The sequence below is a fragment of the Micrococcus sp. M4NT genome (assembly GCF_033790745.1).
Taxonomy (GTDB): Bacteria; Actinomycetota; Actinomycetes; order Actinomycetales; family Micrococcaceae; genus Micrococcus.
The window spans coordinates 111,194-167,392 of record NZ_JAMYEH010000001.1; the positions used below are offsets into that span (position 1 = coordinate 111,194).

Below are 56,199 nucleotides of genomic sequence, written 5' to 3' on the forward strand. Positions count from 1 at the left end.
CGTGGTGCGCGGCGGGGCACACCATGGCGTGCCCCTCGTGCTCGCCGAAGCCGTCGCACGCGATCAGCACGAGGAGGTCCTCGTCCTGGTAGACGGTGTCCCCGAGCTCGCAGCGGTTGCCCGGGTCCGCCACGTTCCCGGCCACGAGCCCGCAGAACGGGCAGGCGTACCCCTCGGGGGCGTGCGAGCGCAGGGCGGGGGCGCCGCCTCGCGTGGTGTCCTCGGGCCCGCTCATCGGGCCACGCCCCGCTCCGCGCCGTCGTCCTCGTCCCCCGGGTCCTCGAAGGTCCACGCCAGCAGGTCGAGCACGAACTCGCTGAAGGTGCCGCCCTCGTCCTCCCAGGCGCCCTCCTCGGCCTCGGCCCCCGCAGACCGGCGCCACACGAGGGGGTCCGGCAGGGTCAGGTTGGCCACGGGCAGGCCCCACACCACGGTCTCGTCCTCGTCCTCGAGGAACATGAGGTAGCCGTCGCGGGCCTCGAGGTCGTCCGGATCCCAGAAGTAGTGGGCCGTCTCGAGCAGGTCGCCGCAGTTACCCAGGGCGAGGTAGAACTCGCGCAGCGCGGCGGGCAGGACGAAGGCGTCGCCCAGCTGCTCCGCGGCGGGGGCGGAGGGCAGGCGCTCCTCGATCTCCCGCGGGGAGAGGCCGTCGTCGGCGGCCCAGGGCTCCCCGAGCAGATCCGGGACGAGCTGCTGGAACGCGGGCAGGTACACGGGTGCGGGGGGCTTGGCGGGCATGGGGCCAGTCTAGGGGCGGTTCCCGACGGCCGCCCGGGCCGCCCGACGCTGCAGGCGCGAGCGGTGCAGCTGGTCCACCGTGAACACGATCAGGGAGAGCCAGATCAGCCCGAACCCGATCCACCGGGGGAGCGGCATGTGCTCGCCGAGCACCGTCACGGCGGCCAGGAACTGCAGGATGGGCGCGATGTACTGCAGCATCCCGAGCGTGGTGAGGGAGAGCGACTTCGCCGCCGAGGAGAAGAGGATGAGGGGGACGGCCGTCAGGACGCCCAGGCCGGCCATGAGCCAGAAGTGCCCCGGGCCCTCGGTCACCGTGGTCAGCAGCCCGGCCTGGAGCAGCAGGACCGAGCCCACCGCGAACACGGGCAGGAGCACCACGGTCTCCGCCGTCATGGTGGTCACCGCGTGCACCGGCACGGGGAAGCGCTTCTTCACGAAGCCGTACAGGCCGAACGAGAACGCCAGCACCAGGGCGAGCCAGGGGACGGCGCCGAGGGCCGCCGTCATCACGGCGACGGCGAGCACGGCGATCCCCACGGCGACCCATTGGAGCCGGCGCAGGCGCTCGCCCAGGAACAGCACGCCGAGGAGCACGTTGACGAGCGGGTTCATGAAGTACCCGAGGGAGGCCTGCAGCACGTTCCCGCTCATCACGCTGGCCGCGTAGACGAGCCAGTTCACGCCGATCACGCCGGCGGCGAGCGCCGTGGTGCCCCAGCGGGCCGGGGAGGACAGGGCGGTGCGCAGCTCGGGCAGCCGCCGCATGGCGGTCAGCAGCAGGAGGCAGAACACGAGGGCGAAGCCGATGCGGACCACCACGATCTCCACGGCGCCGGCCGGGGCGGTGGCGGCCATGTAGAGCGGCATCCCGCCCCACAGGAGGTAGGCCGTGAACCCCAGGGCGAGGCCGCGGGAGTCGTTGGCGGCAGCCGGGTCCACCGTGGGCAGGGCGCCCGTGTCCGGGGCGGAGGGCGAGGAGGCGGTCACCGGACCACTGTAGGGCCGCCCCCCGCCGTCGCGGCGGGAGCGGGGTCGTGAGGGGGCTCACCCGGGCGGCCCCCGCCCCGCCGGTAGACTGGGAGGTCGATCCCCGCGCGCCGCGCGCCGGCCCGCCCGCGGGCCTGACGCGGGCGCCGCCGTCGTCTTCCGGAAGGACCACCCCGACGTGACCGAACGCCCTGACCGCCCGCTGCGCATCGCCATCGTGGGAGCCGGCCCCGCCGGCGTCTACACGGCGGACATCCTGACCAAGGAGGAGCGGGACTTCCAGGTCAGCATCGACCTCTTCGACCGCTACCCGGCCCCCTTCGGCCTCATCCGCTACGGCGTGGCCCCGGACCACCCGCGCATCAAGGGCATCATCACCGCCCTGCACAAGGTCATGGACCGCGGCGACATCCGCTTCCTCGGCAACGTGGACTACGGGACGGACCTCACCCTCGAGGACCTGCGCCGCCACTACGACGCCGTGGTGTTCTCCACCGGCGCCGTGCGCGACGCGAGCCTGGACGTGCCCGGCGTGGAGCTCGAGGGCTCGTTCGGCGGCGCCGACTTCGCGAGCTGGTACGACGGCCACCCGGACGTGCCGCGAGAGTGGCCGATGGACGCGACCGAGGTCGCGGTGATCGGCAACGGCAACGTGGCCCTGGACGTGGCCCGCATCCTCTCCAAGCACGCCTACGACCTCCTGGTCACGGAGATCCCCGAGAACGTGTACCGCGCGCTCACGTCCTCGCCGGTCACGGACGTGCACGTGTTCGGCCGCCGCGGCCCGGCGCAGGTGAAGTTCACCCCGCTGGAGCTGCGCGAGCTGGCCCACTCCCGCGACGTGGACATCGTGCTCTACGAGGAGGACTTCGACTTCGACGCCGGCTCGGAGAAGGCGATCGCGGAGAACAACCAGGTGCGCACCATGGTGGGCACGCTCACCAACTGGCTCATGGAGCAGGAGGACCGCACGGAGCAGGCCTCCCGCCGCCTCCACCTGCACTTCCTCCAGGCCCCGGAGGCGTTCCTCGACGCCGACGGCGACGGCCGCCTCGACGGTCTGCGCATGCGCCGCATGGAGCTGGACGGGGAGGGCGGGGTCCGCCCGACCGAGGAGACCGCGGACTACCCCGTGCAGGCCGTCTACCGCGCGGTGGGCTACTTCGGCTCGCCCGTGGACGGCGTGGAGTTCGACGACGCCCGCGGCGTCATCCCGAACGCCGAGGGCCGCGTGCTCGACGCGGACGGGAATGCCGTGCCGGGGCTCTACGCCTCGGGCTGGATCAAGCGCGGCCCCGTGGGCCTGATCGGCCATACGAAGGGCGACTCGCTCGAGACCATCCAGCACCTGATCGAGGACGTGGACGCCCTCTGGACCGCCGAGGACCCGTCCGAGGACGCGGTGCTCGCGCTGCTCGCCGAGCGCGGCGTCCCCGTGACCACGTGGGAGGGCTGGCACGCCCTCGACGCGCACGAGAAGTCCCTCGGCGCGGCGGCCACCGAGGCCGGCCCGGTGGCCCGCGAGCGCGTCAAGGTCGTGGACCGCGACGAGATGACGCGCATCAGCCGCGGGGAGTGATCCTCCCGGCCTGACCCGACCACGACGGCGGGCACCCACCGCGGGTGCCCGCCGTCGTGGTGTGCGGGGGCGGCTACTCTGGCCCGGTGCCCCGCCTCCTCGCCGACCTCACGCCGCTGAAGGTCTCGCCCGCCTACCGGCGGCTGTGGGTGGGCAACCTGCTCTCCTCCGTGGGCACCCAGCTCACGCTCATGGCGGTGTCCCTCGAGGTCTTCGCGCTGACCGGCTCGTCCTTCGCGGTGGGCCTGCTGGGACTGGCGGCGCTCGTGCCGCTCGTCGTCGCGGGCCTGTACGGGGGCGCCGTGGCCGACCGCCACGACCGCCGCACCGTGGCGCTGTGCTCCTCCGCCGTCATGTGGGCGACGACCGTGGGCATCGCGGCGCACGCGTGGGCGGGGACCGAGTCCGTGCCCCTGCTCTACGCCCTCGTGGCCGTGCACTCCGGGGCCTCCGGCATCAACCAGCCCACGCGCGGCGCCATCGTCCCCGCGCTCGTGGGGCTGAAGCTGCTGCCCGCCGCCAACGCCCTGACCATGATGACCTTCTCCGTGGCCATGATGGTGGGCCCGGTGCTCGGCGGAGTCCTCGTGGCCACCGCCGGGTACGCGTGGACGTACTCGATCGACGTGGTCACGTTCCTCGCCGCGCTCTACGCCCTGTGGCGCCTTCCCCCGCTGTCGCCCGCGCGCGAGGAGGGCGAGGCCGCGCCGACGGGGCGCGTGGGGCTGGGCTCGGTGGTCGAGGGGCTCCGTTTCCTCGCCTCCCGGCCCACCCTGCGCATGACGTTCCTCGCGGACATCGTGGCCATGGCCACCGCATTCCCACGCGCCCTGCTGCCCGCGATCGGCGGCGTGGTCCTGGGCGGCGGCGAGTCCGCCGTCGGCATCCTGCTGGCCGCGATGGCCGCCGGCGCGTTCCTCGCCGGCCTGTTCTCCGGCTCCTTCACGCGTGTCACGGCGCAGGGCTGGGGCGTGTACCTCTCGATCTGCGCGTGGGGAGCCGCCGTGGCCGCATTCGGCGGCGTCGTGTGGTGGGCGCGCTCGATGCCCGAGGGCGACCCGCGCCTCGGTCTCGCGATGGCGCTGTGCGTGGCGTGCATGGCGGTGGCCGGCGCGGCGGACTCGGTCTCGGGCGTCTTCCGCAGCACCATCCTGCAGGCCGCGACGCCGGACCGGCTGCGCGGGCGGCTGCAGGGCGTGTTCGTGGTGGTCGTGGCCGGGGGCCCCCGCGTCGGCGAGATGATCACGGGCGGCGCCTCGACCCTCCTCGGGGAGGGGCTCACCCTCGTGGCCGGCGGCGTGCTGTGCGTGGTGGGCGTGAGCGTGCTGATGCGGCGGCAGCCGGGCTTCCTGGCCTACGACGCACGGAACCCCACGCCCTGAGCGGGCGCGGGGTTCCGGTGGGGGAGGGGCTCAGCGGTCGGCGTCGGAGCGGCGGTCGGCGGCGATCGTGGCCGGGATCCGGCCCCCCAAGCGGGTCCAGTGGCCGACGAGCTCGTCCTTCGGCTCCGCCTGGAGGGTCTCCCGCGCCTCCTCCTCGGCCTTCTCGATCCGCTTGGCGAGCTTCCGGTGGGCGCCCTCGTAGACCGCCTCGTGGCGGCTCTTCTTCACGGAGTCCTCTTCCGTGCGGCGCTGCACCGGCTCGAGCTGCTCGGCGATCGCGTCCTGGTTGCGCTGCTGGAACGTCAGCTTCGACGGGGCCAGGGCGCGCTCCACGAAGCCGTGGTCCAGGAGGATGCCGCGGGGGGCGGCCACGCCGTGGCGCAGCGCCAGGTCCACGAAGTCCTCCTGGTCCAGGACCATGGCGGCCTTCGTGAAGGGCAGGTCGTCGACGGGCCGGCCGTCCACGCGGGCGCGGGCCCGGGCGCGGCCCAGGGTGACGTCGGCGGACCACACGGCGCCGCGGGGGTCGATCAGGTAGAGCATGGGGTCTCCTCGTCGGGGCGGAGCGGGGCGGTCAGGCCGGGGGCTCGATGGGGGATCGGCGGGGCGGACGGTCAGCGGAAGTTGACGAACTGCAGGTCGGCGTCCGCGAAGTCCTTGAGCATCGCGATGACGGCCTGCAGGTCGTCGCGCGACTTGGAGGACACGCGCAGCTCGTCGCCCTGGATCTGGGCCTTGACCGCCTTGGGGCCCTCGTCCCGGATCAGCTTGGTGATCTTCTTCGCGGTGGCCTGGTCGATGCCCTCCTTGATGGAGGCCTCGATCCGGTACTCCTTGCCGGAGGCGAACGGGTCCCCGGCGTCGAGGGACTTCAGGGAGATGCCGCGCTTGACGAGCTTGGACTCGAAGACGTCCTTGACGGCCTTCACGCGCTCCTCGGAGTTCGCCTTCATGAGGATCTTCTCGCCGGAGAAGTCGATCTCCGCGCCGACGCCCTTGAAGTCGTAGCGCTGGACGATCTCCTTCTGCGCCTGGTTCAGGGCGTTGGACACCTCCTGGCTGTCCACCTTGCTGACCACATCGAACGTGGAATCACCGGCCATCGCTGTCTCCTCCTGCTGCTCGCGTACGGCTGTCCGTGCCTCGGGGCAGGTCGCGCGAGGCGCCCGGCGCGCCCCGGGGCGCCTGCGGGCCAGCCTACCGGGGTCCGACGACGCCGCGCCCCGGCCCGATTGGGCGTCTCCTGCGCCCATGCGGTACAGTCGTCTCTCGCCTGAACGGTGCGGTGCCTCGAATGAGGCGAGCGCGTCCGTCCAGTCGCCCGGCAGATTACCCGAGCGGCCAAAGGGGGCTGACTGTAAATCAGCTGGCACTGCCTTCGGGGGTTCGAATCCCTCATCTGCCACGGGACATGAGAAGACCCCGGGACCGAGTCGTCGGTCCCGGGGTCTTCTCATGTCCGGCGCTGGGTGGCGGAGAGGGCTGGGGAGGACGTAGCCTGCACGTGATCCGCATCACATGCAGAGGAGTCCCAGCGTGACGCAGCCCACCGATCCCGCCCGCCCGGAGGAGACGGCGTCCACGCGGGGTCCGGACGACGTGCCGCTCCTGGAGCAGACCCTCGCCCAGAACCTGGACGAGACCGCCGCTCGCCTGCCGGACGCACCCGCCGTCGTCGAGTGCGGACCCGGCGGCGACCCGCACACCGGCCGCTCCTGGACCTTCGCGGAGCTGGCGGAGCACTCCCGCGCCGTGGCCAAGGCGCTGATCGCCGCCGGCTACGGCCACGGCGACCGCATCGGCATGTGGAGCCCCAACGTGGCGGAGTGGACGTCCCTGCTCTACGGCGCCGCGCGCGCCGGGGTCATCCTGGTCAACCTCAACCCGGCGTACCGCAGCCACGAGCTCACCTACGTGGTGGAGCAGTGCGCGATGCGTGGCCTCGTGGTGGCCTGCCCGGATGCCCGCATGGACCCGCCGGCGATCGCGCGGCAGGTGGCCCGTGAGGGAGCCCCCGCGCTGGAGCAGCTCATCATGCTGCCCGCCGGCGCCCCGGGTGATGAGCCCTTCGCGCACGCCCGCCCGGGGGAGGTGGCCGGCCGCGCCGCCGCCGCGGCCGAGGAGGCCACGTGGGAGGCGTTCCTGGCACGGGCCGCGGAGGTCTCGGACGAGCAGCTCGCCGAGCGCGAGGCCGCCACCGGAGCCGAGGACCCCGTGAACCTGCAGTACACCTCGGGCACCACCGGCTTCCCCAAGGGCGTCACGCTGACCCACCGCAACATCCTCAACAACGGGTTCCACATCGGCGAGCTGCTGGGCTACTCCGAGGCGGACACCCTCGTGATCCCGGTGCCCTTCTTCCACTGCTTCGGCATGGTCATCGGCGTGATCGCGGCCGTCTCCCACGGCACCGTGAGCGTCATCCCGGGCCGGGCGTTCCATCCGCTCGACTCCCTCACAGCGGCGGCCGCCACGCGCGCCACGAGCCTCTACGGCGTGCCCGCCATGTTCATCGCGATGCTGGCCCGCCCCGAGGCGGCCTCCCTGGACCTGAGCACCCTGCGCACCGGCGTCATGGCCGGGTCCCCGTGCCCCGTGGAGGTCATGCGACGCGTGATCGACGAGCTGCACATGTCCGAGGTCGCCATCTGCTACGGCATGACCGAGACCGCCCCCGTCTCCACCATGACCCGCCGCGACGACACCCTCGAGGCGCGCACCCAGACCGTCGGCCGCTCGATGCCGCACGTGGAGACCAAGGTCGTCGACCCCGTCACCGGGCAGACCCTGGCCCGCGGCGCCACCGGAGAGCTGTGCACCCGCGGCTACTCGGTGATGCTCGGCTACTGGAACGCCGAGCAGAAGACCGCGGAGGTCCTCGACGAGGACGGCTGGATGCACTCGGGCGACCTCGCCTCGATGGACGCGGACGGGTTCGTCCGCATCGAGGGACGCATCAAGGACCTCGTGATCCGCGGCGGCGAGAACATCTCTCCGCGCGAGGTGGAGGAGTTCCTCTACGCCCACCCGGACGTCCAGGACGTGCAGGTGGTCGGCGTGCCGGACGAGCGGTACGGCGAGCAGCTCATGGCCTGCCTGATCATGCGCGAGGGTGCCGAGCCGCTCACCGTCGAAGCGGTCCGCGAGTTCGCCACCGGGAGGATCGCCCACTTCAAGATCCCCGCCTACGTGCGCATCATGGACGCGTTCCCCATGACCGTCTCCGGCAAGGTCCGCAAGGTGGAGCTGCGCGAGGAGGGCGCCGCGGTGATCGGCGCGGCGGGGGCCTGAGGCCCCGGCTCAGGCGGCGGGGAGGGGTCGGACGTCCCACACGGTGCACAGCGCATCCGGGGCGGCCTCGGTGACGGCCTGCCGGTAGAGGTCCCTCCAGGCGGAGCCGGAGTGCCCGCCCTCGCCGCGCAGCCGCCACCGGCCGTGCAGCAGCACGGCGTCGATGAAGTCCGACGGGTCCCGGGCGGCGTCCCCCTCCGCGGCGTCCTCCGCGTCGGGGCGGCGCAGGTCGGACGCCGGCGCCACGGCGTAGAGGCTCGTCTCGTCGTGGTCGAGCACGAGACCGCAGTCGTCCTCGAACGCGGTGATCCAGGACATCGAGTCCCGCAGCGCGGCCTCCGCGTCCGGTTCCGCCGAGACGATCAGCACCGAGGCGCGCACGCCTGGGCGCAGCGGGCCGGGCCGGCCGGGGCCGTGGGGCTCGTGCCGGGCTCGCCCGTGCGTGCGGCGGCTGTCCTCGAAAGCGGTGGTCATGGTCGGCTCCCTCCGTCGGGGGCCGGCCTCGGCCCCGCCTCGAGCGCACCGGTCGGCGCGCTCCAGGCCGACGCTAGGAGGCCCGTTCGGAGCGGCGGTCGCACCGTGGCTGTTCAGGGGACGACGCGCGGGGCCGCAGCCGCCTGTGCAGGAGCCGACGCAGCGGGGGTCAGTACCGCCGGTGGTCCGCCGGGGCGAGCTTGGGCCCGAAGGCCTGCTTGCGCTCGCCGCTGAGCGAGATGAGCCGCACCACCCGGTGCCGATGCCCGGCCCACGGGGCGAGCAGGCGCAGCATGCCGGCGTCGTCCGTGCGCCGTCCCGTGAGGACCTGGCCCACGAACTGGGCGAGGTGGAAGTCCCCCACCGAGACCAGGTCGGCCGCGCCGTGGCTGCGCTGCAGCGCCTCGGCGGTGCTCCACGGGCCGATCCCAGGAATCGATTCCAGGCGTCGGGCCAGTCGTGCCAGGCCTGCGGTGTCGCCGGGGGAGACGTCGCGCCCGAGCCGGTCGATCGTCTCGGCGCGCCGGGCGACCTCCAGCACCGTCCTCGACTGCGAGGGCTGCACCCACGCCCGCGCGTGCCAGTCCCACGAGGGGATCCGCAGCACGGCCTCCGCGGTGGGCGGCAGCAGCATGCCCGCGGGAGCGGGGCCCGGGGCGGGCTCGGCGTCGTGGGCGGCGGCCAGCCGCACGAGGGTGCGCCAGCCGTGGCGTGCCTGGTCGTGCGTGACCTTCTGCTCCAGCACCACGGTCATCAGCTGGGTGGCGAGCGCGCCCGCGGCGGGCAGCCGCAGCCCGGGCCGGAGGCGGCGGACGCGCCACACGTGCGCCGGAAGCGGCGGGCCCACCCCCGGCGGGTCCGCCGACGGATCGGCCACGGCGTCGAACTGCGGCCAGCCCGCGTCCGCCAGCCCCAGCAGGGCCTCTGCGTTCCCGACCGCGGCGCGGGCCCCCGGGCCCCACGCGCGGGCGGTGATGCTCCAGCCCCCGGCCCCGTCCGGGGCGCGCACCGCGGGAGAGACCAGGAGGGTGGCCGGCCCGGCACCCGCGTGGACGTCATCGGGCCCGGCCGGCTCGCGGCGCGTGAGCCACACGCCCTGGGGGGTGGCACGGACGGTCGGGTCGGCGGCCCCGCGCTGCAGGGGCCGCAGGGTGAGGGCCACGTCGACGGGCGTGGACACCCGGAGGTGGCGCACGGCGTCCGGGGCGGTCATGCCGTGCACCGTACACCGCACGTTGCCCCGCGTGTCCTCGACGCCCCTGACGGCGTCCGGCCCCTGGCGTAGCGTGGAGCACGTGACTGAGCAGACCTCCCCCGTCCCGGGCGCCGCCGCGTCCTCCGCCACCCCCGTGCCCACGCCCGAGCGAGGCGGCATGCGCTATGCCGAGACCGTCCTGGAGCTGATCGGGCGCACCCCGCTCGTGAAGCTCAACGCGGTGACCGAGGGCGTCGCCGCCACGGTGCTCGTGAAGGTGGAGTACCTGAACCCGGGCGGCTCCGTGAAGGACCGCATCGCCCTCAGGATGATCGAGGAGGCGGAGAAGGACGGCCGGATCCTCCCCGGCGGCACCGTGGTGGAGCCCACCTCCGGCAACACCGGCGTGGGCCTCGCCCTCGTGGCCCAGCAGAAGGGCTACCGCACCGTGTTCGTCACGCCGGACAAGGTCGGCCAGGAGAAGCGGGACGTGCTCTCCGCGTACGGCGCGGAGCTCGTCGTCGTGCCCTCCTCGGTCGCCCCGGACTCGCCGGAGTCGTACTACGGCGTGGCCGACCGCCTCGAGCGGGAGATCCCGGGCGCGTTCCAGCCGAACCAGTTCTTCAACCCGGCCGCGCCGGCCTCGCACTACGAGACCACGGGGCCGGAGATCTGGGAGGACACCGCCGGCCGCGTCACCCACGTCGTGATGGGCGCGGGCACGGGCGGCACCATCACCGGCACGGGCCGCTTCCTCAAGGAGGTCTCCGCGGACCGCGCGTCGGGCCCCGTCCGCGTGATCGGCGCGGACCCGGAGGGCTCCGTCTACTCCGGCGGCACGGGGCGCCCGTACTTCGTCGAGGGCGTCGGCGAGGACATCTGGGTGGACAACTACGACCGCTCGGTGCCGGACGAGGTCATCGCCGTCTCGGACGAGGAGGCCTTCGCCATGACCCGGCGGCTCGCCGCCGAGGAGGGCCTGCTCGTGGGCGGCTCCTCCGGCCTCGCCGTGGCCGCCGGCCTGCGGGCCGCGCGCGAGCTCGGTCCGGACGACGTCATGGTGATCGTGCTGCCGGACTCCGGCCGCGGCTACCTCGCCAAGATCTTCAACGACGCGTGGATGGACGAGCGCGGCTTCGCCCGCGACGGCCAGGACACCGTGCTGCCCGGGTGGGCCCGCGGCCGGACCCGCTCCGCCGTCCCGCACGCCGCGCAGGCCACGACGACGGCGCCCCGCGGCGGGCGCTGGGACGCCACCGTGGGCGCGCTGCTGGAGGACAAGGAGGACCTGTTCCCCGGCTCGGTGCCCACGATCGTGACCGCGGCGCCGACCACGTCGGTCTCGGACGCGGTGGACACCATGACGCGCTACGGCGTGGACGCGCTGCCCGTCGTCGCCGAGCCCCGCCACGACCTGCGGATCGGGGAGGTGCGCGGCACCGTGTCCGCCCACGATCTCGCGGCGCGCCTCGCGGACGGCCGGGTCAGCCCGGACTCCGAGGTCGCGGACGCCATGGGCGCCGCCCTGCCGCTCATCGGCGCGGCCACCGGCCTGCGCGAGGCGGCGCGCCGCCTGCTGGAGGACCCCACCCTGCTCGTCGCCCGCGGCGGGACCGTGGTGGGCGTGCTGACCTTGCACGACGTGCTCGCCTACGCCACCGCCTGATCCCACCGACCCGGCCGATCGACCCGACGCCGCCCCGACGCGAGAGGACGCACCCATGACCACCGAGGACCCCACGCAGAGCTTCACCGGCGAGACCGCCCCGGAGCACGACTCCACGCCGGACACCCGTCCGCGCGGCGCCGGCTTCGGCACCCGCGCCGTGCACGCCGGACAGGAGTTGGACGAGGTGTTCGGCGCCGTCGTGCCGCCCGTGCACCTGTCCACCACCTACGCGCCGACCGCCATCGGCGAGCTGCGCCGCGGCTACGACTACGGGCGGGGCACCAACCCGACGCGCGATGCCCTGCAGACCCAGCTGGCCGCGCTCGAGGCCGGCGTGGGGGAGGACGGCACCCCGAACGCCACCGCCCTGACCTTCGCCTCCGGGCTCGCCGCCGAGACCGCGCTCATCATGGGCGCCGCCGAGCCGGGCGTGACCGTCGTGCTGGGCAACGACGTCTACGGCGGCTCCTACCGCCTCATCTCCACGGTGCTGGCCAAGTGGGGCGTGCGCCACGCCGTGGTGGACATGGCCGACGTCGCCGCCGTGGGCGCAGCCGTCGAGCAGGCGAAGGCTGAGGGCCCCGTGATCGTGTGGCTCGAGACCCCCTCGAACCCGATGATGAAGGTCTCCGACGTCGCCGCGATCGCCGAGGCGGCCCATGCCGGGGGCGCGCTGCTCGTCGTCGACAACACGTTCGCCACGCCCTACCTCCAGACCCCGCTCGCGCTCGGCGCGGACGTGGTGGTGCACTCCACCACCAAGTACATCGGCGGGCACTCGGACGTCGTGGGCGGAGCCGTGGTCATCAAGGACCCGGAGATCGCCGAGGCCGTGAAGTTCCAGCAGTTCGCGGCCGGCGCCGTGAACGGCCCGTTCGACGCCTACCTGACCACCCGCGGGCTCAAGACCCTCGGTGTGCGCATGGACCGCCACCAGGCCAACGCGCAGGCCGTGGCCGAGTGGCTCCTCGAGCAGCCGGCCGTGTCCCACGTGCTCTACCCGGGCCTGCCGGACCACCCGGGCCACGAGCTCGCCCAGCGCCAGATGCGGGGCTTCGGCGGCATGGTCTCCGTGCGCTTCCATGGGGGCGCGGCGGCCGCCAGGAAGGTGGCCGAGTCCACGCGCCTCTTCCAGCTGGCCGAGTCCCTCGGCGGCATCGAGTCGCTGATGAACTACCCGGCCGAGATGACCCACGCCTCCGTGGCCGGCACCGAGCTCGCCGTCCCGGACGACCTCGTCCGCCTCTCCGTGGGCATCGAGGACGCCGCGGACCTCATCGCGGACCTCGAGCAGGCCCTCGCCGGCCTCCAGGCCTGAGCGCACGCGTCCCGCGCCGTCCACGACGCCGGCCGGACCCCTTGCCGGGTCCGGCCGGCGTCGTAGTGTGGGTCACATGAGCATCATCGCCTTTACGAACGCCCATGTCGTCCCCGTCGAGTCCGAGCCCTTCGACGGCGTCCTCCTCGTGGAGGACGGGAGGATCACCGCGCTGGGAGCCGACGTCGAGGTGCCCGCGGGCGCCGACGTCGTGGACTGCGAGGGGAGGTGGCTGCTGCCCGGCTTCGTGGACGCCCACGTGCACCTGGGCATGCACGCGGAGGGCGAGGTGGGCGCGACCGCGGACGTCAACGAGATGACCGATCCCGTGATGGCGGGCGTGCGCGCGATCGACGCGGTGGACCCCAACGAGCCGGGCTTCCGGGACGCGCTCGCGGGCGGCGTCACCACGGTGAACGTGAACCCGGGCTCCGGCAACCCGATCGGCGGGCAGGCCGTGGCCCTGCACACCCACGGCCGCACCGTGGACGAGATGGTGCTGCGCAGCCCCTCGGGCGTGAAGTCCGCGCTGGGGGAGAACCCCAAGAACGTGTACAAGGAGAAGGGCCGCACGCCGTCCACGCGTCTCGGCACGGCGCTCGTCATCCGCGAGGCGTTCCTGAAGGCGCAGGGCTACATGGCCCGCCGCGCGGAGGCGGAGGCCGAGGGAAAGCCGTTCACCGCGGACCCGCACATGGAGGCCCTCGCCCTCGTGCTGGAGCGGAAGATCCCGTGGCGCCAGCACTGCCACCGCACGGACGACATCGCCACCGCCCTGCGCATCGCCGACGAGTTCGGCTACGAGCTCGTGCTGGACCACGGCACCGAGGCCCACCCGATCGCCGACCTGCTCGCGGAGCGGGGCGTGCCGGTGCTCATCGGCCCGCTGTTCACCACGAAGTCCAAGCCGGAGCTGCGCGGCCGCTCGATGCGCAACCCGGGGCGCCTGGCGCGCGCGGGCGTGGAGATCAGCATCATCACGGATCACCCCGTCATCCCGATCGACTTCCTCGTCTACCAGGCGGCGCTGTCCGTCAAGGAGGGCCTGGACCCGGAGACCGCGCTGCGGGCCATCACGCTGAACCCCGCGAAGGTGCTGGGCCTCGCGGACCGCATCGGCTCGCTCGCCCCGGGCAAGGACGCCGACCTCGTGCTGTGGAGCGGGGACCCGCTGGACGTCATGCAGCGCGCCCTGCGGGTCTGGATCGGCGGGCGCCCGGTCATGGAGTACGACACCGCGGCGGCACGCCCCGTCGTCGCGCCCACGCGGCCCGTGGAGGACTGAGCGCGGACGGCGCTCAGCGCCGCACGCGCGAGCGCACGGGCGGCAGCCACACGAGCGCGGTGCCGATGATCAGCAGTACCGCGAGCGCGATCAGGAGCGCGTTGCCGCGCAGGAACGAGGGGACGGCGACCACCAGGGTGAGGAACGTGAGGGAGGAGATCGCCCCGCGGCGGCGGCGCAGCAGCCCGATCCAGCCCCATAGGGCCGCCAGCGCGAGGATCCCGGCGAGCCCGCCCAGCATGTACTGGCCCGTGGCGCCGCCGAGCGGTCCCACGGACTCGATCCCCGTCAGCGGGTCGGTCACCGGACCGCCCTCACGCTCCGCCTGTGCGCCCCTCCAGAGCAGCGCGGCGGACAGGACCGCGAGGAGGACGGCGACGGCGATCCACCAGATCCGCGCCAGGCGCAGGAGCGGGTGCACGAGACCGGCCTCGGCGGCGTCGCGCTCGTCCAGCGCGCGGACCCGGGCCGCGCGACGGTCCGCGAGCCGTTCCTCGTCCTCGCGCCGCAGGCGGGCGCGCTCCTCGCGCAGTCGCGCGTCGTCCGCGCGCTGCCGCTCCTGGAAGGCCCGGGTGGCACGGCCGGCGGCACGTGCGAGACGGTGGTCACTGCTGTTGTCTGCCACACTCCGAGCCTAGCGTCGCCGCGGACGGTGCTGCACGGCACACCGTCGGGTCTCGCCCGAGCGGACGCGGGGGCGTACAGTGGTGGGGACCGGTATCCGGACTTACCCCCCCTGAGTGAATGAGCGTGGACGCGTGTGCCACGCCGGTGTTGCAGATGTCGTGCAGATGTGTGTGAGGACCACGAACGTCGTGGTCCCGGGGGCTCGCCGGGTGAACGGTTTTCCCATTCCCCCAGCAGACCCGCACCCTCGACGACGACCCGCGACCGTCGCCGCTGAGTGCCGCCTGCGCATCCCCTCAGGAGGACACCCATGTCGATCCATGACACCCCCCAGGCCGCCGAGAACCAGGATCCGATCGTGTCGGACGAGGCCCTCGCCGCCCCGCCGTCGGACGAGACTCCCGAGTCCCTGGCCGCCGACGCCCCCGAGGCCTCGCCGGAGGCCGACCTCGCCTCCGAGCAGGACGACACCGGCTCGGTCGAAGCCGAGCAGGACGAGCCGGCCGGCCCCACCTTCCTCGACCTGGGCCTGGACGCACGCGTCCTCGCCGCGATCGAGGACCTGGGCTACACCGCGCCCTCGCCCATCCAGGAGGCGACCATCCCGCTGCTGCTCGAGGGCCGCGACGTCGTGGGCCTCGCCCAGACGGGCACCGGCAAGACCGGCGCGTTCGCGCTGCCGGCGCTCTCCCGCCTGGCGGAGGCCTCGGACGTCAACGGGCGCGCCGACGCCCCGCAGATCCTCGCCCTGGCCCCCACGCGCGAGCTGGCGCTCCAGCTCGCCGAGGCCTTCGACGCGTACGCGAAGCATCTCGGCGACGTGTCCGTGCTGGCCGTCTACGGCGGCTCGCCCTACGGCCCCCAGCTCTCGGCGCTGCGCCGCGGCGCCCAGGTCGTCGTCGGCACCCCCGGCCGCGTGATCGACCACATCGAGCGCGGCTCCCTGGACCTGTCCCAGCTGCAGACCCTTGTGCTGGACGAGGCGGACGAGATGCTGCGCATGGGCTTCGCCGAGGAGGTGGACCGCATCCTCGCCTCCACCCCCGCGTCGAAGCAGACCGCGCTGTTCTCGGCCACCATGCCGCCGGCCATCCGCCGCATCTCCGCGCAGTACCTGAACTCCCCGGAGGAGGTGGCCGTGTCCCGTCAGTCCACGACGTCCGCCACCATCCGCCAGCGCTACCTGCAGGTGGGCCACCAGTACAAGCTCGAGGCCATGACCCGCATCCTCGAGACCGAGGACCACGACGGCGTCATCGCCTTCGTCCGCACCCGCGCCGCCACCGAGGAGCTGACCCAGCGCCTCACCCGCGCCGGCTTCAAGGCCGTGGCCATCTCCGGTGACATCGCGCAGAAGCAGCGCGAGAAGACCGTGGAGGACCTCAAGGCCGGCCGCGTGGACATCCTCGTGGCCACCGACGTCGCCGCCCGCGGCCTGGACGTGGAGCGCATCTCCCACGTGGTGAACTACGACATCCCGCAGGACGCGGAGTCCTACGTGCACCGCATCGGCCGTACCGGCCGCGCGGGCCGCACGGGCGACGCCATCCTCTTCATGACTCCCCGCGAGCGCTACCTGCTGAAGCAGATCGAGCGCACCACGCGCCAGGAGGTCGAGGAGATGGCCGTGCCGTCCGTGGCGAAGGTCAACGCCGCCCGCCTCAAGCGCTTCTCCGACACCATCACCAAGACGCTTGAGCGCGCCGGCGACCAGGAGCTCGAGACCTTCGCCGGCCTCGTCGACGAGTACGTGGAGCAGCACGAGATCGAGCCGTCCCGCGTGGGCGCGGCCCTCGCCATGATGGCGCAGGGCGGCCGCCCGCTGCTCTCCACCGAGCAGGACATCCCCACCCACACGGGCCGTGCGCGCACCGAGCGCGAGGGCCGTGGGGGCCAGGACCGTCCCGAGCGCAGCGGCAGCGCGGACGGGCGCGGCTCCCGTGGCCCGGCCCGCGAGCCCGCGGCCGGCAACGCCACGTACTGGATCGGCGTGGGCCACACGGACCGCGTGAAGCCCGGCAACATCGTGGGCGCCCTCGCCAACGAGGTGGGCCTGCCCGCCTCCCAGATCGGCGCGATCGACCTGCGCGGAAACCACTCGCTCGTCGAGCTGCCCGCCGACCTCACCCCGGCCCAGCTCGAGGCCGCCGGGCGCGCTGAGATCAACGGGCGCCGGCTCAACATGCGCAAGGACACCGGGCGCCCGACGCGCGGGGAGCGCGACGGCGATGACCGTGGCGAGCGCGGCGGCCGGGGCGGGTTCCGCAAGGACCGTGACGACCGCGGCCACGGCGGCGGGTTCCGGAAGGACCGTGACGACCGCGGCCACGGCGGCGGGTTCCGCAAGGACCGTGACGACCGCGGCCACGGCGGCGGGTTCCGCAAGGACCGTGACGACCGCGGCGGCTTCGGCGGCCGTGAGGAGCGCACCGGCGGCTTCAGGAAGGACCGCGAGGACCGCGGCGGGTTCCGCTCGGACCGCGGCCCCTCGGCCGGCCCGAAGAAGCCCCGCTGGGGCGCCCAGGAGCGTCGCGACGGCGGCCCGCGCCGCTGATGCCGGGGCGGCGCCGGGCCCCGTCTCGGCGCCGCCCACCTGCGAGTTGGAACTCTGCGCGAACACCTGGTAGGGTTTCACCTCGTTGCCCCGATAGCTCAGTGGTAGAGCGCCATCTTGGTAAGATGGAGGTCCCGGGATCGATTCCCGGTCGGGGCTCTGACATGAGAGCCCGTTCTCTCGGCATGCGCCGCGAGCGCGGGCGCTCTCATGTCGTGGCGGTGTAGCTCAGCTGGTTAGAGCGCACGACTCATAATCGTGAGGTCGGGGGATCGAGTCCCCCCGCCGCTACGAACACGAAGGACCCGGCCTCCACGGAGGCCGGGTCCTTCTGCGTCGGCACCCCCGCGCGGGGTGCCGACGCCCCTCAGCGCAGGCGGCCCCACCCCGCGCGGTCCAGGTCGGCCGCGAGCAGCGCCCGGAAGTCGTCGCCGGCATGCCCGCCCGTGGGGTACACGTTCAGCCGCGTCCGCAGGTAGGAGGAGCCCTCTCTGTATCGCCGCTCTCCTGCCGTCGCGGCGCTCAGGGCGGACCAGGTGGGCGGGATCGTCTCCCCGGCCACGTCCCCGCCGTTCACGTGCCAGGTCGCCTGGACGCGTCGGAAGGACGGGCTGGTGGAGTCCACCGAGGCAGGGGGGGGTTCCGCCGCCCACGATGGTCGCCCCCGCTCCGCGCCAGACCTCGAACTGGCGCTCGGCCATGAGGTGCATGGAGATGAACTCGGCGCCGCCGGAGTAGCCGATCATCCACTGGCGGGCGGCGGAGATGAACGGGAACCGACCCCTCAGGTGGGCGTTGAGCTGCCGGTGCCAGGCGCCGTTGCGTGGGCGGTTGCGCCACCACGTGTAGCCGTAGCCGGTCTCGTACGGGGCGGGGGTGACCACGGCCACGAGGACGCAGTTGCGACGGCTGGCCTCCGCGGCGATCCCGCGCATCTCGGTGTCGTCAGGCCGCAGCACGCGGGAGCGGTCGGCCGAGAAGTAGTCGCCGTCGAAGAACCACGCCAGGCCCACGGGCTTCTCGAGATCCAGGCCGTCCGCGTAGACGTGGTAGACGGAGGACGCGTCGCCCGCGGTGAAGGGCTGATGGAACCGGGTGGTGGGCGCCTCGGTCAGGGTCCGCAGCTGGGGGCCGTAGGCCCAGCCCCACGTCCCGGCGCAGCGGACCGACTGCCACTCGCCCGACATCACGCCGGTGGTCGCCACGACCGCCCCGCTGGGGATCACCCCGACGGTCGCGGCGGTGGAGCGCGGGCGTTCCCGCAGGATGGCGGCACTGGTCGCGTACACGCGGGCGGCGGCGTCGCCGGCCGGCACGAGATGGGTCCCGTAGGCCCAGCCGACCGTCCCCTGGTGGCTCACGAGGATCCACTCGCCCTCGCGCGGGCCGACCGCGGTGGCGATCGACCCGGCGGGGATGGTCCCGATGACGGTTCCGTAGGACCGGGGACGGGACTTCAGGGCGATCGGGCTCAGGGCGAGCAGCTGGGTGGTGGCGGCGGCCGGGACGGCAGCCGCGAGGCTGGCTCCGGCGGTGACGGTGCCGGCCGCGGCCAGGGTGAAGCCGCGGCGGGAGATCAGGGTGCGGGGGGCGTCGCCTCACGGCTCGCGGAGATCATGGTGACAGCCGGATGGAACCGAGACGTTCCGAATGTGCAGGGATCTCCCAGGTTTAACCGTGCCGTCACGAAATGATCACGAGGAGGTCACGATCCCGTCGCGGACCGGTAGCCTGACGGCATGTCCTCGCGCCCCCGTCAGAGCCCCTCGCGCGGCGGCGCGGCCCGTCCGGCCGCCCGGCCCGCAGGTCGCAGAGAGCCCGCCGGCTTCGTCTCCCCGTGGGAGCACGGCTCCTCCCTCTACCGCCGCATGGTGCTGACCGGCTCCGGCCTCTTCCTCGTGGGGATCGTGCTCTCCGTCGTCGGCTCCGCCACGCACCGGCTCCCGCTCTCCCAGGCCGCCCTCGTCGTGCTGGGCCTGGGCGTCCTGGTCCATCTGGCGGCCCAGATGGTCCGCTTCCGCGAGGCCGCGCGTCGCCAGGGCGGGCGTCCTCGCGGCTGAGGTCCGCACCGTCGCCGCCGATCCCGGCGCCGACGGCTCCGGCCGTCGGGTCGCCCTCCCCGGCTCTCGGACCGCCGCCGTGTCCGGCCCCGGCGGTAGGCTGGTGCGCAGTCCGGACCCCGTCTGATCAGGAGCCACGCGTGCCCGTGAACCCCAGCGTCGCCGGGCGGAGCTATCCGCCCGCGCCCCCCTTCCAGGTGGGCCGGGAGGCCGTCCGCGCCTTCGCCTCCGCCGTCCAGGCGCAGCACCCCGCCCATCACGACGTCGAGGCCGCCCGAGCCCTCGGCCATGCCGACCTCGTCGCCCCGCCGACGTTCGCCGTCGTGATCGCGCAGCGCGCCGAGGCCGCCGCCGTGAACGACCCGGAGGCGGGCATCGACTTCTCCCGCGTGCTGCACGCGGAGGAGCGCTTCACCCACCATCGCCCGCTCGTGGCCGGGGACGAGGTCACCGCCACGGTGAGGATCGCCTCCGTGAAGTCGCTCGGCGGCAACGACATGGTCACCACCGTCACCGAGATCGCCGACGCCGCCGGCGCCCCGGTCTCGACCGTGACCTCCACCCTGCTGATCCGCGGAGAGGAGGTCTGATGAGCGCGCAGCACATCGGCCCGCAGAACGCCCCGCGCCTGTCCGACCTCGCCAAGGGCGACGTCATCGGCTCCCGGACCGTCGCGCTCACGCGCGCCGACCTGGTGGCCTACGCGGGCGCCTCCGGCGACCACAACCCGATCCACTGGTCCGAGTCGTTCGCCACGGGGGTGGGACTGCCCGGTGTGATCGCCCACGGCATGCTCACCATGGGCGCCGCGGTGCAGCTCGTCACCGACTGGGCCGGGGATCCCGGGGCGGTGGTGGACTACCAGACGCGCTTCACGGGCATGGTGCCCGTCGCGGACACCACGGGCCGGGCCGACGACGACGGCGCGCCCCTGGCCGGCGCCCGCCTCGAGGTTACCGGCACGGTGGGCGTCGTGGACGAGGCCGCCGGCACCGTCCGGATCGACCTCACGGTGAACGACCCCGCCCTGGACAAGCCCCGCGTGCTGACCAAGGCCCAGGTGCTCGTCCGCCTGGCCGAGCCCGCAGCCCCGACCTCGAAGGAGACCGCGTGAGCGAGCGCCTGGCCGACCACACCACCACCCGCGTCGGCGGGCCGGCCCGCGCCTGGGTCACCGCCCGCACGGAGCAGGAGGCCGTGGAGGCCATCCGCGTGGCCGACGCCGCGGGGGAGCCCCTGTTCGTGCTCGGCGGGGGCTCCAACACCCTCATGGCGGACGCCGGCTTCCCGGGCACCGTGGTGCAGACGGCGTTCGAGGGCATCGAGGTGCTGGAGGACGCGCACCGCGCGGAGGGTGCGGGCGAGGCGGAGGGCGACGCCGTCGTCGTGCGCATCGGCGCCGGCCAGCCGTGGGACGCCGCCGTGGCGTGGACCGTGGAGCGGGGCCTGGCGGGCATCGAGGCGCTCTCGGGGATCCCGGGGTCCGCCGGCGCGACGCCGGTGCAGAACGTCGGCGCCTATGGCGCGGACGTGTCCCAGGTGCTGATCTCCCTGCGCGCGTGGGACCGGCAGGCTCCCGGCGGCGGGGCTGTCGTCGAGCTGTCCGCCGAGGAGCTGCGCTTCGGCTACCGAGACTCGATCATCAAGCGCTCGATGCTGGAGTCGGGGGAGCCGAGCCCGCGCTGGGTCGTCCTCTCGATCGACCTTCGGCTGCGTCGCGCGGCCGAGGGGGCCGCGCCGACGTCGCCGGTGCGGTACGCGCAGCTCGCGCGGGCGCTCGGCGTGGAGGAGGGCGCGCACGCCGCGCTCCGGACCGTGCGGGAGGAGGTGCTCGCCCTGCGCGCCTCGAAGGGCATGGTGTGGGACGTCGCGGACCAGGACTCGTGGTCCACGGGCTCGTACTTCACCAATCCGATCGTGCCGGCGGCCGTGCGCGCCTCTCTTCCCGAGGGTGCGCCCGCGTTCGCCGCGGGGACGGACGAGCAGGGAGGTGAGCTCGTGAAGCTCTCCGCGGCCTGGCTCATCGACCACGCGGGCTACGGCAAGGGCTTCGGCCTGCCGGACGTGGAGCCCCGCGAGGACGGGCCCGATGGCCGCGGTGAGGACGGGACGGGACTGGCCGGGGGCCGCGCGTCGCTGTCCACGAAGCACACGCTCGCCGTGACGAACCGCGGCGCGGCCAGCACCGAGGACATCCTCACCATCGCGCGCGAGGTCCGCGACGGCGTCCGCGCGCGCTTCGGCGTGGACCTGCACCACGAGCCGATGATCATCGGCACCTACCTCTGATCCACCCCACCACCACGCGAGACGAGTCGTCACTTCTTGTGGGTATCCGCGGCGGATACCCACAAGAAGTGACGACTCGTTCAGCTTGGGGTCGGGTGCGCTCAGAGGTTGCCGGTGGCGATCATGAGCATGCGGCGCACGGGTTCCGCGGCGCCCCACAGCAGCTGGTCGCCCACGGTGAAGGCGGAGAGGTACTCCGGGCCCATCGCCATCGTGCGCAGGCGGCCCACGGGGATCTGCAGGGTGCCGGTGGCGGCGATCGGCGTGAGCTCGCGCATCGACGCCTCCTTCTCATTCGGCACCACCCGCACCCACTCGTTGTCCGCGGCGATGATCGCCTCGACCTCGTCCAGCGGCACGTCCCCGGTCAGCTTGAGCGTCAGCGCCTGGGAGTGCGAGCGCATGGCGCCCACGCGCACGCACAGCGAGTCGAACGGGATCCGCTCCTCGCCGCGCAGGCCGAGCACCTTGTTGGTCTCGTCGAAGGCCTTCTGCTCCTCGCGGGAGACGCCGTTGCCGAGGTCCGCGTCGATCCACGGGATGAGCGAGCCGCCGAGCGGCACGCCGAACTGCGACGCATCCAGCCGGCCGCCGCGCTGCAGCTCGATGACCTTGCGGTCGATCTCCAGGATCGCCGACGCCGGATCGGCCAGCTCGGCCTCGACCGCGCCGGACAGCGCCGCGTACTGCGTGAGCAGCTCGCGCATGTGGCGGGCGCCGCCGCCGGAGGCCGCCTGGTAGGTCATGGCCGTGCCCCACTCCACGAGGCCGGCCTTGAACAGCCCGCCGAGGCCCATGAGCATGCAGGACACGGTGCAGTTGCCGCCGATGAAGTCCTTCGTCCCGGCCGCCAGGGCCGCGTCGATCACGGAGCGGTTCACGGGGTCCAGCACGATCACGGAGGAGTCCTCCATGCGCAGCGTCGAGGCGGCGTCGATCCAGACGCCGTCCCATCCGGCGGCGCGCAGCTGCGGGTAGACGGCCTTCGTGTAGTCCCCGCCCTGCGCGGTGAGGATCACGGGCAGCTTCGCCAATGCCTCGACGTCGTACGCGTCCCCGAGCGCGCCCGGCTCACCGGACATCCCCGCGAACACCGGGGCGGCGCCACCCGCGTTGGAGGTGGAGAAGAAGACGGGGTTCACCCGCGCGAAGTCGCCCTCCTCCGCCATGCGCTGCATGAGCACGGAGCCGACCATGCCGCGCCAGCCCACGAGGCCCACGGTGGGCACGGCGGCGGCGTCGGGGGCGGTCATGGGGGAGGGGGCGGCAGAGGTCATGCCCTCCAGGCTACCGGTCCCGCTGCGCGCGCTTCCGGCGGTTCCCCAGCATGAAGCCGCCGATCGCGAACGCCTGCGTCAGCACCAGCAGGAACACGAGGCCGGCGATCGTCTTGCCCTGCAGCACGAGGATGAGGCCGAACACGGCGCACACGAACGCGAGCACGGGCAGGGCGATGAGGGCGAGGAACGTCAGGGCGTCGCCGCTGAGTAGCCCGCCGGGGGCCGGGGTGTCGCGGGACGGCGTCGGGCCGGTGCTCATGCGGGGTCCTCTTCTCTCTCCCAGCGCTCCATGCGGTAGCGCGGTCCCGTGCGCGAGGCGTGCCAGTCGTCCGGGGCCGGGTCGGCCGCGGTCATGCGCCAGCGCGGGTCGAGGGCCGGGGCATGCGTGTCGCCGTCCTCGTCCTCGTCGATCACGGTGATCTCGGCGCGGGTGGCCACGTCGAGGGCCTGCTCGTACATCGTGGCACCGCCGATCACCCAGACGAGGTCGCACCCGTCGGCGTCCGCGGCCGCGTCGAGGCCGGTGCCGAAGTCGGGCACGACGACGGCGCCCGCCGCGCGGACCTCCGCTCCGGCGTCGTCGGCGGCCGTCAACGAGCGCGAGACCACGATGTTGGTGCGGTCCGGGAGCGGGCGGAAGGCCTCGGGGAAGGACTCCCACGTGCGGCGGCCCATGATCACGGGGTGCCCCTGCGTCAGGCGGCGGAAGTGGGCGAGGTCCTCGGGCACATGCCAGGGCATCGTGCCGTCGCGGCCGATCACGCGGTCCGGGGTCTGCGCCCAGATCATGGCGATCGTCGGCTCGGCCGGGGTGCCGTGCACGGGGGAGGTCGGGGCGGGGTGGTCCATGGGGGTCGGGGTCACCTCAGACGGCGATGGGGGCGGCGATGGCGGGGTGGTGCCGGTAGTCCAGCACCTCGAGGTCCTCGTACGCGTAGTCGAAGATCGAGTCGGGCCTCCGGACCAGGCGCAGCCGAGGGTACGGGTACGGGGCGCGGGTCAGCTGCTCGCGCACCTGGTCCTCATGGTTGGCATAGATGTGGCAGTCGCCGCCGGTCCACACGAACTCGCCCGGCGTCAAGCCGGTCTGCTGCGCCACCATCACGGTGAGCAGGGCATAGGAGGCGATGTTGAACGGCACGCCGAGGAAGAGGTCCGCCGAACGCTGGTACAGCTGGCAGGAGAGCACGCCGGGGCCGCCGTCCTCACCGGGGGAGACATAGAACTGGAACAGTGCGTGGCACGGCGGCAGGGCCATCTCGTCCACTTCGGCGGGGTTCCAGGCGGTCACGATGTGCCGGCGCGAGTCCGGGTTCGCCCGGATCTGCTCCACGACCTTCGCGATCTGGTCGATGTGCCCGCCGTCGGGGGTGGGCCACGATCGCCACTGGACGCCGTAGACGGGGCCGAGCTCGCCGTCCGCGTCCGCCCACTCGTCCCAGATGCGCACGCCGCGCTCCTGCAGCCAGCGCACGTTGGAGTCCCCGCGGAGGAACCACAGCAGCTCGAGCGCGACGGACTTGAAGTGCACCCGCTTGGTGGTGATGAGAGGGAAGGACGCGGACAGGTCGAAGCGCATCTGGCGGCCGAAGACGCTGCGCGTCCCGGTGCCGGTGCGGTCCGTCTTGACGGCGCCGTGGGCCATGACGTCGGCCAGCAGGTCCTCGTACGGGGTGGGGATGCTCACCCGGTCCACTCTAGCCAGAGACGACTCCGCCGAGGGCGCCGTCCACCGACCGCCGGACCCGCTCGGCGTCCCAGCCCGCGGCGCGGGCCAGGGCGACCGCGCTCCGCAGCGAGGCCTCGACCTCTGCGTGGTCCGGGGGCGGAGGGGCCTCGGCCACCACGGTGCCGCGCCGACCCTCCTTCTGCACGAGTCCGGCGAGCTCCAGCGCGTCGTACGCGCGGACCACCGTGTTCGGTGCGATGCCGAGGTCGGCGGCCAGCGTCCGGACCGAGGGGAGCCGATCGCGAGGAGCGAGCACCCCGCGGCGCACGAGGTCGGCGATGCGGGCTCGGATCTGCTCGAAGGGCGGCACGGGGGAGTCGAGATCCAGGTCGACGCCGACGGGGTCAGTCACGCGCACCGCCTCTCGCCGCCGGTCCGTCCGCGCGGGTCCCGTCGGCCGCGCCGCGGAGGATCCGCTGCTCGCGGGCGGGCCGGACGAGCACGAGCAGCACCCCCACGACCGTCGAGCCGACCAGGAGGAGCATCTCGGCCGGGGCGCCGTTCGCGACGGGGGTCAGCCACCCGGCCATCTCGGCCGCCGGGATGCGCCCGGCTTCCCACGCAGAGTAGGCGGCCGCGGCCTCCTGGGCGGCCTGACGGCGCTCATGCGCCTCGAGGGCACCGGCCAGGCCGGCCAGTCCGATCCAGGCGAGCAGGGCCGCCCCGATGCGGCAGGCGTGGTCCACGGCGATGCGCCGTGCCGCCAGGTCCTGTGCCGGGTCCAGTCCGCTCAGCGCCCTCCGACGGTGGCAGATCGCCAGCACGGCGCACAACGCCAGGAGCACGGCCGCCGCGCCGGCCGCGTACCAGGGCGCGACGGCGGACCCGGCGGGCATTCCGGCGAACCGGGCGCTGAACGGCGTGGCCTGTTCGGAGAGGTGCTGCCGGTACTCCGCGCCCTGCACGCCCGGGGTGGCCGCGGCGGCTGCGACACCGGCGAGCGCCAGGATCGCTCCCGGGGCCAACAGCAGGAGGAGGCGGGGCGGGACGAGGGACTGCCATCGGCGGGCGATCAGGGCGGCGCTGCGCCGGGGCCCCGTCGCCGGGGGCCAGGTCACCTGGCCGAGGGCGGGGATCACGAGGAGCCACAGAGCCGGGAGGAGGATCGCCGCCGCCAGCAGCGGCGCATCGACCGGAGCGGCCTCGAGTGTCTCCCTGCTCCAGTGCCCCGAGGGCGCTCCGCCCCCGGCCCGGACCCAGCCGCCCGCGCCGTCGGTCACCCACAGTGCCGCGAACGGGGTCGGGCCGGCCCAGACGGCCGTGGCCACCAGGGTGAGCGCCGCCGTCGCGGTGAGATGGCCACGCGCGGCCAGCGGCGCCGCGGTCCACCGGGCCCGGCGAGCGAACCAGTAGAGGATCGCGAGGACGAGGAGGACGAGAGCACTGGAGGTCCAGACGACCTCGAGGGGGAGAGCGGGCACCGGGCACCTCTTCTGTCCATGCGTGCGCGACCGCCGCGCACGTGCTCACTGTATCAATGGAATGATACAGACGGCGTGTCGCGGGTGCCCGGCCCCGGCTCAGCCGCCGTACACCAGGTCCTGGTACTCGGGGTAGCGGCGCAGGTAGTCGTCCACGTAGGTGCACTCGGCGAGGATCTGGTCGCCCTCGGCGCGGATGCGGTCCAGCACCATCGTCACAAGGGCGCGGGCGTAGCCGCGGCGGCTGAAGGCCTCGTCGATGATCGTGTGCTGCAGGCGCACCACGGTGACGTCCTCGCCCTCGTCGGCGGGGCGGGTCTCCTGCGTGTAGCCGAGGAAGCCGATGTACCTGCCGTCGTGGCGCAGCTCGAAGCGCTCGCGGTCGGGATCCCGGGTCACCGCGAGGCGCTCGTGGACGATCTTCTCGGGCTGGTGCGTCGATGCGGTCTCCATGGACCGAGCCTAGGCCTGTGGGGCGCGGGTCTCAATGCCCGCTCAGTCGTCCGGTCCCGTCAGTCGTCCCAGGGGTCGTAGACCTCCACGGCCACGACGGCGCCGTCGCGCTCGACCGCCTGGTGGAGCACGAGGACGGCACCGGGGCGCAGGTACGGGTCCTCGCGTGGGAGGGCACGCAGGATCTCCGCCGCGGGGCGGGCCGCCGCATCCCGGATCTCCTGCAGCAGCTCGGGCAGCACGGGGCGGTGCGTGCACAGCACCTGGGGGCGTCGGCGGCCCAGCACGTCCCGCATGGCCCGGCGGGTCTTCTTCGGCCTCTCCCGCGCGGTCGCCTCCGTGAAGGCGCTCTTCGTCTTCAGGGGCAGGCCCGACGTCTTCACGAGGGGCGCCACGGTCTCCACGCAGCGCCGCCACGGGGAGGAGACGAGGCGCTCCGGCCGCCACGCCCACACCAGGCCCTGCACGGAGAGCGCCTGCCGTCGGCCGGTGGCGGCGAGGGGCCGCTCCTGCTCGGCCCGGGACCAGGAGGAGCGCGGCTTGGCCTTGGCGTGGCGCAGCACGATCGTGGGCGTGGTGCGCAGCCGTCCCTGTGCGTGGGCGCGCTCGAGCAGCTCGAGCGGCTCCCGGTCCGTCTCGTTGGCCAGCATCTGCGCGGCGCGGGCCGGGCTCACCCAGCGGATCTCGTCCACCTCGTGGCCGTCCGGGGTCGCGGTCAGTCCCGCGGCGTCGGCGGCCCAGTACCAGACTTCCTTGGTCTGGCCGCCGCCGCTGCGGCGCGCGGGCACCTCGTAGCGGGTGACGCACAGCGGGACGCCGGGGCGCAGGGTGAGGCCCACCTCCTCCTGGACCTCGCGCACCGCGCACTCCGGGAGGGTCTCGCCGACGTCGAGCTTGCCCTTGGGCCAGGACCAGTCGTCGTACCGCGGGCGATGGATGACCATCACCTCGAGTCCGTCCGCGGTCAGGCGCCACGGGAGCATGCCGGCCGCCAGCACGTCCGTAGAGGGTCCCGTCACGGCGCGGTCCGGGGTGGACCAGGTCGCGATGCGGTCGGACTGGGGCGAGGCCATGCGGCTCCTGAATCTCTGCGGTGGGGCGGGGGCGCCCGATGCGGTGCGGTGCGTTCCGGTGGTCGGTGGGCCGCACCAGGATACGGCCCGCATGACCGGCCGAGCCCCGCCCGCCCTCCCGCGTCAGCCGGTCCGTTCGGCGCGGTACTGCGCGTCGGCGGCGAGCAGCCGGAAGCCCAGCGACTCGTACAGGGCGACGGCCGCCGCGTTCTCCGCGTCCACGTACAGGTCGACGGCGTCCACCGGGACGGCGGCCAGGTGCTGGAGGCCGGCGAGGGTCACCGCCCGGCCCAGGCCCATCCCCTGTGCGTGGGGGGACACCCCGACGACGTATACCTCGCCCAGCCGCGGCCGTGTGACGCGGTGCCCGCCCTCGTCGGCGACGGAGCCGACGTCGTCATGGGCCGGCTCGACCTTGGTCCAGTGGAAGCCGAGCAGAGCGCCGTCGGCCGCGCGCTCGGCCAGCAGGAAGCCGGACGCGTCGAACCAGTCCTGCTCCATCCGGTCCTGGAGGTCGGCGCGGGTCAGGCCGCCCTGCTCGGGGTGGTCGGCGAAGGCCGCACCGTTGAGCTCGAGCCAGGCCTCCTCGTCCCGGCCGGGCTCGAAGGCGCGCAGGCGGACCCCGTCCGGCAGGCGCGGCGCGGGCAGCGCGGCCATCTCCTCGCCCTCCAGCCGCATCCGGCGCAGCTCGCGCACGGGCGCGAGGCCGTGCCGTCGTGCCAGCTCCGCCGAGCCCGGCAGCATGCCGTGCGCCCAGACGCTCGTGGTCCCCTCGAGCCCGCCGCCCCGGACCGCCGTCGCGGCGGCGTCGGCCAGACGGGTGCCGTTGCCGGCGCGCCGCGCGGCCGGGTCCACCACGAGCTCGAGCACGGATCCGGCGGCCTCGGAGCCCTCGGGGGCGAGCACCGCCGCGCCGATCAGGCCTCCCTCCTCCGCGCGCAGGAGGCCCAACCAGCGCTGCCGGCCCCGGGAGAGCACCCCGCGGGTCTGGTCCGACAGGGGAGGATGCCCGTCGGCGGCGTGGGCGCGGTCGGCCAGCGCGAGGACCTCGCTCACCTGCTCCGGTCTCGTACCGGAGCCGTCCTGAGCGGCGACGTCGACGGCGGCCGAGGAGGGCGCGATGGGCGGGACGGGGCGGGGAGCGGGGGAGTCGGCCATGTCCTCAGCGTAGGGGGACAGCTGGCAGGATGGACCTCGTGATGCGACTGCCCATGGCCCTGAGCGCGGCCCTCGCCGCCTTGGTGCTGGCCGCGGCCACCCTGCTGGGCCCCGCGCCCGCCGCCGTCGCCGCCGTGGCCGTGGTGCTGGTGATCTCGTGGGGCTGGCCCCGGCAGATGGGCGCCCCCGCGCGCCTCTCCCTGTCCGCGACCATCGCGTCCACCGGCGTGCTCGGCGTCCTGCTCATGCTCCTCTGGCCGGCGCCAAGCACGGGGCACGGAGACGCCTGGGCGCTCCTCGAGCCCCTGGCCGTGCTGCTCGCGTGGGGCACCATGGCGGCCTTCGTGGTCCAGCTCGTCCGCGGCACAGGGCGGCCGCTGCGCCTCGAGTCCACGGTCGCCACGATGGGCGGCGTGGTGATCGCCGTGATGTCGGCCAGCTGGGTCGCGATGGCCCGGTGGTCCGCGGTGCCGGAGGTCCGCGGACTCGTGCTGGCCCTGGCCGTCACGGTCGCGGTCGTCTCGCTCCTGGGCCTGACGCCCTGGATGCAGGGCCGCCCGGGCGTCCTCGCCCTCGTGGTGATCCCGGCGAGCGCCCTCGCCGCGTGGGCCATCGGGGCGCTCGCGGGCACGGCGCCCCGGGAGCTCGCCGCCCTCACGCTCTCGTCGCTCTCCGCGGCGACGCTCGTGGCGCTCACCGCCTCCACGGCCCCGTCCTCGCGCCCCCGGCCGGAGGACCGCCCCGTGGCCACCACGCTGCGCCCCCGCCGCGCCGGCTACGCCCTCGCGATGGCGCCCGTGGGTGCCGCCGGAGTGATCGGCCACGTCATGGTGGGGCTGCTGGCCTGAGCCGGCCTGCGGCAGTGGCTAGGATGGTCGGCATGGATACGCTCATCGCCCTCGAGATCTTCTTCCTCGGCCTCGTCGTCCTCGCCAGCCTGGCGATGGCCGCCGTCGCCGCCGTCGTCGTCTCGGGCCTCTTCAAGGGCCAGCGCTGACCGAGCGCGGCCCCGCCGCGGGCCGCGCCGTGACGACTCATGGCCACTGAACTCCCCTTCGACCTCACCCCCGAGCTCGCCCCGCTCTCCTGGCTGATCGGCAGCTGGGAGGGCCAGGGCCGCCTGGGCGACGGCGCCGACGGCACGGAGATCTTCTACCAGCGCGTGGACTTCACCGAGCACGGCCAGCCCTTCGTGGAGTACCGCGCGGAGTCCTGGCTGTGCGAGGAGGACGGCACCCTGTTGCGCCCCCTCACCGTGGAGACCGGATTCTGGCAGGTGGACCGCCCCCGCCGGGACGGCGACGTGGGCCCGGGCATGGTGCCCGCGGACATCGTCCCCGCCTACCGCTCCGCCGAGGACGTCGAGTCCCTGCGCGGCGAGGGCGGCTCGTTCGGCATCACCGCCACCATCACGCACCCGGGCTCCCTCTCCGAGCTCTACTACGGCCGCATCAAGGGCCCGCAGCTGCAGCTCGTCACGGACGCCGTGCTGCGCGGCTCTGCGGCCGGTCCGTACGAGCGCGCCACGCGCATCGCGGGCCTCGTCAACGGCCAGCTGTTCTGGCGTTGGGACGCCGCGGCGACGGCGGAGGGGGAGCTGGAGGTCCACGCCTCCGCGATCCTGGACCGCATGCCCAGCCCCGCTGAGGGCCGCCTCGCCCCCGGCGCGGAGCGCCCCCGCTGCTCCGGTTCGGACCGCCCCGCATGACCATGCCCGGGCGCAGCCCGATCCTGAGCCTCGCCGCCTCCGCGAGCCCCGGCCCAGCGGCCGGCGCCGTGGAGGGGGAGGGCCTGGAGGAGGGCGTCGCCGCCCACTACGGCCGTCCCCTGCCGGAGCAGCGCGCCCTGGCCCGCGGCCGGGCCCTCGTGGACCTCTCCCACCGCGCCGTCCTCTCCCTCACGGGCCCGGACCGTCTCGCGTGGCTGCACACCCTGGGCAGCCAGCACGTCGAGTCCCTCGCCCCGGGCACGAGCACCGAGACGCTCCTGCTCGATCCGCAGGGCCGCATCGAGCACGCCGCGCATCTCCTCGAGGACGGTGCCGCCGCGTGGCTCATCGTGGACCGCTCGCGCTCCGAGGACCTCATCGCGTGGCTGACCGCCATGCGCTTCTCCCACGACGTGCGGATCCGCGACCACTCCGGCGCGGTCGCCGTCGTGGGGTCCATGGCGCCCGTGCCCGGCTGGGAGGACCGCACCGTGTGGGTGGACCCGTGGCCCGCCGTCGCCGAGGGCGGCTGGGCGTACTCGGCGGAGCCGGACCCGGCCCGTCACCCCGGCGCGGACTGGAGCTGGCGCGAGTACCTCGTGACCCGCGCCGACCTCGCGGAGACCGCCGCGCACCTCGGTGAGGGGGAGCTGAAGGGCTGGAGCCTGGCCGGCGTCTCCGCCGCGGAGGCCCTGCGGCTCGCCGCCGGGCGCCCCCGTCCCGCCCTGGACGCGGACGCGCGGGCCCTGCCGCACGAGCTCGACCTGCTGCGCACCGCCGTGCACCTGGCCAAGGGCTGCTACCGGGGGCAGGAGACCGTGGCACGGGTGCACAACCTCGGGCGTCCTCCCCGCCGCCTCACGCAGCTGCTGCTGGACGGGTCCTCCCATGCGCTCCCGCCCCACGGCGCGCCCGTGATCGTGCGCCCGTCCCCGGACACCCCCGAGGGCCGGGCGACGGCCCGTCCCGTCGGGTCCGTCACCGGTTCCGCGCTCCACCACGAGGCCGGGCCGATCGCGCTGGCCGTGCTGAAGCGGGCCGTCCCCGTGGACGCGGAGCTGCTCGTCCGCGGTGCGGAGGACGGCGTGGCCGCGGAGTGGATCGCCGCCGCGCAGGAGCCGCTCGTCTCGCCCGACGCCGGCCAGGTCGTGGGCCGTCCCCCGGGGCTCGGGCGCCTGGGCTGACCGGGACTCTCGTCCCGTCCGGCGCGGTGGCCCGCCGCCCGTCAGGCCGCCCCTGAGCGGTCAGCGCCCGGCTGTCAGCTCGATCCGCGTGAGGGACCCCGCCCGCGCGAACCCCAGGGCCATGGCGATCGCCTGGCCCGCCCGGTCCTGCGTGCGCACGCGCGCCTCGGGCACGAGGCCGTCCAGGAAGGCCCGCTCGGCCGCGACGGCCGCGGCGTAGGTCCCGAGTCCGCGGACGCGGTGCTCCGGGACCGTGAGGATCCCCATCCGGGCGACCAGCCCCTGCCACACCGTGTGCCCCGCCCCGGCGAGGGGGTCGCCCAGCGCCTCCCCGTGGCCGTCGTCGGGCACGAGGGTCAGTGGTGCTGGGCCCAGGTCCGCCGCGTGGACGTCGTCGGCGGGGCACAGGGCCGTGAGCCGCGCCGCGTGCTCGGGGGCATCGGAGACCGCCACCGAGGAGGAGGGGCTGATCTCCGGCGCCTCGGCCGCGTAGAGCAGGTCGGCCTCGCCGAGCGAGCGCGGGGCGTGCCGCGCCGTGAGCCGCAGCAGGGTGGACTCGAGGGCGAGCACCTCGTCCGGGAGGTCCCGCGCCGCGCCGAGCACGTCCGCGGGAGCCCGCAGCGCCGTGGCGCCGGCCAGCTGCAGCACGACCACCGCGTCCGCGGGCCCCGCCACCTCGAGACGGGAGCCGTCGGAGGGGTCGTCCAGCGATCCCTCCGGCAGGCCGAGCTCGCGGCACCACGCCCAGCGGACGAGGCCGAGGACGTGGTCGTCCAGGCGGGGGAGCTCGCTCACGGGATCAGCGGCCGAAGAGGACGGCGGCCTCGTCGTACCGGGAGCGCGGGACGGACTTGAGACCCTTGAGCGCCGCACTCATGGGGATGGAGATGATCTCCGTCCCGTTCGCCGCCACCATCTGACCCCAGCGCCGCTGCGCCGCGAGGTCCACGGCGCCCATGCCGAAGCGCGTGGAGAGCACGCGGTCCGTGGCCGTCGGGGCGCCGCCGCGCTGGATGTGCCCGAGCACGGTGCTGCGGGTCTCGATGCCGGTCATGGTCTCGATCTCGCGCGTGACCCACTCGCCGATGCCGCCGAGGCGGGGGCGCCCGGAGGCCTCCAGACCGGCGTCCGCCAGCGGGTCGTCCTGGCCCTCGGGGATGAAGCCCTCCGCGACGACGACGAGCGGCGAACGGCCCTTCTCGTGCACCTGCGTGACCCACTCGGCCACCTGCGCCATGGGCGTGCGGACCTCGGGGATGAGGATCGCATGGGCGCCGGCGGCCATGCCGGAGTGCAGGGCGATCCACCCGACATGGCGGCCCATGACCTCGGCCACCATGCAGCGGTGGTGGGACTCGCCGGTGGTGCGCAGGCGGTCCATCGCGTCCGTGGCGATCTGCACGGCCGTGTCGAAGCCGAACGTGTAGTCGGTGCCCTGGAGGTCGTTGTCGATGGTCTTCGGGACGCCGATGATCGGCAGGCCGTCCTGGGCGAGGCGGTTGGCGCCGGCCAGGGTGCCCTCGCCGCCGATCGCGATCACGGCGTCCAGGCCCAGCTCGCGCACGCTGCGCAGCATGTTCTCCGGGCCGCCGCCGTCGGCGTCGTACGGGTGCGTGCGGGACGTGCCGATGATGGTGCCGCCCTGCTTCGCGAGGCCGCGGACCCGCGTGCGGGGCAGCTCCTCGACGTCCTTGCGGATGAGGCCGGCCCAGCCGTCCCGGATGCCCACCATCTCCATGTCGTAGGTCTTGATGCCGTGAAGGACGGCCGCCCGGATGACGGCGTTGAGGCCGGGGCAGTCGCCTCCGGAGGTGAGCATTCCGACGCGCATGGGGGTCCTCTCGAGGGTGTTCTGCCGGGGTCCCCCTCACCCTAGGCATGTCGGAGGACGGCCGTCAGGGGACGGCCGCCCGTCGGGCCCCACTCGGAGAGCGGCGCGCCGGTGCGCCCTCGTCGGATGTCAGGCCCCGAGAGCGCTCGCTCGGCGGGGATCGTGGACGCCTGGCTCACGTGAGGGGGGCGAAGAGGAGGTGGGCGGCCATCTGCACGGCGGTGACGCCCACGAGGACCCCGCTCACCGGGGCGAGGGTGCCGGGGCGGCGGCCCCGCAGCAGGCCGACGGTCATCGCGACGACGATGACGGCCAGGGCGGCCGAGGTGGGTGGCACGGGGAGCAGCGTCGCGCTCGGCACCGCGTTCCCCAGGAGCATGGACAGCAGGACCGTCAGGGCGGTTCCCGCCGCCAGGAGGTAGGTGACCGCCTGCGCGCCGCGTCCGAGGACGGGCTTGCCGCCGGGTCCGTGGGACCCGCCCTTCGCCCGCATCGGCCTGCGCCCGGAGGCCCGGAATGCGGGGGCGACGGTGCGCGCCTGCTCCTCGGCCAGTCGGGCGGCCGCGCGGTGCTCGCGGGAGTGCGTCTGCTCTCGCCACGCGCCGGTGTCCGGGTCGATCCAGTCCGCGTGGAAGCCGTGCTCGTCGGCGGAGGCGGGCGCCGCCGAGGTCTCTCGGCGCCGCGCATACCAGGCGGGCTCGCTGTGCACGCGCCCGCGCTCCGGCGTCGCCGTGGGGGTGACGCGCTGCTGCGCGTCGGCGTCCCACCGCGTCACGAGCCACCAGACCAGCACCGCGACGGCGGCGAGGCCGAGCAGCGAGCCCGGCCCGCCGACGGCCGGTGCGAGCAGGGTGAACCCCGCGCCCACGAGGACGTTGAGGGCGCCGATGCCGCCGATCACGGCGATCGCCACGGTCGCGTCGGTCCACTCGCCGCGGCGCAGGCGGCCGTACTGCACCCGCCCCTGCGCGTCCGGGAGCACGGCCCAGGCGGCCGCGTAGGCCAGCAGGCCCAGCCCGGCGGACACGACGCACAGGGCCACGAACGCGCCGCGGGCCAGCAGGGGGTCGATCCCGTAGCGGCGGGCGACGCCGCCGAGGACGCCGGCCACCCAGGAGGAGTCGTCGCGGCGGACGCCCCACGACTCGACCGCGCGGCGCAGCCAGGAGGGGAGGGCGCCGGCGTCGTCCTGGACGTCGGCGGGGGAGGGGGGCCAGGATCCGTGGGCGGTGCTCATGCCTCCATCGTGGTCCGCCGCCGCCCCGGGCACATCCGGGATGTCCCGGATCCGGTCCCGGATGTGCCCCGTGCACGGGACGGGCAGGATGGAGCCATGAGCCCCGCCGTCCCCACCGCGCCGACACCGACGGGTCCCGTGCGTCCGGCCTCGCCCGCGCGCCCTCCGCTGGCCCGGCATGGCGCCGACCGGCCGGTGGCCGGGGTCGCCGCCGGCGTCGCCCGGCACCTGGGCCTCTCCACCGCGGCGGTGCGCTGGGGGTTCGTGCTGCTCACCCTGGCCGGCGGCGCCGGGGCGGCGCTCTACGCCTGGCTCTGGCTGCTCATGCCGGAGGACGCGCCCGGCACCCCCGCGGCAGACGGCGCCGCCGGCCCGGCCCCCACGCTCGCCGCACGCCTGCCCGAGGTGGCCGAGCGCGTCCGGGAGGGCGGCTGGCCGCTGCTGCTCGCCGCGGTCCTGCTCGGCGTCGGCGGGATCGTGGCGGCCGACGGGCTGGGCGTGGACGTGGACTGGGCGCTCGTGGGCCCCGTGGCGGTGCTCGTGATCGGCCTCGGGCTCGCGTGGATGCAGCTGGACCTCGGCCGGGGCGGGCGCGGGGAGCGCGGCGGCCGCCTCGTGCGCCTCGCCCTCGGATCGGGGCTCGTGCTCCTCGCCGTGCTGGCCCTCGCCGTGGGCGCCGTCGGCTCGGGCGAGCTGTGGCTGGGACTGGTGGTCGCCGTCGCCATGCTGGCCGGGGCGGCCCTGGTGGCCATGCCCTACCTGCTGGCGTGGCAGCGCCGCCGGGACGAGGAGCGCACGGCGCTCGCGGTCCACGCCGAGCGCGCCGAGATCGCGGCGCACCTGCACGACTCGGTGCTGCAGTCCCTGGCGCTGATCCAGCGGCGCGCCGAAGACCCGGAGACGGTCGCCCGGGTGGCCCGCGCCCAGGAGCGCGAGCTGCGCCGGTTCCTCTTCCCCGAGGCGGCCCGGCTCGGCGGGACCCTGCGCGAACGGCTCGAGGAGACGGCGGCCGAGGTCGAGGACGCCCACGGCCGCCGCGTGGAGGTGGTCGCGGTCGGCGAGGCCTCCGGGGCCTGGCTCGAGCCGCTCGTGGCCGCCGCCCGGGAGGCCGTCCTCAACGCCGCGCGCCACGCGGGGGACGTCCAGGTCTTCGCCGAGGTGACCGACGACGACGGCGCACCGCGGCTCGCGGAGGTCTTCGTGCGTGACCGTGGGGCGGGCTTCGACCTCGACGAGGTCCCCGCCGACCGGATGGGCGTGCGCGAGTCGATCCTGGGCCGCATGCGCCGGGCAGGAGGGTCGGCCCGTCTCCGCTCCGGGCCGGGCGGCACCGAGGTGCACCTGGCCCTTCCCGAGCCCGCCGACCCCGCCCACCCGACCGATCCGCGGGAGGAGACCGCATGACCATCCCGCTCACCGCCGTGATCGTGGACGACCACGCGATCTTCCGCGCCGGACTGCGCGCCGACCTGGATCCGGCGCGGGTCGAGATCGTGGGCGAGGCCGGGGACGTCGACGCCGCCGTCCGCGAGGTCCTCGAGCGGGAGCCCGACGTCGTGCTCCTCGACGTGCACCTGCCCGGCGGAGCGGGCGGCGGCGGGGCCGAAGTGGCCGCGCGCGTGCTGGAGCGGCGGCCGGGCACGCGCTTCCTGGCGCTGTCCGTGTCCGATGCCGCGGAGGACGTGGTCGCCGTGATCCGCGCCGGGGCCCGCGGCTACATCACGAAGACCGCCTCGGGGGCCGACGTCACAGAGGCGGCCGCGCGGGTGGCCGGCGGCGACGCCGTGTTCTCGCCGCGCCTCGCCGGATTCGTCCTCGACGCGTTCCGCGGGAGCCCGCCGTCGCCGTCGGCGCCGGCACCGGAGGCCGGGGAGCCGGCCCGGGACGGGGACCTCGACCGCCTCTCCTCCCGCGAGCGGGACGTCATGCGCCTCGTGGCCCGGGGCTACACGTACCGGGAGGCCGGCGCCGAGCTGTTCATCTCGGACCGCACGGTGGAGAGCCACGTGTCCTCCGTGCTGCGCAAGCTCCAGCTCTCCAACCGCCACGAGCTCACGCGCTGGGCCGCGCGCCGCGGATACGCCTGAGCCGGATGCGGGCGAGCCCCGCGCCGGGCGGCGCGGGGCTCGCAGGTCTGCGGCCGGCGAGGACCGCGATCACTCGGAGAGCAGTGCGCGGATGCGCTCGACTCCCTCGGCCAGGTCGTCGTCGCCCAGCGCGTAGGACAGGCGCAGGTAGCCCGAGGGGCCGAAGGCCTCGCCGGGCACGACGGCGACCTCGGCCTCATCGAGGATGAACGCGGCGAGCTCGGCCGACGTCGTGGGGGTGACGCCTCCGCGGTACGTCTTCCCGAGCGCCTCACGGACGTCCACGTACGCGTAGAAGGCGCCCTCCGGCGTGGGGCAGTGGAAGCCGGGCACGGCGTTCATGGCCGCGACCATGGCCGTCCGGCGGCGGTCGAAGGCCGTCGTCATCTCCTCGACGGCGTCCAGCGGCCCCGCGACGGCGGCGAGGGCCGCGCGCTGGGACACGTTGGCCACGTTGGAGGTGGCGTGCGACTGCAGGTTCGTGGCCGCCTTGATGACGTCCACCGGGCCGACCATCCATCCGACGCGCCAGCCGGTCATCGCGTAGGTCTTCGCGACGCCGTTGACGACCACGGCCTGCTCCGCCAGGCCCGGGACGGCGGCGACGATCGAGGTGAAGGGCGCGCCGTCGTAGGTGAGGTGCTCGTAGATCTCGTCGGTGACGACCCACAGGCCCCGCTCGAGGGCCCACTCGCCGATGGCCTTCGTCTCCTCGGGGGAGTAGACCGCGCCGGTCGGGTTGGAGGGCGAGACGAAGAGGAGCGCCTTGGTGCGGTCCGTGACGGCGGCCTCGAGCTGCTCCACGGTGACCTTGTAGCCCGCCTCGGGGCCCGCGAACACGTCCACCGGCACGCCGCCGGCCAGGCGGATGGCCTCCGGGTAGGTGGTCCAGTACGGCGCGGGGACGAGGACCTCGTCCTGCGGGTCCAGCAGGGCGGCGAACGTGTTGTAGACGGCCTGCTTGCCGCCGTTCGTCACGAGCACCTGGGAGGCCTCCACGGCGACGCCGGAGTCCCGCAGGGTCTTGGCCGCGATCGCCTCGCGCAGCTCGGGCAGGCCGGCGGCGGGGGAGTAGCGGTGGTTCTTCGGGTCCTGCGCGGCGGCGACGGCCGCGTCGACGATGTAGCCCGGGGTGGGGAAGTCGGGCTCGCCCGCGCCGAAGCCGATCACGGGGCGGCCAGCGGCCTTGAGCTCCTTGGCCCGCGCGTCGACGACGAGGGTGGCGGACGGGGCGATGGCGGCGAGGCGGGTGGACACGCGGCGTGCGGGGGAAGCCATGGGGACCTTCTTCGGCGGTTCGAGGGCGGGAGCGAGGTGCGGAGGGCACGCCTCCGCACGCCAGCGTAGTGAGTGCGCCGCCCCGGTTCGACTCCCGGCCCGGCATGGCGTATTCTGAACGCTCGGTACCGCGATGACGGTCCTGGGCGAGCGCCCGGGAGTCGACAGGCGGACACCTAGGGTAGTGGCGCAATTGGTAGCGCAGCGGTCTCCAAAACCGCAGGTTGCAGGTTCGAGTCCTGTCTGCCCTGCTCGGTGCCGGGCTGAAGTGCCCGGCACAGGCGTGCAAGCGTTTCGGCGATCCGATTGAGTGAGGCCACGTGACTGAGTTGGCGGCGAACGGCGGGGGCTCCACCCCGGCGCCGGACAGGCAGCGCCGTGGGCTCTTCGCGCGGATCGCCCTGTTCCTGCGCCAGGTGGTGGACGAGCTCCGCAAGGTGGTCACCCCCACGAGCGAGGAGCTGCTGCGCATGACCGCAGTGGTGCTCGCCTTCGTGGCGGTCATGATCCTCCTGGTGATGGGCCTGGACTGGCTGTTCGGCACCCTGGCGGGTCTGACGTTCGGCACGGGCGGCCGCTGAGCGGACCGCGAGCCGGGCCCCGCGGCGCAGGAGGCGTCCACACGCCCGCACGCCAAGGCCCCCCGTCAGTGGAGGGTCGTCCGACCCCCGTCAGCAGAAAGCAGGAAGCCGTGTCCGAGCAGGAAATGGATCGTCAGTCCCCCGAGGACTCCGTCTCCGTCGAGGAGACCGCCGCCGCAGAGGGCGTCGTCGAGCCCGAGACGGACGAGGCCGTGCCGGGCGAGGCCGCCGACGGCGACGAGGCCGCCGAGGCCACCGTGCAGAAGGCCGACCTGGCCGCCGACGCCGAGTCCGCCGCCGACGTCGACGTCGAGGCCGCCCCCACGGAGGACGTCGACGCCCAGGCCGCGGAGACCGCTCCCGCTGAGGACGCCGCCCCTGCCGAGGAGGAGCCCGTCGTCGACCCCGCCGAGGAGCTGCGCACCCGCCTGCGCCGCCAGCCCGGCGACTGGTACGTGGTGCACACCTACGCCGGCTACGAGAAGCGCGTGAAGACCAACCTCGAGACGCGCATCCAGACCCAGGACATGGAGGACGCGATCTACGAGATCGAGGTCCCCATGGAGGAGGTCGTGGAGATCAAGAACACCACGCGCAAGATCGTCTCGCGCGTGCGCATCCCGGGCTACGTCCTCGTCCGCATGGACCTCGACGACGCCTCGTGGGGCGTCGTGCGCCACACCCCCGGCGTCACCGGGTTCGTGGGCAACGACGCGCACTCCCCGCAGCCGCTGACCCTCACCGAGGTCTACGACATGCTGGCCCCGTCCGTGATCCAGGAGGCCACGCGCGCCGCGGAGAAGGCCGGCCTGGCCGTCCCGGCGTCCGACCTCCCCTCCGCCGCCCCCGCCGTCCACGTGGACTTCGAGGTGGGCGAGTCCGTGACCGTCGACGACGGCCCGTTCGAGACCCTCCCGGCGACGATCTCCGAGATCAAGCCGGAGTCCCAGCAGCTGGTGGTCCTCGTCTCGATCTTCGAGCGCGAGACCCCCGTGACCCTGTCCTTCAGCCAGGTGACCAAGGTCATCTGAGGACACCCCCGCTTCCGCCCCGAGCCGGCCGCCTGCCGGCCCGGGGGCGGCACCGGCCGCCGCGCCACGGCGGCCACACTCCCACGGTGCGCTCCTGCGCCGTGGGTCCCCGAAGTGAGAGAAGGATCCACTCATGGCTCCCAAGAAGAAGGTCTCCGGTCTGATCAAGCTTCAGATCCAGGCCGGCGCCGCCAACCCCGCTCCGCCCATCGGCCCCGCCCTGGGCCAGCACGGCGTGAACATCATGGAGTTCTGCAAGGCCTACAACGCCGCCACCGAGTCGCAGCGCGGCAACGTGGTGCCGGTGGAGATCACCGTGTACGAGGACCGCTCGTTCACGTTCATCACCAAGACCCCGCCGGCCGCCGAGCTCATCAAGAAGGCCGCGGGCGTCCAGAAGGGCTCCTCCACCCCGCACACGGACAAGGTCGGCAAGCTGACCCACGCCCAGTGCGAGGAGATCGCCGCCACCAAGATGGAGGACCTGAACGCCAACGACGTGAAGGCCGCCGCCAAGATCATCGCGGGCACCGCCCGTTCGATGGGCATCACCGTCGAGGGCTGACGCCCTCCCCCCTCATCACCCCCTCAGTGGCAGGGCCGAGCGCGGCCCGACAGACCACGACTGCACAAGGAGAAGCACGCAGATGGCACAGCGCAGCAAGGCATACAAGGCGGCCAAGGCCGCGATCGGCGAGGAGATCTACGCTCCCGCCAAGGCGATCGCCCTCGCCAAGGAGACCAACCCCTCCACGTCCGACGCCACGGTGGAGGTCGCCCTCCGCCTGTCCGTCGACCCCCGCAAGGCCGACCAGATGGTCCGCGGCTCCGTGAGCCTGCCCCACGGCACCGGCAAGACCGCCCGCGTCGTCGTGTTCGCCACCGGTGAGCGCGCCGAGGCCGCCCGCGCCGCCGGCGCCGACGTCGTCGGCGACGACGACCTGATCGCCAAGATCTCCGAGGGCTGGGTGGACTTCGACGCCGCCGTGGCCTCCCCGGAGCTCATGGGCAAGGTCGGCCGCCTCGGCAAGGTCCTCGGCCCCCGCAACCTGATGCCGAACCCCAAGACCGGCACCGTGACCCCGGACGTGGCCAAGGCCGTGTCCGACATCAAGGGCGGCAAGATCGACTTCCGCGTCGACAAGCACGCCAACCTCCACTTCATCATCGGCCGCACCTCCTTCGAGGAGAAGGCCCTCGTGGAGAACTACGCCGCCGCCCTGGAGGAGATCCTCCGCCTGAAGCCGTCCTCCTCGAAGGGCCGCTACATCTCCAAGGCGACCGTGGCCACCACCTTCGGCCCCGGCGTCCAGATGGACCCGAACGTGACCACGGTCGAGTTCGAGCAGGCCTGATCCCCGGGGCGGGCCCGCGGGTCCGCACGCGACGACGGCCGGTCGCCCTCACGGGCGGCCGGCCGTCGTCGTCCCTCGGGGCCGCCGACTTGCGGCCGGGGGAGGGGCCGGGTAGTCTTGACGGACCGAAGACCGCCGGTCGTGATGTCGGCATGCCGCCATCACCGAAGGACCTCCGCAACGGAGGCGGCCCGCGCAGGTGCAGCAGAGCTCCGTCCCAGGACGACGGCCGTCGGGCCCGATCCGTCCCGTGTCGCCACGCCCCGTGCACCCGCACGGGGCGTTTCTCGTTGTCCGGGGCTCAGGCGGTCCCCACGATCATCGAGAGGAGTGCCATGGCGACGTCCGCGAAGGAGTCGGCGGTGGCGGAGCTCACGGACCTGTTCCGTGAGTCCAACGCCGCTGTTCTGACGGAATACCGTGGCCTGACGGTGTCCGAGCTCAAGCAGCTCCGTGACTCCATCCGTCAGGATGCGACCTACGCCGTGGCGAAGAACACGCTGGCCGAGATCGCGGCCAAGGAAGCCGGCATGGAGGGCCTCGAGGCCCACCTCGCCGGTCCCACCGCGATCGCGTTCGTGACCGGAGACCCGGTCAACGTCGCGAAGGCCCTGCGTGACTTCGCCAAGGATCACGAGAAGCTCGTCCTCAAGGGCGGCTTCATGGATGGCCAGCCCCTGGACGAGGCCGGCATCAAGAAGCTCGCGGACCTCGAGTCCCGCGAGGTGCTGCTGGCGAAGTTCGCCGGCGCGATGAAGGGCAGCATGTCCAAGGCTGCCGCCCTGTTCCAGGCTCCGCTCTCCAAGACCGCCCGCACGGTCGAGGCGCTGCGAGCCCAGCAGGACCAGGCTGCCTGAGCAGTCCACCCCGGGCTGCACGGCCCACCACTTCACACGTAGTCAAGACGTACACGTAAAGGAGCCATCATGGCCAAGCTGACCACCGAAGAGCTGCTCGCCGCGTTCGAGGAGCTGACCCTCATCGAGCTGTCCGAGTTCATCAAGGCGTTCGAGGAGAAGTTCGACGTCACCGCCGCCGCCCCCGTGGCGATGGCCGCCGCCGGCGCCGGTGCCCCCGCCGCCGAGGCCGCCGAGGAGAAGGACGAGTTCGACGTCATCCTCGAGGCCGCCGGCGACAAGAAGATCGGCGTCATCAAGGAGGTGCGCGCCCTCACCTCCCTCGGCCTGAAGGAGGCCAAGGACCTCGTCGACGGCGCCCCCAAGCCGGTCCTCGAGGGCGTCAACAAGGAGACCGCCGAGAAGGCCAAGGAGCAGCTCGAGGGCGCCGGCGCCACCGTCACCCTCAAGTGATGATCGCGGCCTGAACCGCATCTCACCGCTTCACCCCGGGACCCCCGTCGCGCATCGCGCGACGGGGGTCTCGTGCGTGGGTGGACAGGACTGGACCCCGGGGTTAGGATGGATCTTTGCATCTCCCCTGTTCCGTGCTGCCTGGAGGACGGCCTGACCGCCGACGGCCCGCACGGTGACGTGTGGCCTTCATATAGCGGTGGGCCCGCACCGTCCGCATCATGCGCACGGGGAGCGAACGGAACCCCAGAAGGCCTGTGGAAGGATCCTACGTGGTCGCCTCGAGCACCCATGAAACCGCTACTGTCTCCCCGCGATCCGGCGCATCCGCCGGACGCATCTCCTTCGCCAAGATCTCCGAGCCGCTGGACGTGCCGGACCTGCTGGCGCTGCAGACCGAGTCGTTCGACCGCCTGATCGGCAACGAGCGCTGGTCCGCGCGAGTGGAGCAGGCCCTCGCGGTCGACGACCACTCGGTGCCCGTGACCTCCGGGCTCACGGACATCTTCGAGGAGATCTCCCCGATCGAGGACTTCCAGGGCACCATGTCCCTGTCCTTCTCCGATCCGGAGTTCGCCGACGCGAAGATGACGGAGGAGGAGTGCAAGGACCGCGACGCGACCTTCGCCGCCCCGCTGTACGTCAAGGCCGAGTTCATGAACAACACGACCGGCGAGATCAAGCAGCAGACCGTGTTCATGGGCGACTTCCCGCTCATGACGCGCAACGGCACGTTCATCATCAACGGCACCGAGCGCGTCGTCGTGTCCCAGCTGGTCCGCTCCCCGGGCGCCTACTTCGAGCGCACCCCGGACAAGACCTCGGACAAGGAGATCTTCTCCGCCAAGATCATCCCCTCGCGCGGCGCGTGGTTCGAGCTCGAGGTGGACAAGCGCGACCAGGTCGGCGTCCGCCTCGACCGCAAGCGCAAGCAGCCCGTGACGGTGCTGCTCAAGGCCATGGGCTGGACCGAGTCCCGCATCCTCGAGGAGTTCGGCCAGTACGACTCCATCCGCGCGACCCTCGAGAAGGACGGCACCGCCGACCAGAACGAGGCGCTGCTGGACATCTACCGCAAGCTGCGCCCGGGCGAGCCCGCCGCCGTCGACGCGGCCCAGGCGCTGCTGAACAACCTGTACTTCACCCAGAAGCGCTACGACCTGGCGAAGGTGGGCCGCTACAAGCTCAACCGCAAGCTGGGCGTGGACGTGCACCTGGCCGACCCGAACGCCTCCGTGCTGACCGAGGACGACCTCGTGCAGATGGTGCACTTCATCGCCGCGCTGCACGCGGGCGAGAAGTCCATCAAGGGCACGCGCGACGGCGAGACCGTCGACGTGCGCGTCGAGGTCGACGACATCGACCACTTCGGCAACCGTCGCATCCGCGCGGTGGGCGAGCTGATCGAGAACCAGATCCGCACCGGCCTGTCCCGCATGGAGCGCGTCGTGCGCGAGCGCATGACCACGCAGGACGTCGAGGCGATCACCCCGCAGACCCTGATCAACATCCGCCCCGTGGTGGCGGCGATCAAGGAGTTCTTCGGCACCTCGCAGCTGTCGCAGTTCATGGACCAGAACAACCCGCTCGCGGGCCTGACCCACAAGCGCCGCCTCTCCGCGCTCGGCCCGGGCGGCCTGTCCCGTGACCGCGCCGGCATGGAGGTCCGTGACGTCCACCCGTCGCACTACGGCCGCATGTGCCCCATCGAGACCCCGGAAGGCCCGAACATCGGCCTCATCGGCTCGCTCGCGACCTTCGGCCGCATCAACTCCTTCGGCTTCATCGAGACCCCGTACCGCCGCGTGGTGGACGGCCGCGTCACCGACGACGTCGACTACCTGACCGCGGACGACGAGCTCGAGTTCCAGATCGCCCAGGCCAACGCGCCGGTGGACGCCGACGGCACCTTCGTCGAGGAGCTCGTCCTCTGCCGCCAGCGCGGCGGCGGCGGTGAGCCCGTGCTCTCCACCGTGGACGACATCGACTACATGGACGTGTCCCCGCGCCAGATGGTGTCGGCGGCCACGGCCCTCATCCCGTTCCTCGAGCACGACGACGCGAACCGCGCGCTCATGGGCGCCAACATGCAGCGCCAGGCCGTGCCGCTGCTCCAGTCGCAGGCCCCGTACGTCGGCACCGGCATGGAGAAGTACGTGGCCGTGGACGCGGGCGACTCCGTGACCGCGACCGCCCCCGGCGTGGTGACCGAGGTGGCCGCGGACCTGGTGACCGTCATGAACGACGACGGCACCACGACGCACTACCCGATCATGAAGTTCTCCCGCTCCAACCAGGGCAACGCGTACAACCAGCGCGTCCGCGTGTCCGAGGGCGACCGCGTCGAGCGCCTGAGCATCATCGCCGACGGCCCCGCCACGGACCACGGCGAGCTCGCGCTCGGCAAGAACCTCCTCGTCGCGTTCATGCCCTGGGAGGGCCTGAACTACGAGGACGCGATCATCCTGTCCCAGCGCATGGTCTCGGAGGACGTCCTCACCTCGATCCACATCGAGGAGCACGAGGTCGACGCCCGCGACACCAAGCTGGGCGCCGAGGAGATCACGCGCGACATCCCCAACGTGTCCGAGGAGGTGCTGGCCCAGCTCGACGAGCGCGGCATCATCCACATCGGCGCCGAGGTGGAGGCCGGCGACATCCTGGTCGGCCGCGTCACCCCGAAGGGCGAGACCGAGCTGACCCCGGAGGAGCGCCTGCTGCGCGCCATCTTCGGCGAGAAGTCCCGCGAGGTCCGCGACACGTCCCTGAAGGTGCCCCACGGCGAGTCCGGCACCGTCATCGGCGTGCGCATCTTCGACCGCGAGCAGGACGACGACCTCTCCCCGGGCGTCAACCAGCTCGTGCGCGTGTATGTCGCCCAGAAGCGCAAGATCACCGACGGCGACAAGATGGCCGGCCGCCACGGCAACAAGGGTGTCATCTCCAAGATCCTGCCCCTGGAGGACATGCCGTTCCTGGCGGACGGCACCCCGGTGGACATCGTCCTGAACCCCCTGGGCGTGCCCGGCCGCATGAACCTGGGCCAGGTCATGGAGCTGCACCTCGGCTGGGCCGCCTCGCGCGGCTGGGACATCGAGGGCGAGCCCGAGTGGATCGGCAACCTGCCGAACTTCCCGCGCCAGTCCGGCCCGGTCAACGTCGCCACCCCGGTGTTCGACGGCGCCGAGGCGGAGGAGATCACCGGCCTGCTGGGTCACGTGAACAAGACCCGCGACGGCGACCGGCTCATGGGCACCAACGGCAAGGCGCAGCTGTTCGACGGCCGCTCCGGCGAGCCGTTCCCGGACCCGATCTCCGTGGGCTACATGTACATGCTCAAGCTGCACCACCTGGTGGACGACAAGATCCACGCCCGCTCCACGGGCCCGTACTCGATGATCACGCAGCAGCCGCTGGGCGGCAAGGCCCAGTTCGGCGGCCAGCGCTTCGGCGAGATGGAGGTGTGGGCGCTCGAGGCGTACGGCGCCGCGTTCACCCTCCAGGAGCTGCTGACCATCAAGTCGGACGACATCCACGGCCGCGTGAAGGTCTACGAGGCCATCGTCAAGGGCGAGAACATCCCCGAGCCGGGTGTGCCGGAGTCCTTCAAGGTGCTCATCAAGGAGATGCAGTCCCTCTGCCTGAACGTGGAGGTCCTCTCCGCCGACGGCCAGACCATCGAGATGCGCGACGCGGAGGACGAGGTCTACCGCGCAGCCGAGGAGCTGGGCATCGACCTCTCCCACGCCGAGCCCAGCTCGGTCGAGGAAGTCTGATCCCGCTGACTCCCGCATCCCACCAGACGTCTACTGAGAACCACCGAACCAAGGAGTTCACCGGAGCATGAGCGTGAACAGCATGTCCACAGACAACTCTTTCGGCCTGATGCGCATCGGCCTGGCCACGGCGGAGGACATCCGCCGCTGGTCGTACGGCGAGGTCAAGAAGCCGGAGACCATCAACTACCGCACCCTGAAGCCGGAGAAGGACGGGCTCTTCTGCGAGAAGATCTTCGGCCCCACCCGTGACTGGGAGTGCGCGTGCGGCAAGTACAAGCGCGTGCGCTTCAAGGGCATCATCTGCGAGCGCTGCGGCGTCGAGGTGACCCGCTCCAAGGTGCGCCGTGACCGCATGGGCCACATCGAGCTGGCCGCCCCCGTCACCCACATCTGGTACTTCAAGGGCGTCCCGTCCCGGCTGGGCTACCTGCTGGACCTCGCCCCGAAGGACCTCGAGAAGGTCATCTACTTCGCGGCCTACATGATCACCTCGGTGGACGAGGAGGCGCGTCACCGCGACCTCCCCAACCTCCAGGCCGAGCACGACCAGGAGACCCGCGTCCTCGCCGACCAGCGCGACGCGGACGTCGCCGCCGTCGCCGCGGACCTCGAGAAGGACCTCGCGAAGCTGGAGTCCGAGGGCGCCAAGGCCGCGGAGAAGAAGAAGGCGCGCGACGCGGCGGACAAGACCATGTCCCAGATCCGCAAGCGCGCCGACGCCGAGCTGGACCGCAAGGAGCAGGTGTGGGACCGCTTCAAGAACCTCAAGGTCGCCGACCTCGAGGGCGATGAGGGCCTCTACCGCGCCATGCGCGACAAGTACGGCCAGTACTTCGAGGGCTCCATGGGCGCCGAGTCGATCCAGCGCCGTCTGCAGACCTTCGACCTGCAGGCCGAGTCCGAGATGCTCCGCGAGACCATCAAGACCGGCAAGGGCCAGCGCAAGACCCGCGCCCTGAAGCGTCTGAAGGTCGTCAACGCGTTCCTCACCACGGACAACTCGCCCACGGGCATGGTCCTGGACGCGGTCCCGGTGATCCCGCCGGAGCTGCGCCCCATGGTCCAGCTCGACGGCGGCCGCTTCGCGACCTCCGACCTGAACGACCTGTACCGCCGCGTGATCAACCGCAACAACCGCCTGAAGCGGCTGCTCGACCTCGGCGCGCCTGAGATCATCGTGAACAACGAGAAGCGCATGCTCCAGGAGGCCGTGGACTCCCTGTTCGACAACGGCCGCCGCGGCCGTCCCGTCACCGGGCCGGGCAACCGGCCGCTGAAGTCGCTGTCCGACATGCTCAAGGGCAAGCAGGGCCGCTTCCGCCAGAACCTGCTCGGCAAGCGCGTGGACTACTCGGGCCGTTCGGTCATCGTGGTGGGCCCGCAGCTGAAGCTGCACCAGTGCGGCCTGCCGAAGCAGATGGCGCTCGAGCTCTTCAAGCCGTTCGTGATGAAGCGCCTCGTGGACCTCAACCACGCGCAGAACATCAAGTCGGCCAAGCGCATGGTCGAGCGCTTCCGCCCGCAGGTGTGGGACGTGCTCGAGGAGGTCATCACCGAGCACCCCGTGCTGCTGAACCGCGCGCCCACCCTGCACCGCCTCGGCATCCAGGCGTTCGAGCCGCAGCTCGTGGAGGGCAAGGCCCTCCAGCTGCACCCGCTCGTCTGCGGCGCGTTCAACGCGGACTTCGACGGCGACCAGATGGCCGTGCACCTGCCGCTCTCCCCGGAGGCGCAGGCGGAGGCCCGTCTGCTCATGCTCTCGAGCCACAACATCCTGAAGCCCTCGGACGGCCGCGCGGTCGCCGTGCCGGCCCAGGACATGATCATCGGCCTGAACCACCTCACCACGGTGCGGGCGGACGAGGCCGGCGCGGGCACGCAGTACTCCACCGTCGCGGAGGCCATCATGGCGTTCGACGGCGGCGACCTGCACCTCAACGCCCCCGTCACCATCGGCGTGGACGGCTTCGTGCCGTCGGCGGCGGTCCCGGCCCCCGAGGGCTGGAGCGAGGGCGAGCGCGCGTTCATCGAGACGACGCTGGGCAAGGTGCTCTTCAACGAGCTCCTCCCGGCGGACTACCCGTGGCTGGACGCGCAGGCCACCAAGGGCACCCTCGGCCAGCTGGTCAACGACCTCGCCGAGCGGTACCCGATGGTGACCACCGCCCAGACCCTGGACAACCTCAAGGACGCGGGCTTCCACTGGGGCACGTGGTCCGGCGTGACGGTGGCGATCTCGGACATCACGTCCGACTTCGACAAGGCCTCCATCATGGAGGGCTACGAGGCGCAGTCGCAGCGCGTGCAGAGCCAGTACGACAAGGGCCTCATCGCGGACGACGAGCGTCGCTCCGAGCTGATCGACATCTGGAACAAGGCCACCGACGAGGTCGCCGCGGCCATGAAGGCCGGCCTGTCCGAGCTGAACACGATCAACCGCATGGTGTCCTCGGGCGCCCGAGGCAACTGGCTGCAGGTCCGCCAGATCGCGGGCATCCGCGGCCTCGTGGCCAACCCGAAGGGCGAGATCATCCCGCGCCCGATCAAGTCCTCGTACCGCGAGGGCCTGTCGGTGCTCGAGTACTTCTCCGCCACCCACGGCGCCCGCAAGGGCCTCGCGGACACCGCGCTGAAGACCGCGAACTCGGGCTACCTGACCCGTCGTCTCGTGGACGTCTCCCAGGACGTCATCGTCCGCGAGGAGGACTGCGGCACGGAGCGCGGCCTGTCCGTGACCATCGCCGTGCCCAACGCCGACGGAGAGCTCGTCATGCACGAGCAGGTGGAGAACTCGGCCTTCGCCCGCACCCTCGCGCAGGACGTGACGGGTGAGGACGGCACCGTGCTGGCCACCGCCGGCGCGGACGTGGGCGACGTGCTCATCGGCGAGCTGGTGGACGCCGGCGTGTCCGAGATCAAGGTCCGCTCCGTGCTGACCTGCGAGTCGGCCGTCGGCACGTGCGCCAAGTGCTATGGCCGCTCCATGGCCACGGGCCAGCTCGTGGACATCGGCGAGGCCGTGGGCATCATCGCGGCCCAGTCGATCGGCGAGCCCGGCACCCAGCTGACCATGCGCACGTTCCACACCGGCGGCGTCGCGTCGGCGGACGACATCACCCAGGGCCTTCCCCGCATCCAGGAGCTCTTCGAGGCCCGCACGCCCAAGGGCGTGGCCCCGATCTCCGAGGTGGCGGGCCGGGTGCAGATCGAGGACACCGAGGCGTCGGTGCGCCTGATCCTCACCCCGGACGACGGCTCCGAGGAGATCGCCTACCCCGTGCTGCGCCGTGCGCGCCTGCTCGTGGAGGACGGCGAGCACGTGGCCGTGGGCACCCAGCTCGTGGCCGGCGCCGTGGACCCCAAGCAGGTCCTGCGCGTGCTCGGTCCGCGTGCCGCCCAGCGCTTCCTCGTGGAGGAGGTGCAGGACGTGTACCAGTCGCAGGGCGTGGGCATCCACGACAAGCACGTGGAGGTCATCGTCCGCCAGATGCTGCGGCGCGTCACCGTCATCGAGAACGGCGACACGGACCTGCTGCCGGGCGAGCTGACGGACCGGCCGCGCTTCGTGGCCGCCAACCGGGCCGCCGTGGCCGAGGGCCGTCAGCCGGCCTCCGGGCGCGACGAGCTCATGGGCATCACGAAGGCCTCGCTGGCGACCGACTCGTGGCTCTCGGCCGCGTCCTTCCAGGAGACGACCCGCGTCCTCACGCAGGCGGCCATGGAGGGCAAGTCGGACCCGCTGCTGGGCCTGAAGGAGAACGTGATCATTGGCAAGCTGATCCCGGCCGGCACCGGCCTGGACCGCTACACGAAGACCACGGTGGAGCCCACGGACGAGGCCAAGGCGAACCTGTACGCCTCGCCGGTCGGCTTCGCGGACTTCGACTACCCGGGCCTGGACCAGCCGCTCGGCGAGAGCGAGTTCCACGCCGTGTCGCTCGACGACTACGGCCGTGAGGGCGATTTCCGCGCCTGATCCGCTCCGGGCGGGCCGCTGCGGCGGTCCGCCCGGTCCCGGATGCGACGAGGGCCCGTCCCTCCTCCGCCTGAGGGCGGGGGAGGGGCGGGCCCTCTCGCGTGCGGCCTCGCGGGTCCGGTCAGCGGCGGGACATGTACACGTCGAAGGCCTTCGCGAGCGGGCGGTTCAGCGGCAGGTCCCACTCCCCGAGGGTCTGCACGATGTCGGCGCCCTGCGTCGTCTTGAACTCCGTGAGCCCGGAGAGCTTGTGCTCCTGGTCCACCGAGCCGCTCACGCCGCCCAGGTCCAGCCACAGGCAGCCCGCCTCGATGGCGGCCTCGACCTGCTTCAGCTGCAGCAGGCGCGGGGCGTCCCGCTGCCGCTCGCGCTGGGATGAGGCGCTGTAGGGGCGCCACGCCATCTGGCCCTGCTGGAAGTGGAACGCCGCCGCGACCGGCTCGCCCTCGTGCTCGGCGAGGAAGAAGGTCACGTCCGCGATCGGCGAGGAGCCGAGGTTCTGGATGATCTTGGCGAAGTAGTCCTGCGGGCGGCCCGTGAACTTGTCGCGCTCCGCGGTCTCGTCGTTGAGGCGGTCCCAGTCGTCGAGGCGCTCGGGGCCGGCGGTCACGACGTCCAGGTCGTTGCGCGTGGAGCGGCGGGTGCGCTTGCGGCTCGACCCGCTCATCCGGGCCAGCCAGCCGTCCACGTCCAGTCCCTCGAGCGGGATGCGGGCCTGGAACATGGGCTGGCCGGCGGCGAAGTCGGCGCTGACCTCCGGCTCCTTCCAACCCGCCTCGCGCAGGGACTGCTGGGTGCGCAGGGCGTCCTCGGAGACCTCGCAGGGCAGGTCCGTGAGCATCGAGGACTCGGGGTCCGGGAGCGCCTTGCGCACCACGTCCGCCTCCCAGCGGCGCACGACGCCGGGCGGGCCGACGCGCACCAGGAAGGCGCCCTGGGACTTCAGCTCGGCCACGAGCGGGGTGAGCGCGTCGACGAGCTCGACGCCCTCGTCCAGCACGGGGCCGTCCGCCACGTAGGCGAGGAACGCGCGCCCCAGCACGGGGACGCGCGAGGGGACCGGCAGGGGTCGGCCGAGCACGAGCGCCGCGCCCACCAGCTCGTCGCCGCGGTGGATGCCCAGCGACTGGGCGCGCCACTCGGACTTCACCTTCGCCCAGCTCGGGTTCTGGAGGAAGGAGGTGAGGGGATGCCGGGCCAGGAACTCGGTGTGCTCGGCGGCCGTGATCGCGCGCACCGTGAGGGGGGCGCCGGGCGCGGAGGAGGGGGGATTCGAGGCGGAGGCTGGTTGTGACATCACGGCGATCAGTCTACGCAGGAGGCCCCGGAGCGTCCCGGGTCTGTCCCGGGATCGGCCCCGGGCCCGGGGCGGGCAGCACCCCTGGTTGGTCGGTGCGAGGCGGCGTGGTAGCCTGATGGACGATTGTTTTTCGTGTGGCACAGTGGACTCGGTCCGGTCGCGGGGTTCTTGCGCGACAGATGCCACACTTTTGCACGCCTGCGGACGTTTGCTCGAAGCACGCCCCCACAGGAGAGGCAGAGCCGAGGAACGAGCAGAGCCGGCGCCCGCCACGGGCCAGCCGGCGGATCACGTCAGCGATCACCGAACAGGAAGACTGAAGAGTGCCTACGATTCAGCAGCTGGTCCGCAAGGGCCGCTCACCGAAGGTCGTCAAGACCAAGGCCCCTGCGCTGCAGGGGAACCCGATGCGTCGTGGCGTGTGCACCCGTGTGTACACCACGACCCCCAAGAAGCCGAACTCCGCCCTGCGCAAGGTCGCCCGCGTCCGCCTCAACGGCGGCGTCGAGGTCACGGCCTACATCCCGGGCGAGGGCCACAACCTGCAGGAGCACTCGATCGTGCTCGTCCGCGGCGGTCGTGTGAAGGACCTCCCCGGCGTGCGCTACAAGATCGTGCGCGGCGCGCTGGACACCCAGGGCGTCAAGAACCGCGGCCAGGCCCGCTCCCGCTACGGCGCCAAGAAGGAGAAGAAGTAATGCCTCGTAAGGGTCCCGCGCCGAAGCGCCCCCTCGTCGTCGATCCCGTCTACGGCTCCCCCCTGGTCACGCAGCTGATCAACAAGGTGCTCATCGACGGCAAGAAGTCCACCGCAGAGCGCATCGTGTACGGCGCGCTCGAGGGTGCCCGCGCCAAGAACGGCGCCGATCCCGTGGCCACGCTCAAGAAGGCCATGGACAACATCAAGCCGGCCCTCGAGGTCCGCTCCCGCCGCGTCGGCGGCGCCACCTACCAGGTGCCCGTCGAGGTCAAGCCGGGGCGTTCCACGGCGCTGGCCCTGCGCTGGCTCGTGGGCTTCGCGAAGGCCCGCCGCGAGAAGACCATGACCGAGCGTCTGATGAACGAGATCCTGGACGCCTCGAACGGTCTGGGCGGTGCGGTCAAGCGCCGCGAGGACACCCACAAGATGGCCGAGGCCAACAAGGCCTTCGCCCACTACCGCTGGTGATCCCCCCGGCCCGGGGTGCGTGACGCGCGCACCCCGGGCCGCAGGCCGTCGGCCCCCGGGCTCGACGTCCCATCCGAACCCATCCCTCGAGCCCCCAACACCACCCGAGCAAGGGAGACACCGTGGCACAGGACGTGCTGACCGACCTGACGAAGGTCCGCAACATCGGCATCATGGCCCACATCGATGCCGGCAAGACCACCACCACCGAGCGCATCCTGTTCTACACGGGTGTCAACCACAAGCTCGGCGAGACCCACGACGGCGCCTCGACGACCGACTGGATGGAGCAGGAGAAGGAGCGCGGCATCACCATCACCTCCGCCGCGGTGACCTGCTTCTGGAAGAACACCCAGATCAACATCATCGACACCCCCGGGCACGTCGACTTCACCGTCGAGGTGGAGCGCTCCCTGCGCGTGCTCGACGGCGCCGTGGCCGTGTTCGACGGCAAGGAGGGCGTGGAGCCCCAGTCGGAGACCGTGTGGCGTCAGGCGGACAAGTACAACGTCCCCCGCATCTGCTTCGTCAACAAGATGGACAAGCTGGGCGCGGACTTCTACTTCACCGTGGACACCATCGTCTCCCGCCTCGGCGCGAAGCCCCTCGTGATGCAGCTGCCGATCGGCTCCGAGAACGACTTCGTGGGCGTCGTGGACCTGCTCTCCATGAAGGCCTTCGTGTGGCCGGGCGACGCCAAGGGCGACGTGACCATGGGGGCCGAGTACGAGACCCGCGAGATCCCCGCGGAGCTCCAGGAGAAGGCCGAGGAGTACCGCGCGCAGCTCATGGAGGCCGTCGCCGACGTCTCTGAGGAGCTCATGGAGAAGTACCTCGAGGGCGAGGAGTTCACCGCCGAGGAGATCGAGGCCGGCGTCCGCCACCTGACCGTGAACGCCCTGGCGTACCCGGTCTTCTGCGGCTCCGCGTTCAAGAACCGCGGCGTCCAGCCCATGCTCGACGCCGTCGTCTCCTACCTGCCGAACCCGCTCGACGCGGGCGCCGTGGTGGGCCACGACGTCAACGACGAGGAGAAGGAGATCACCCGCGAGGCCTCGAAGGAGGAGCCGTTCTCGGCCCTGGCCTTCAAGATCGCCACGCACCCCTTCTTCGGCACCCTCACCTTCATCCGCGTGTACTCCGGTCGCCTGGAGTCCGGTGCGCAGATCCTCAACGCCACCAAGGGCAAGAAGGAGCGCATCGGCAAGCTGTTCCAGATGCACGCCAACAAGGAGATGCCCGTCGACGAGGTCGTCGCCGGCCACATCTACGCGGTGATCGGCCTGAAGGACACCACCACGGGCGACACGCTGTGCAACCCGGCGCACCCGATCATCCTCGAGTCGATGACCTTCCCGGAGCCCGTGATCTCCGTGGCCATCGAGCCGAAGACCAAGGGTGACCAGGAGAAGCTCTCCACCGCCATCCAGAAGCTCGTCGCCGAGGATCCCACGTTCCGCGTGAACCTCAACGAGGAGACCGGCCAGACCGAGATCGGCGGCATGGGCGAGCTCCACCTGGACGTGTTCGTGGACCGCATGAAGCGCGAGTTCAAGGTCGAGGCCAACGTGGGCAAGCCCCAGGTCGCGTACCGCGAGACCATCAAGCGCAAGGTCGAGAAGCTCGACTACACGCACAAGAAGCAGACCGGCGGCTCCGGCCAGTTCGCCAAGGTGCAGCTCTCCTTCGAGCCGCTGGACACCGCGGACGGCGAGGTCTACGAGTTCGAGAACGCCGTCACCGGCGGTCGCGTGCCCCGTGAGTACATCCCCTCCGTGGACGCCGGCATCCAGGACGCCATGAAGTTCGGCGTCCTCGCGGGCTACCCCATGGTGGGCGTGAAGGCGATCCTGCTCGACGGCGGGTACCACGACGTCGACTCCTCGGAGATGGCGTTCAAGATCGCCGGCTCGCAGGCCTTCAAGGAGGGTGTCCGCAAGGCCAGCCCCGTGCTCCTCGAGCCGCTCATGTCGGTCGAGGTTCGCACCCCGGAGGAGTTCATGGGCGACGTCATCGGCGACCTGAACTCCCGCCGCGGCCAGATCCAGTCCATGGAGGACGCCACCGGCGTGAAGGTCGTCAAGGCCCTCGTGCCGCTGTCCGAGATGTTCGGCTACATCGGCGACCTGCGCTCCCGCACCCAGGGTCGCGCGGTGTACTCGATGACGTTCCACTCCTACGCCGAGGTCCCCAAGGCCGTGGCCGACGAGATCATCCAGAAGTCCCAGGGCGAGTGACCAGCAGCCCCACTCGCTGAACGGCATGCCCCGCCCGGAGACCGAGAGGTCCCCGGGCGGGGCGCCCCGGACGGGACGACCGGCCGGGATTTCCCCAACCCCGCACCATCCCAGTAGACTCAGTCGAGTTGTCAGCACGTCTCACGCGCGGCTGAACCGTCTTCTGACGATGAACCAGTTCTTAGGAGGAACTAGTGGCAAAGGCAAAGTTCGAGCGGACCAAGCCGCACGTCAACATCGGCACCATCGGCCACGTTGACCACGGCAAGACCACGCTGACCGCCGCCATCTCGAAGGTCCTGTACGACAAGTACCCGGACCTGAACGAGGCCCGTGACTTCGCGACGATCGACTCGGCCCCCGAGGAGCGTCAGCGCGGCATCACGATCAACATCTCCCACGTGGAGTACCAGACCGACAAGCGCCACTACGCGCACGTCGACGCCCCCGGTCACGCCGACTACATCAAGAACATGATCACCGGCGCGGCCCAGATGGACGGCGCGATCCTCGTGGTCGCCGCCACCGACGGCCCCATGGCCCAGACGCGCGAGCACGTGCTGCTCGCCCGCCAGGTCGGCGTGCCGGCCCTGCTCGTGGCCCTGAACAAGTCGGACATGGTCGAGGACGAGGAGCTCCTCGAGCTCGTCGAGATGGAGGTCCGCGAGCTGCTGTCCTCCCAGGAGTTCGACGGCGACGACGCTCCCGTCATCCGCACCTCCGGCCTCAAGGCCCTCGAGGGCGACGAGAAGTGGGTCAAGACCGTCGAGGAGCTCATGGACGCCGTGGATGACTTCATCCCGGATCCGGTCCGCGACAAGGACAAGCCGTTCCTCATGCCCATCGAGGACGTCTTCACCATCACCGGCCGTGGCACCGTGGTGACCGGCCGCGCCGAGCGTGGCACCCTGGCCATCAACTCGGACGTGGAGATCGTGGGCATCCGCCCCGTGCAGAAGACCACCGTCACCGGCATCGAGATGTTCCACAAGCAGCTCGACGAGGCCTGGGCCGGCGAGAACTGCGGTCTGCTGCTCCGCGGCCTGAAGCGCGACGACGTCGAGCGCGGCCAGGTCGTGGTGAAGCCGGGCTCCATCACCCCGCACACCAACTTCGAGGCGAACGTCTACATCCTGTCCAAGGACGAGGGTGGCCGTCACAACCCGTTCTACTCGAACTACCGCCCGCAGTTCTACTTCCGCACCACCGACGTCACCGGCGTCATCACGCTGCCCGAGGGCACCGAGATGGTCATGCCCGGCGACACCACCGAGATGTCGGTCGAGCTGATCCAGCCGATCGCCATGGAGGAGGGCCTCGGCTTCGCCATCCGTGAGGGTGGCCGCACCGTGGGCTCCGGCCGCGTCACCAAGATCACTGCGTGATCTGACGTCCGCTCACTGAGCGGGCGGCCACGCGAGGGCCCCCTCACCCGTACGGGTGAGGGGGCCCTCGCGCGTCCCCGCGCGGCGAGGCCGGAGTCGCGTCCGGCGGCCGGGCGTCGTGGAGGGCCTCCGACGCCCGGCTATGGTGGGGGCATGGACCTCCTCATCACCCTCCTCGTCGTCCTGG

The 56,199-nt window shown here is 72.8% G+C and carries 52 protein-coding genes, 4 tRNA genes and 1 pseudogene (2 of these 57 only partly in view); 33 read left to right on the forward strand and 24 right to left on the reverse strand.

Translation table 11 applies throughout. The annotated features are described in order from the left end of the window. The 3 genes in view from NJC10_RS00540 to rarD are tightly spaced (at most 9 nt apart) and all read right to left on the reverse strand, a layout consistent with a single transcriptional unit that may run on beyond the window. A protein-coding gene (locus NJC10_RS00540) for an HIT family protein (protein WP_248116121.1) crosses the window boundary here: on the reverse strand, window positions 1–235 show its beginning. Its footprint begins 290 nt before the window's first position; the window shows 235 of its 525 coding nt (coding positions 1–235); its start codon is at window positions 233–235; the stop codon falls past the left edge of the window. Continuing rightward, the gene (locus NJC10_RS00545) at window positions 232–738 is read right to left on the reverse strand and encodes a hypothetical protein (protein ID WP_248116119.1); all 507 of its coding nucleotides are present in this window, start codon (window positions 736–738) and stop codon (window positions 232–234) included. Before NJC10_RS00545 ends, NJC10_RS00540 begins: the two co-directional genes overlap by 4 nt. A gap of 9 nt (window positions 739–747) precedes the next feature. Continuing rightward, window positions 748–1,728 carry an EamA family transporter RarD gene (rarD, locus tag NJC10_RS00550; RefSeq protein WP_298987074.1) on the reverse strand — a complete coding sequence of 327 codons (981 nt, stop codon included), beginning with the start codon at window positions 1,726–1,728 and terminating at the stop codon, window positions 748–750. A 178-nt stretch (window positions 1,729–1,906) separates the two neighbouring features. Here rarD and NJC10_RS00555 point away from each other — a divergent pair, with 178 nt between their 5' ends. Together NJC10_RS00555 and NJC10_RS00560 are read left to right on the forward strand one after the other, a co-directional pair. Continuing rightward, window positions 1,907–3,307: an FAD-dependent oxidoreductase gene (locus NJC10_RS00555; protein ID WP_319073944.1), complete on the forward strand. Its 1,401-nt coding sequence runs from the start codon at window positions 1,907–1,909 to the stop codon at window positions 3,305–3,307. Between the two features lie 86 nt (window positions 3,308–3,393). Next, window positions 3,394–4,689 (forward strand): MFS transporter, encoded by a 1,296-nt coding sequence (locus NJC10_RS00560; protein WP_319073947.1) that lies wholly within the window; start codon window positions 3,394–3,396, stop codon window positions 4,687–4,689. A 30-nt stretch (window positions 4,690–4,719) separates the two neighbouring features. Here the strand turns inward: NJC10_RS00560 and NJC10_RS00565 are convergent, their stop codons facing one another. Both NJC10_RS00565 and NJC10_RS00570 read right to left on the reverse strand, forming a co-directional pair. Beyond that, complete coding sequence (locus tag NJC10_RS00565; RefSeq protein ID WP_319073949.1) at window positions 4,720–5,232, reverse strand: hypothetical protein; 513 nt, start codon at window positions 5,230–5,232, stop codon at window positions 4,720–4,722. A gap of 71 nt (window positions 5,233–5,303) precedes the next feature. Next, a complete protein-coding gene (locus NJC10_RS00570; RefSeq protein WP_248116108.1) occupies window positions 5,304–5,792 on the reverse strand; it encodes a YajQ family cyclic di-GMP-binding protein in 489 nt (162 codons plus the stop codon). Between the two features lie 220 nt (window positions 5,793–6,012). Here NJC10_RS00570 and NJC10_RS00575 point away from each other — a divergent pair. Together NJC10_RS00575 and NJC10_RS00580 are read left to right on the forward strand one after the other, a co-directional pair. Then, window positions 6,013–6,094: transfer RNA gene (locus NJC10_RS00575), tRNA-Tyr, on the forward strand. 113 nt (window positions 6,095–6,207) lie between these two features. Beyond that, window positions 6,208–7,980: an AMP-binding protein gene (locus NJC10_RS00580; RefSeq protein WP_319073951.1), complete on the forward strand. Its 1,773-nt coding sequence runs from the start codon at window positions 6,208–6,210 to the stop codon at window positions 7,978–7,980. 9 nt (window positions 7,981–7,989) lie between these two features. On the opposite strand, the gene NJC10_RS00585 is transcribed toward NJC10_RS00580, so the two are convergent. Beyond that, on the reverse strand, window positions 7,990–8,454 hold the full coding sequence (locus tag NJC10_RS00585) for a hypothetical protein (protein WP_248116104.1): 465 nt from the start codon (window positions 8,452–8,454) through the stop codon (window positions 7,990–7,992). Window positions 8,455–8,623: 169 nt separating this feature from the next. Next, the gene (locus tag NJC10_RS00590; RefSeq protein WP_319073954.1) at window positions 8,624–9,667 is read right to left on the reverse strand and encodes a 3-methyladenine DNA glycosylase; all 1,044 of its coding nucleotides are present in this window, start codon (window positions 9,665–9,667) and stop codon (window positions 8,624–8,626) included. A gap of 160 nt (window positions 9,668–9,827) precedes the next feature. On the opposite strand from NJC10_RS00590, the gene NJC10_RS00595 reads away from it, so the two are divergent. From NJC10_RS00595 to NJC10_RS00605, 3 genes are all read left to right on the forward strand, one after another. Beyond that, on the forward strand, window positions 9,828–11,315 hold the full coding sequence (locus NJC10_RS00595) for a cystathionine beta-synthase (protein ID WP_248116170.1): 1,488 nt from the start codon (window positions 9,828–9,830) through the stop codon (window positions 11,313–11,315). Between the two features lie 55 nt (window positions 11,316–11,370). Continuing rightward, the gene (locus NJC10_RS00600; RefSeq protein ID WP_319073956.1) at window positions 11,371–12,636 is read left to right on the forward strand and encodes a cystathionine gamma-synthase; all 1,266 of its coding nucleotides are present in this window, start codon (window positions 11,371–11,373) and stop codon (window positions 12,634–12,636) included. A gap of 76 nt (window positions 12,637–12,712) precedes the next feature. Further along, window positions 12,713–13,921, forward strand: a complete 1,209-nt coding sequence (locus tag NJC10_RS00605) for an amidohydrolase (protein WP_319073958.1) — start codon at window positions 12,713–12,715, stop codon at window positions 13,919–13,921. Between the two features lie 13 nt (window positions 13,922–13,934). On the opposite strand, the gene NJC10_RS00610 is transcribed toward NJC10_RS00605, so the two are convergent. Beyond that, entirely contained in the window at window positions 13,935–14,546 is a 612-nt protein-coding gene (locus tag NJC10_RS00610) for a hypothetical protein (protein ID WP_319073960.1), read from the reverse strand. 312 nt (window positions 14,547–14,858) lie between these two features. Here NJC10_RS00610 and NJC10_RS00615 point away from each other — a divergent pair, with 312 nt between their 5' ends. From NJC10_RS00615 to NJC10_RS00625, 3 genes are all read left to right on the forward strand, one after another. After that, window positions 14,859–17,102 (forward strand): DEAD/DEAH box helicase, encoded by a 2,244-nt coding sequence (locus tag NJC10_RS00615; protein WP_319073962.1) that lies wholly within the window; start codon window positions 14,859–14,861, stop codon window positions 17,100–17,102. Between the two features lie 87 nt (window positions 17,103–17,189). Beyond that, a tRNA-Thr gene (locus tag NJC10_RS00620) sits at window positions 17,190–17,261 on the forward strand. Between the two features lie 58 nt (window positions 17,262–17,319). Beyond that, window positions 17,320–17,393, forward strand: a tRNA-Met gene (locus NJC10_RS00625). A 76-nt stretch (window positions 17,394–17,469) separates the two neighbouring features. On the opposite strand, the gene NJC10_RS00630 is transcribed toward NJC10_RS00625, so the two are convergent. Continuing rightward, on the reverse strand, window positions 17,470–17,727 hold the full coding sequence (locus NJC10_RS00630; RefSeq protein WP_319073964.1) for a hypothetical protein: 258 nt from the start codon (window positions 17,725–17,727) through the stop codon (window positions 17,470–17,472). 706 nt (window positions 17,728–18,433) lie between these two features. Beyond that, window positions 18,434–18,682 (reverse strand): annotated as a pseudogene (locus NJC10_RS11210) (SH3 domain-containing protein); the annotation flags it as partial. A gap of 159 nt (window positions 18,683–18,841) precedes the next feature. On the opposite strand from NJC10_RS11210, the gene NJC10_RS00635 reads away from it, so the two are divergent. The 4 genes from NJC10_RS00635 to NJC10_RS00650 all read left to right on the forward strand — a co-directional run bounded on the left by NJC10_RS00635 (window position 18,842) and on the right by NJC10_RS00650 (window position 21,451). Next, window positions 18,842–19,162 (forward strand): hypothetical protein, encoded by a 321-nt coding sequence (locus NJC10_RS00635; RefSeq protein WP_319073966.1) that lies wholly within the window; start codon window positions 18,842–18,844, stop codon window positions 19,160–19,162. Between the two features lie 140 nt (window positions 19,163–19,302). Continuing rightward, on the forward strand, window positions 19,303–19,752 hold the full coding sequence (locus NJC10_RS00640) for a MaoC family dehydratase N-terminal domain-containing protein (protein ID WP_319073968.1): 450 nt from the start codon (window positions 19,303–19,305) through the stop codon (window positions 19,750–19,752). Further along, window positions 19,752–20,276, forward strand: a complete 525-nt coding sequence (locus NJC10_RS00645; RefSeq protein ID WP_319073970.1) for a MaoC/PaaZ C-terminal domain-containing protein — start codon at window positions 19,752–19,754, stop codon at window positions 20,274–20,276. The genes NJC10_RS00640 and NJC10_RS00645 overlap by 1 nt, the downstream gene beginning before the upstream one ends. Next, window positions 20,273–21,451, forward strand: coding sequence for a UDP-N-acetylmuramate dehydrogenase (locus NJC10_RS00650; RefSeq protein WP_319073972.1), 1,179 nt, complete (start codon window positions 20,273–20,275; stop codon window positions 21,449–21,451). The genes NJC10_RS00645 and NJC10_RS00650 overlap by 4 nt, the downstream gene beginning before the upstream one ends. 101 nt (window positions 21,452–21,552) lie before the next feature. Here the strand turns inward: NJC10_RS00650 and asd are convergent, their stop codons facing one another. From asd to mshD, 9 genes are all read right to left on the reverse strand, one after another. Continuing rightward, window positions 21,553–22,704 (reverse strand): aspartate-semialdehyde dehydrogenase, encoded by a 1,152-nt coding sequence (gene asd / locus NJC10_RS00655; RefSeq protein ID WP_319074173.1) that lies wholly within the window; start codon window positions 22,702–22,704, stop codon window positions 21,553–21,555. A gap of 34 nt (window positions 22,705–22,738) precedes the next feature. Further along, complete coding sequence (locus tag NJC10_RS00660) at window positions 22,739–22,990, reverse strand: NF038396 family protein (protein WP_319073974.1); 252 nt, start codon at window positions 22,988–22,990, stop codon at window positions 22,739–22,741. Further along, entirely contained in the window at window positions 22,987–23,580 is a 594-nt protein-coding gene (locus NJC10_RS00665; RefSeq protein WP_319073976.1) for a dihydrofolate reductase, read from the reverse strand. Before NJC10_RS00665 ends, NJC10_RS00660 begins: the two co-directional genes overlap by 4 nt. Window positions 23,581–23,596: 16 nt before the next feature. After that, complete coding sequence (locus tag NJC10_RS00670) at window positions 23,597–24,427, reverse strand: thymidylate synthase (protein ID WP_319073978.1); 831 nt, start codon at window positions 24,425–24,427, stop codon at window positions 23,597–23,599. Window position 24,428: 1 nt separating this feature from the next. Beyond that, window positions 24,429–24,812, reverse strand: a complete 384-nt coding sequence (locus NJC10_RS00675) for a GntR family transcriptional regulator (protein WP_248116076.1) — start codon at window positions 24,810–24,812, stop codon at window positions 24,429–24,431. Next, window positions 24,805–25,881 (reverse strand): hypothetical protein, encoded by a 1,077-nt coding sequence (locus NJC10_RS00680; RefSeq protein ID WP_319073981.1) that lies wholly within the window; start codon window positions 25,879–25,881, stop codon window positions 24,805–24,807. Before NJC10_RS00680 ends, NJC10_RS00675 begins: the two co-directional genes overlap by 8 nt. Before the next feature lie 99 nt (window positions 25,882–25,980). Next, complete coding sequence (locus NJC10_RS00685; protein WP_248116072.1) at window positions 25,981–26,334, reverse strand: GNAT family N-acetyltransferase; 354 nt, start codon at window positions 26,332–26,334, stop codon at window positions 25,981–25,983. Window positions 26,335–26,393: 59 nt separating this feature from the next. After that, a complete protein-coding gene (locus tag NJC10_RS00690) occupies window positions 26,394–27,407 on the reverse strand; it encodes an NUDIX hydrolase (protein ID WP_319073984.1) in 1,014 nt (337 codons plus the stop codon). Window positions 27,408–27,530: 123 nt separating this feature from the next. Beyond that, window positions 27,531–28,565: a mycothiol synthase gene (mshD, locus tag NJC10_RS00695; protein WP_319073986.1), complete on the reverse strand. Its 1,035-nt coding sequence runs from the start codon at window positions 28,563–28,565 to the stop codon at window positions 27,531–27,533. 41 nt (window positions 28,566–28,606) lie between these two features. Between mshD and NJC10_RS00700 the strand changes: the two genes are divergently transcribed. The 3 genes from NJC10_RS00700 (at window position 28,607) to NJC10_RS00710 (ending at window position 31,457) form a co-directional block, all read left to right on the forward strand. Next, window positions 28,607–29,413 (forward strand): hypothetical protein, encoded by an 807-nt coding sequence (locus NJC10_RS00700; protein WP_319074175.1) that lies wholly within the window; start codon window positions 28,607–28,609, stop codon window positions 29,411–29,413. A gap of 188 nt (window positions 29,414–29,601) precedes the next feature. After that, a complete protein-coding gene (locus tag NJC10_RS00705; protein WP_319073988.1) occupies window positions 29,602–30,273 on the forward strand; it encodes an FABP family protein in 672 nt (223 codons plus the stop codon). A 2-nt stretch (window positions 30,274–30,275) separates the two neighbouring features. Next, the gene (locus tag NJC10_RS00710; protein ID WP_319074176.1) at window positions 30,276–31,457 is read left to right on the forward strand and encodes a folate-binding protein; all 1,182 of its coding nucleotides are present in this window, start codon (window positions 30,276–30,278) and stop codon (window positions 31,455–31,457) included. Window positions 31,458–31,517: 60 nt separating this feature from the next. Here NJC10_RS00710 and NJC10_RS00715 read toward each other — a convergent pair whose 3' ends face one another. From NJC10_RS00715 to NJC10_RS00725, 3 genes are all read right to left on the reverse strand, one after another. Beyond that, window positions 31,518–32,252 carry a hypothetical protein gene (locus NJC10_RS00715; protein WP_319073990.1) on the reverse strand — a complete coding sequence of 245 codons (735 nt, stop codon included), beginning with the start codon at window positions 32,250–32,252 and terminating at the stop codon, window positions 31,518–31,520. Between the two features lie 4 nt (window positions 32,253–32,256). Next, entirely contained in the window at window positions 32,257–33,288 is a 1,032-nt protein-coding gene (locus NJC10_RS00720) for an ATP-dependent 6-phosphofructokinase (protein WP_319073992.1), read from the reverse strand. A 175-nt stretch (window positions 33,289–33,463) separates the two neighbouring features. Next, window positions 33,464–34,525: a PspC domain-containing protein gene (locus tag NJC10_RS00725; protein ID WP_319073994.1), complete on the reverse strand. Its 1,062-nt coding sequence runs from the start codon at window positions 34,523–34,525 to the stop codon at window positions 33,464–33,466. 96 nt (window positions 34,526–34,621) lie between these two features. On the opposite strand from NJC10_RS00725, the gene NJC10_RS00730 reads away from it, so the two are divergent. Next, on the forward strand, window positions 34,622–35,929 hold the full coding sequence (locus tag NJC10_RS00730; protein WP_319073996.1) for a PspC domain-containing protein: 1,308 nt from the start codon (window positions 34,622–34,624) through the stop codon (window positions 35,927–35,929). Then, window positions 35,926–36,612 (forward strand): response regulator transcription factor, encoded by a 687-nt coding sequence (locus NJC10_RS00735; protein ID WP_319073998.1) that lies wholly within the window; start codon window positions 35,926–35,928, stop codon window positions 36,610–36,612. Before NJC10_RS00730 ends, NJC10_RS00735 begins: the two co-directional genes overlap by 4 nt. Before the next feature lie 69 nt (window positions 36,613–36,681). On the opposite strand, the gene NJC10_RS00740 is transcribed toward NJC10_RS00735, so the two are convergent. Next, window positions 36,682–37,890 carry a pyridoxal phosphate-dependent aminotransferase gene (locus NJC10_RS00740; protein WP_319074001.1) on the reverse strand — a complete coding sequence of 403 codons (1,209 nt, stop codon included), beginning with the start codon at window positions 37,888–37,890 and terminating at the stop codon, window positions 36,682–36,684. Between the two features lie 178 nt (window positions 37,891–38,068). Here NJC10_RS00740 and NJC10_RS00745 point away from each other — a divergent pair. The 9 genes from NJC10_RS00745 to NJC10_RS00785 all read left to right on the forward strand — a co-directional run bounded on the left by NJC10_RS00745 (window position 38,069) and on the right by NJC10_RS00785 (window position 49,922). Continuing rightward, a tRNA-Trp gene (locus NJC10_RS00745) sits at window positions 38,069–38,141 on the forward strand. Window positions 38,142–38,219: 78 nt separating this feature from the next. Continuing rightward, a complete protein-coding gene (gene secE, locus NJC10_RS00750; RefSeq protein ID WP_248116162.1) occupies window positions 38,220–38,471 on the forward strand; it encodes a preprotein translocase subunit SecE in 252 nt (83 codons plus the stop codon). 110 nt (window positions 38,472–38,581) lie between these two features. Continuing rightward, on the forward strand, window positions 38,582–39,502 hold the full coding sequence (gene nusG, locus NJC10_RS00755) for a transcription termination/antitermination protein NusG (RefSeq protein ID WP_319074003.1): 921 nt from the start codon (window positions 38,582–38,584) through the stop codon (window positions 39,500–39,502). Window positions 39,503–39,635: 133 nt separating this feature from the next. Next, entirely contained in the window at window positions 39,636–40,067 is a 432-nt protein-coding gene (rplK, locus tag NJC10_RS00760) for a 50S ribosomal protein L11 (protein ID WP_319074005.1), read from the forward strand. Window positions 40,068–40,149: 82 nt separating this feature from the next. Then, the gene (rplA, locus tag NJC10_RS00765) at window positions 40,150–40,857 is read left to right on the forward strand and encodes a 50S ribosomal protein L1 (RefSeq protein WP_298711736.1); all 708 of its coding nucleotides are present in this window, start codon (window positions 40,150–40,152) and stop codon (window positions 40,855–40,857) included. Between the two features lie 335 nt (window positions 40,858–41,192). Next, complete coding sequence (gene rplJ, locus NJC10_RS00770) at window positions 41,193–41,714, forward strand: 50S ribosomal protein L10 (protein ID WP_248116046.1); 522 nt, start codon at window positions 41,193–41,195, stop codon at window positions 41,712–41,714. Window positions 41,715–41,783: 69 nt separating this feature from the next. After that, entirely contained in the window at window positions 41,784–42,167 is a 384-nt protein-coding gene (rplL, locus tag NJC10_RS00775; protein WP_248116043.1) for a 50S ribosomal protein L7/L12, read from the forward strand. Window positions 42,168–42,439: 272 nt separating this feature from the next. After that, entirely contained in the window at window positions 42,440–45,943 is a 3,504-nt protein-coding gene (locus NJC10_RS00780; protein ID WP_319074010.1) for a DNA-directed RNA polymerase subunit beta, read from the forward strand. A gap of 82 nt (window positions 45,944–46,025) precedes the next feature. After that, entirely contained in the window at window positions 46,026–49,922 is a 3,897-nt protein-coding gene (locus tag NJC10_RS00785; RefSeq protein ID WP_319074178.1) for a DNA-directed RNA polymerase subunit beta', read from the forward strand. 121 nt (window positions 49,923–50,043) lie between these two features. Here NJC10_RS00785 and NJC10_RS00790 read toward each other — a convergent pair whose 3' ends face one another. Then, the gene (locus tag NJC10_RS00790; protein WP_248116040.1) at window positions 50,044–51,219 is read right to left on the reverse strand and encodes a lipid II:glycine glycyltransferase FemX; all 1,176 of its coding nucleotides are present in this window, start codon (window positions 51,217–51,219) and stop codon (window positions 50,044–50,046) included. 326 nt (window positions 51,220–51,545) lie between these two features. Between NJC10_RS00790 and rpsL the strand changes: the two genes are divergently transcribed. The 5 genes from rpsL to NJC10_RS00815 form a co-directional block, all read left to right on the forward strand. Continuing rightward, entirely contained in the window at window positions 51,546–51,920 is a 375-nt protein-coding gene (rpsL, locus tag NJC10_RS00795) for a 30S ribosomal protein S12 (RefSeq protein ID WP_224356570.1), read from the forward strand. Then, complete coding sequence (rpsG, locus tag NJC10_RS00800) at window positions 51,920–52,390, forward strand: 30S ribosomal protein S7 (protein WP_248116038.1); 471 nt, start codon at window positions 51,920–51,922, stop codon at window positions 52,388–52,390. The genes rpsL and rpsG overlap by 1 nt, the downstream gene beginning before the upstream one ends. Window positions 52,391–52,512: 122 nt before the next feature. Next, window positions 52,513–54,627 carry an elongation factor G gene (gene fusA, locus NJC10_RS00805; RefSeq protein ID WP_319074013.1) on the forward strand — a complete coding sequence of 705 codons (2,115 nt, stop codon included), beginning with the start codon at window positions 52,513–52,515 and terminating at the stop codon, window positions 54,625–54,627. Between the two features lie 194 nt (window positions 54,628–54,821). Then, entirely contained in the window at window positions 54,822–56,012 is a 1,191-nt protein-coding gene (gene tuf, locus NJC10_RS00810; RefSeq protein WP_248116035.1) for an elongation factor Tu, read from the forward strand. Window positions 56,013–56,165: 153 nt separating this feature from the next. Further along, on the forward strand, window positions 56,166–56,199 hold the 5' portion of the coding sequence (locus tag NJC10_RS00815; protein WP_248116033.1) for a hypothetical protein. The gene runs 104 nt beyond the window's last position; the window shows 34 of its 138 coding nt (coding positions 1–34); its start codon is at window positions 56,166–56,168; the stop codon falls past the right edge of the window.

Excerpts from the sequence above, each read along its gene's own strand:
- NJC10_RS00545 (WP_248116119.1), bottom strand. The coding sequence starts at position 738 with ATGCCCGCCAAGCCCCCCGCACCCGTGTACCTGCCCGCGTTCCAGCAG.
- NJC10_RS00565 (WP_319073949.1), bottom strand. The coding sequence starts at position 5,232 with ATGCTCTACCTGATCGACCCCCGCGGCGCCGTGTGGTCCGCCGACGTC.
- NJC10_RS00570 (WP_248116108.1), bottom strand. The coding sequence starts at position 5,792 with ATGGCCGGTGATTCCACGTTCGATGTGGTCAGCAAGGTGGACAGCCAG.
- NJC10_RS00580 (WP_319073951.1), top strand. The coding sequence starts at position 6,208 with ATGCAGAGGAGTCCCAGCGTGACGCAGCCCACCGATCCCGCCCGCCCG.
- NJC10_RS00585 (WP_248116104.1), bottom strand. The coding sequence starts at position 8,454 with ATGACCACCGCTTTCGAGGACAGCCGCCGCACGCACGGGCGAGCCCGG.
- NJC10_RS00590 (WP_319073954.1), bottom strand. The coding sequence starts at position 9,667 with ATGACCGCCCCGGACGCCGTGCGCCACCTCCGGGTGTCCACGCCCGTC.
- NJC10_RS00595 (WP_248116170.1), top strand. The coding sequence starts at position 9,828 with ATGCGCTATGCCGAGACCGTCCTGGAGCTGATCGGGCGCACCCCGCTC.
- NJC10_RS00600 (WP_319073956.1), top strand. The coding sequence starts at position 11,371 with ATGACCACCGAGGACCCCACGCAGAGCTTCACCGGCGAGACCGCCCCG.
- NJC10_RS00605 (WP_319073958.1), top strand. The coding sequence starts at position 12,713 with ATGAGCATCATCGCCTTTACGAACGCCCATGTCGTCCCCGTCGAGTCC.
- NJC10_RS00615 (WP_319073962.1), top strand. The coding sequence starts at position 14,859 with ATGTCGATCCATGACACCCCCCAGGCCGCCGAGAACCAGGATCCGATC.
- NJC10_RS00635 (WP_319073966.1), top strand. The coding sequence starts at position 18,842 with ATGTCCTCGCGCCCCCGTCAGAGCCCCTCGCGCGGCGGCGCGGCCCGT.
- NJC10_RS00645 (WP_319073970.1), top strand. The coding sequence starts at position 19,752 with ATGAGCGCGCAGCACATCGGCCCGCAGAACGCCCCGCGCCTGTCCGAC.
- asd (WP_319074173.1), bottom strand. The coding sequence starts at position 22,704 with ATGACCGCCCCCGACGCCGCCGCCGTGCCCACCGTGGGCCTCGTGGGC.
- NJC10_RS00660 (WP_319073974.1), bottom strand. The coding sequence starts at position 22,990 with ATGAGCACCGGCCCGACGCCGTCCCGCGACACCCCGGCCCCCGGCGGG.
- NJC10_RS00665 (WP_319073976.1), bottom strand. The coding sequence starts at position 23,580 with ATGGACCACCCCGCCCCGACCTCCCCCGTGCACGGCACCCCGGCCGAG.
- NJC10_RS00685 (WP_248116072.1), bottom strand. The coding sequence starts at position 26,334 with ATGGAGACCGCATCGACGCACCAGCCCGAGAAGATCGTCCACGAGCGC.
- NJC10_RS00690 (WP_319073984.1), bottom strand. The coding sequence starts at position 27,407 with ATGGCCTCGCCCCAGTCCGACCGCATCGCGACCTGGTCCACCCCGGAC.
- mshD (WP_319073986.1), bottom strand. The coding sequence starts at position 28,565 with ATGGCCGACTCCCCCGCTCCCCGCCCCGTCCCGCCCATCGCGCCCTCC.
- NJC10_RS00700 (WP_319074175.1), top strand. The coding sequence starts at position 28,607 with ATGCGACTGCCCATGGCCCTGAGCGCGGCCCTCGCCGCCTTGGTGCTG.
- NJC10_RS00705 (WP_319073988.1), top strand. The coding sequence starts at position 29,602 with ATGGCCACTGAACTCCCCTTCGACCTCACCCCCGAGCTCGCCCCGCTC.
- NJC10_RS00710 (WP_319074176.1), top strand. The coding sequence starts at position 30,276 with ATGCCCGGGCGCAGCCCGATCCTGAGCCTCGCCGCCTCCGCGAGCCCC.
- NJC10_RS00720 (WP_319073992.1), bottom strand. The coding sequence starts at position 33,288 with ATGCGCGTCGGAATGCTCACCTCCGGAGGCGACTGCCCCGGCCTCAAC.
- NJC10_RS00725 (WP_319073994.1), bottom strand. The coding sequence starts at position 34,525 with ATGAGCACCGCCCACGGATCCTGGCCCCCCTCCCCCGCCGACGTCCAG.
- NJC10_RS00730 (WP_319073996.1), top strand. The coding sequence starts at position 34,622 with ATGAGCCCCGCCGTCCCCACCGCGCCGACACCGACGGGTCCCGTGCGT.
- NJC10_RS00735 (WP_319073998.1), top strand. The coding sequence starts at position 35,926 with ATGACCATCCCGCTCACCGCCGTGATCGTGGACGACCACGCGATCTTC.
- NJC10_RS00740 (WP_319074001.1), bottom strand. The coding sequence starts at position 37,890 with ATGGCTTCCCCCGCACGCCGCGTGTCCACCCGCCTCGCCGCCATCGCC.
- rplK (WP_319074005.1), top strand. The coding sequence starts at position 39,636 with ATGGCTCCCAAGAAGAAGGTCTCCGGTCTGATCAAGCTTCAGATCCAG.
- rplA (WP_298711736.1), top strand. The coding sequence starts at position 40,150 with ATGGCACAGCGCAGCAAGGCATACAAGGCGGCCAAGGCCGCGATCGGC.
- rplJ (WP_248116046.1), top strand. The coding sequence starts at position 41,193 with ATGGCGACGTCCGCGAAGGAGTCGGCGGTGGCGGAGCTCACGGACCTG.
- rplL (WP_248116043.1), top strand. The coding sequence starts at position 41,784 with ATGGCCAAGCTGACCACCGAAGAGCTGCTCGCCGCGTTCGAGGAGCTG.
- NJC10_RS00785 (WP_319074178.1), top strand. The coding sequence starts at position 46,026 with ATGTCCACAGACAACTCTTTCGGCCTGATGCGCATCGGCCTGGCCACG.
- NJC10_RS00790 (WP_248116040.1), bottom strand. The coding sequence starts at position 51,219 with ATGTCACAACCAGCCTCCGCCTCGAATCCCCCCTCCTCCGCGCCCGGC.
- rpsG (WP_248116038.1), top strand. The coding sequence starts at position 51,920 with ATGCCTCGTAAGGGTCCCGCGCCGAAGCGCCCCCTCGTCGTCGATCCC.